Origin of the sequence: Lentibacillus daqui, assembly GCF_027186265.1 — a bacterium.
Taxonomy (GTDB): Bacteria; Bacillota; Bacilli; order Bacillales; family Amphibacillaceae; genus Lentibacillus_C; species Lentibacillus_C daqui.
In genome coordinates, this window is sequence record NZ_CP114176.1 from 3,171,140 (window position 1) to 3,228,810 (window position 57,671).

The window sequence follows — 57,671 nt, forward strand, 5'->3', positions numbered from 1 at the left end:
CATATTTCTAAAGCTCTTTTTAATCATTCCCTTATATGCTTCCATGATTTGCTGTTGAATTTCCTGCTCAACGACATGATCTTGGTCGTTTAGGTCAAAATAATTTGCGTTTAAAGCAGGTAATAATTCATCCGTAATTCTTTTCCTAACCTGGGATTGATAAAAGACATCATCTAAAATATGATAAAGTACATGCTTCTTGATTTCGGATTGATTTTGCCTGTCAAAACCAAATACACCTGCAGCAATGGACGTTCCCAGCGTGTTACAATTCGTGTTCCAACCTTTAAATGAAAGAAGGTGTTCTAAAATCTGATAATCATCCAAATACTGGGTGAGCTCTTGATCCCCACCATTTGCAAAAGCACTATCCGCGATCACGACTGGTTTCCCTGATTGTACCCATTTTTGAATTTGCTCAACAAAGAACCCTAGTTGTCTAAAACTACTATAAGTGATATCTTTTGTTGTTTGGTTTACTGCTTCCTCCATGAATTTTCCCGGCGCATTGATAGCCAGGATGAAATCTGCCGCTTCAGGCATGCTTGCTACCTCACATCCCGAAGCCAATAGGTGTGCCTTTACACTTTCATTCATTGGCCGGTCTTCATGCAGAGGAACAATAGTCGGAGCAATTGTTGAACTGTAAAAATAATAAATAGATGGCTTTCTGTCCAATAACTTGTTCAACATCCTGGTAATTAATGTACAGCCTGCTTCATCTGCACCAGGATACACCAGTACTTTTGATTGCAGGCGTTTTTCGACAATACGACTGTATACAATCTCCTGATCACTAGCCGTATAACCAAAAATGGATGAGTCATCTTGTGGTATCGACAAAAAATCAATCACCCCTTCATCCACTAATTCCAGCAAATGAAGCGTGACCCGAACGTTAAATCGGCGTCTGGATTCATAATCATTGATACATGTTTTCGGGATGTAATCATTGGCTTGGGTGAGTTCATTTGCTTCCTGTTCATCCAAACCAACACGCTGTTTTTTATCCTGTAAATAGGCCCGACGAAAAAGTTTCCTTCCATAAAGCTCATAATAGTCCGGTTCTTCGTCAGAGGTATTAAATTTTGGTGTTCGCATGATGAGACAAGATGCATAAATAGGGGTGACTTTGCTTAACGCACGCAATTGCCGAAACATAGCCATGCGTTTTTCCCGATCATTATTTGATAAATGATGTAACCGTGATGGAAGCAATCCCCCATATACAAGCGTTTCAACGGAAAGTACGATACCCTCCACCTTGCTGGCGTTTGCGAAAACAAATTCCCAGAGCCGGTCTACATCTGCAGCTTCCTTTTTATTTCCTAGTATTTCTCTTGGGGGGAAAATCAATTGTACATCATTCCGTGTATTTACTAAATGCTGGGGATATACATAATTACAAGGCCTTTCATCTAAAGGAATATATAAGATTTTTTTCAAAAAGAACACCTCGTTTTTTCATTACTTTTCCATAAAGGCATATATACAATCGTCAACAGTTGGATAAACTTCATCAGCTGCTTGTTGTACGTTTGCCTTACCAGTAGAAATAGCATAGGCATAGTCTGCTATTTCAAACATGGAAATGTCATTTTCCGAGTCACCGATGGCACAAACTTCACCTATCATTGGCAGTTTCTGCAATATCTTTTCAAGCGCTGCACCTTTGGAAACGCCCTTTGATAGAATCTCAAGCGTACTTGGACTCGTCATGATAACATCAACCATCTGACCGTAATTTGCTCGAATATATTGTGTTATATTTTCAAAGTTTCCCCCAAACGTTAACAAGATTGTCGGGAAGATAGTCTTTCCAATTTTTGCGACAAAACTTGAGTCAACAATCGATTGATCAACGAATTCACCAACTTCATCCGTTCCTCTGGGGGTGGGGAAATAACGATGATCAGCGTCGGATATTTCCACCCGAGGACTTTTTTTATTTAACATCTTCACTATTTCTATCGCTGTTATGACATCTATTTCTTGTTTCCATATGATCTCGTTGGCTTGATTTTTGATTACCGCACCATTTTGACTGATACGATATGCGCCACGAACACCTAGTTTTTCCTCTATATATACAATGTCATGATCTAATCGACCAGTGGCTATCATAAATATACCGCCACTATCGATAAAGCGTCTAACTATTTCTACTGTTTCAGGAGCCGGTTGGCCATTTTCCCTCAACAGTGTTCCATCTAAATCACAAATAATTACTTTGGTCATGGTGTTCCTCCAACTGTGTGATCATCATTGAACGATTTACTTTTTTCCAATTCCGCCATTCTATTCGTTGCCATCACGAACGGTAGATAGATAATAACGGAGATTACAATTAACAAAGCCGCAAGTACCGCAGCCCGCCAATCACCCGCAGTTGCTAAAAACGCCGAGAGAATAGGCGGTGTTGTCCACGGGATATATGCAACGGTTTTGGAAATTAGCCCTAACGATGTCGCTAAGTAAGCAATATTTAAGTTTACGATCGGTACAATAATGAGTGGAATCGCTAAAATCGGATTCAAAATAACCGGCAATCCAAACATTAGGGGTTCATTAATATTAAACAATCCTGGTACAGCAGCAAATTTAGTAACTTCACGGTAATCGCTCCGTCGGGAAGCAATAAAAATAGCAATAACCAGTCCGATCGTAAATCCTCCACCGCCCAGCATAGCAAAACTATCAATAAATGGTTTCGTTACAATATTAGGAATGTCCGTTCCTGCCTTAAGCGCATTGATATTTTCTTGAATAGCTGCTAATAGGGACGGGTCTTTGATTGGTCCGAGTACAAAAGTTCCATGTATCCCAACCGACCATAATAAATTTTGAAAGAACATAATAATGTTGATTCCAAATCTACTTTGAACAACCAAATTCAACGGGGCTTGAATAGCTCTTGTAACCATTTCCTGCAGGCCAAAACCAAATAAGGCATTCGATACAAACACCAAACACGCAAATATCGTTAACGTAAGAAAAGCTGGAATAAGCGCGCTAAATGATTTACCTACTTCAGGTGGTACCGTGTCAGGTAATTTTATTCGTAACTTTTTCTTCCTTTTTAATCGTAGGAATACTTCTGTGCCTAACAGGGCTGCGAGGATAGCAAACAATAGTCCTGTTGCTGATGTTTGATCTTGACTTAATATCCCGGTTGCTTTAACAGCTTCCTCGCTACCCTCAGGAATAATATCGATGGCATTTGGTAACATGGTTACAAGCACCGCAACAGCCATAACACCAGGAATAATTCCATCTTCATCATAACTAACAGCTAATTTGTAGGCGATTGTAAAGGCGATTAAAATGGATAAAATGCCAAGGGTTCCATTTGTTACCTGATCACCTATCGCACTATACTTGCTTAAATCAACAACATTTGCTAGCATTCCATTTTCCGGATCTAAAATAACATTGTTGATTAGTATAAAAAAGGATGCCACAATAACTAAAGGGATAATGGTAATAAACCCCTCACGAATCGCACCTAAGTGACGTTGATTGGAAAATTTAGTTGCAACGGGCATCAGCCATTTCGCTATATTATTAGCTAGATTATTCATCACGCGCTCTCTCCCTTGAAAAAGGTTCTACTTACGCTGCTCATCCACCGTTTGAATAATATCTTTTAAGATGTTGTCAGCTCGCATCATCCCATAATCCTTTTGATTAATAACGTTAACCGGGAATTTGCCATTTGCCACTTGCATCATGTCATCTTTCATAAAAGCAACTTGTGGTCCTAACAACAGCAAGTCATAATGATTCTTTTTGGCTAGCATTTTTCCTTCGTTCATAGAAACAGCCTCAATGGACAGATCAATCTGCTGTTCTTCAGCAGCTTTTTTTATTTTTTGCACCAACATGCTAGTTGACATTCCTGCACTACATGCTACTAATACGTTATACATGTTCATCCCTCCAAATGTTATATTTCAAGAATGGTTTTCTAGTTTTCTATTATTTAATATTGCTTTCTCGCAAATCTATTAACCTATTATCTGCCTCTTCTATCTTCTATCATCCCCTTTGCTTGATCAAAACAATTTTTACGTGCCCATTTCAATGCCCCCACTACCTTGCTTCTAGCATTTTCGCTATGCAATATAATATTGAAAGCGGTATCATAAATTTCCATATCATCTCGCTTTCCATTTGATTTGTCCTAACTATAGCAAAAATAATCGACTTTGTAAAATATTTTTCAATAAAATATTTTTAACGAATTATTTGCTCCAAAATATCTTGGTGGCGGGGCAAAGGACATTGAGGTTAACATGACGGAGACAACAAAAGGTACGATGCTCATCTTGCACCTTTTAGTGAATACGAAAGACGCAATGGGGGCAAATGCGGTCAATACAATGGCTGAAGCTGTTGCACCAATGGTAGAATTAATTACGGAAGGCAAGGTAAACCTGCGTATTATTTCCAATCTGGCTGATCGGCGTTTGGTAAGAGTACGGGCACGCTTTAAAAATGAAACAATTGGCGGTGGTACCAAGGCTAACCCTGTTGCCAGCCTGTCATTGAAGATAATGAATGTCCAATCCGCCGCAGACTTGCCGGGGTAATCGCTGCAACAGGATTAGCCCAGAATTTTGTGGCAATAAAAGCACTGGCAACAGATGGCATCCAAAAAGGACATATGGCATTACACGGAAGAAATTTGGCAGCTATGGCCGGCGCGAATGAGAACCTAATCGATATTATCGTAAAACGTGCTATTGAAGATGGGAATGTAAGCTATGACCATATTCTAGCAATAAAAAATGAAATACAGGAGGAGTGATAACATGAAGCAAAATAAAGATGGAGACACAACCCGAAATGGCAATACATCACAAGTTCCCGATCGCTATGTGGAGATACTCGGCGACACCGTTTTACCCGTACACGTGATTTTTTCTATTATTATCAGCGTCGTACTTGGTCTGGGCGGATTTTTAGCTGGACAGGCTGTGTTTCCAAAAATAGCTGACGAATCAATGGTTTCTTCCTATTCCCTGCTTGCAGGAATTGCCGGATGTGTTTTGGCTCTCATTCTTTCAGCCATTTTATTTAAACCAAAACGTGTATTAACGGAGACTGAAATCACAGCCGATGATGCACAAGGAATTCTAAATGACTTGCAAGTGAACTTCGAGGAAGAAATGGATGTCATTGAACATGATCCAGTAACAAGGAAGGAAATGGAGGATTTGAAAATCAAAGACATATTCATTCCCACTGACAAAGGAGGCAGCAAATGAGTACATTACTTATTTCCATTGTACTGGCAATCGTCGGTGGCGTGTTATTTACACTTATCGGCCTCATTTCCGGATCAGATGAAACGGCGACAATGGTTCCGTTCACCTTATTGGTCATCCTGCTTGGAGCACCACCTGTTGCTGTCTTTTCATTTTTTATGGCTGCTGTTATCTCTAAACACTTGTCACATGCAGCACCAACAGCACTAATGGGTATCCCCGGAGATACAATGATGGTACCCATGCTTGACTATGCAGAAACACTGAGAAAATTGGGGGTCCCACATATTGCCTTACGAAAAATGATCTCAGGTGGTATTATTGGTGCGCTGATTGCTTTTCCGGTGGCCCTTTTATTCGCTCAGTTTCTTGGACAATTCGCTGATTTTTTTGAAACATATACAGGTGTCATTTTTGCTGTTGCGGCAGTAATTATTGCATATTTTTCAAAAGGTAAGTGGGTGAGCGTTCTGCTGATCATTCCTTTTGCCTTTTTAATACAAGGATTAAATCTGGTCAGCTTTGAAGTATTGGATAAAAATCTGTCTATCAGTTTCTTTTTGGGAATTGCGATTGGACCGATGTTTTCCGATATACTTATTGCCCTGTCATCAACAGCCAGAAAAAGTGTTACCCGCGCTGAACCGCAGGACTACAATCTGGCTCCGGAAATTAAATCCTGGTCCGGCTATTTCCCGAATCCATTTCGCATTTTAACCGGTTTACAGAAAGTGGCTGGTTCCATAGCCGCATTTATCACATCATTTACTTTTACATTCAGTCCAACCGGCATGACTGCGCTTATGGGTGAATTAATTGGCTCAAAAATAAAGGGTACCTACAAAAAGGCAACAACAACCCTTTCCGTCATGAACGGTGTAACCGAATCGACCTACATAGCGGAAACGCTCATTCCGTTAATTGCCTTTGGCTTGCCCTTAAGCCCTATGGCATTAGGACCAGCCGCAGCGTTATTTAATGCACCACCGGTATTTTCGGTCGATCATAATTTGCATCATCTTATGTCAATGGGTGATTTTTTCGTTTACGGTTTGATTGGACTTATTGTTGGGGCATTCATTGCTTACCCATTTATTATGAATTTTTCACGAAAAGCAACTGTCTTTATTATGAAATATATTAGCCAGGAGGCAATCATCGGCATGTTTATTGCCATCGTTTGTGTGATTGCCTATTATGAAGGTCAAATAACAGGGCTATTAGTCACATTCACCATTGCGACGGTTGGCGGTTTACTGAACCGGATTCTGGGGGTTGGCTCAGGTGCCCAGTTCATGATTTATTACGGTTCGGGCTGGATGATGGCCGTATTGATTGGCTTGTAAAAAAGTATCGGCGACAGACACCGCGACGATAAAGATATTACGTTAAGGCACCAACGCAGGGACTGTTCTCGCACAGTTTTTTTAAAATAAAATATTGATATGAGTTATACAAAAAAGGGGGACTAACTGGTGCCCTTTTTTGTGCTTTTTTCTACAGGGCCAGGCCGATTCTTTCATTTTGGTACAAACAACCCACTATTCGACAACATATGACAAAATTCGGGAAGCGGCACCTAAAATGTTGCACTGGGCGTCACTGGACGTCACTGCGGTTCACTGAGCGAGCTAAATGCCACTCATCGACTGTAAGCGGGTTTGACGTTCCTAAACTAATTCTGATACTATCTTAATTGTTTGAAAATAATTACAAGGAGGTTTTTTTATGGATCAAAATAAAATGGCAATTGTCGATACGGATATTCACGAACGCGTTCAATACAGCGATATTGTTGATAGGCTGGATGAGCCGTTTAGACATTACATCAAAAACTGTACTGGGTGCAGGAAAAACATATGCCTTATACGCAGCCGACCGTTGCCGGAGTCGACCGGGCTGATGCAATGCTTTCCGATGGCCGGCCAGCAGGAACAGACTTAGGATTCATGCAGGAACAGCTGTTGGACGAAATCGGTCATGACATTGGTATTTTGACTGGTGCCTTAGATCCGTCCCCTTCCTCCATGCATGGGTGGTATGAAATGGCGACAGCGCTGGCATCAGCTCCACTTGATAAAGGGATAATGTACGGAGCAACGACCGCCAGTAGCAAACCAGGTGACTACGATTACTGCCATCATGGTGAAATTATCCGCTGTCCCTGGCATGGTAGAGAATTTGATATTAAAAACGACGGGCGAATGCTTGCCAATCCGGATAAAAGGATTCCGAGTTTCAACATACGAATAGAAGATGAAAATGTCATCGTCCGGATTTGGTGAAGCGCCTGTTGCCATCAGCCAGGCAAAACATTACATCAACCCCAATGCAAAGGTTCAGCCACCCCATAGCACGCGTGTATTAGGTAGCGCTTAAGGATGGGAACGGTCTGGATCAACGACTTTCACGCCCTATTTCGCTCAGGCGCCATGGGGAGGCTATAAATCATCCGGCATTGGCCGAGAATTAGGGAAACAAGGACTTGAGGAATATACGGAAGTCAAACACATCTTTGAAAATACAAACTCATCCCCGCTTAACTGGTTCTAACCGTTGTTTTAGTGAACCTCTATAGCAATTCAGCCAGCACAACATGGTCAAGGTGTGCATGCTACCAATGGATTGCCAAGAAAAACCCGTATCACAAGTAATGCTTGGGATACGAAGTTTTTATCGATTTTGTTAATAAGGCGGTTTCATATAATTTATTCGTTTACTTAGTTGGCAAGTCTTCGATACTATCAATATCCATATATTCTGGTACAACAAAACCTTGTTGAGCGCCTTCCAAATTGGGACCCAAGTCATCGTTCTCGTCTTTATATTGCTCATAATAGGAAGCAGCACCTACAGGGAGCCAGGCAATTAACATACCATCTATCTCCCCTTTGGAAAGACTTTCAAATGCGATACCCATATCAAGCGATGTCAATTTGACATTGTAGCCCAACTCTTTAAGAACAAGGGTAACTACATTCGTCGATGAAAGTTCTGTATCATAATTCGTATAGGCTAGTTCGATTGTCTCGTTATCAACAGGTTCAATGCCTTCTGTCCAGGACTCCACTTTATCTCGGTTGTTTTCGATCCATTCTTTAGCTGCTTCTTGCGGTTCAACATCATCGTCTTGTCCGAATTTCGCCATCACTTCATTCATGTCTTCCACTTCCCAATAGAAGTTGTCTAAAAACTGATAGGCTGATGGATGTTCATCCTTAAGACCTTGTCGAACCATTGTATGTATGCTTTCAGATTCACCCAGTGTTCCTTTTGGGTCCTCCAGAAATTTTAAATCATATTCGCTAAACATCCAATGTGGTTGCCAGAGTGTAACAACGATCGGTTCTTCTTTTTCAATCGCATGTTGCAATTCCTTTACCATCGCTGGTTCCGAGCTCGGAGTTAATTCCACATCCAAGTTGTACGATTCAAGTGTTTCTTTTGCGATATTCATCGTTCCTGATTCTGGCTCAATTCCAACAATTTCTTTAATATTAGTTGCCTCATTATTTCCTTCTTTTGAATTTTTATCGGCAGATCCTCCTTGACAACCCACTAGCATTAATAAAATACCTATGCTTATGAGGGCTATCCTTTTCTTTAATAATGACGTCATGATTCCTGTGAACACCCTTTCAATAATAAAAGATTTACATAACCTTCTATATACTAAATTTCATGCCAAACTTTGTTGACCGATAGTTAGTATGTTAAAGCAGAACAAGCTAAAGGGCAAAGCTCGTTACAGCCCTTCTCAGCCGATTACGCTGGCTCTATGTTATTCAGTGAGGCCCAGCAACACTTTTTGTCGATATTTCATCCATGTTTGAATATTTGTGATAATATCAGCTAAAAAATGATCTTGTGAGCAAACAATTCAAAAGTAGGAAAGATTGTGTTAAATTAATTAAAAAGGGTGTTTATCCTTCCGTGACTACCTTTATCGTAGTCTACCCTCTATTTTTTAAATCATTTTTAGATAATACAGAGAATCAACGCAAGTCATGTCCTCAACCTACTTCCAGAAAAGAAAGGGGTATTTGGGATGGATTTCTTTAAATTTCGTTATTATATCGAGGTTTTAGCAATTGCACTGGGAATCACGTTTTTGATTTGCGAGCTTCCATTACAGGCATTTGTCGAAAAAGAAGTAAGCATGATATCTTTCGCTTGTAATACTATACTTTGGTACACGATTATTTTTCATAATGCGACGTTTCATTTCTTGATGGATAAATGGTTCAAACGTTGATTAGGGTTTTCAAAATTGAGAGTATCATCCAAGCATGACATTAACATAAGAGGGAAATAAGCTCATGTTCCAAGGCCCATTTTAAAACGATATTCCAGTAACCCACGTCCGCACGTCCTATATTAAGAACAAATTTTGTTGTATATATCACAGTTTTTTTATAGTGCCTTACTCTTTTTAAAAGGCCGGCCTATTCTGTATTCGACAACATGTGGAAAAATCCAGGAATTGGCAGTACGCCTTTAACCAACGCAGTTAATAAACCCAATACCAATTTATTAATTAAACAGACAGGCGGCAAAAGAAAGAATGCGTTACTAATTTGGACCTTAGCTGGTTACAGTAAAGAACGATTTAACAATGATTTGTGGCCTAAAGATGAAGCATGAGAAAGCGACACAGGAGTTCAGTTTCTGTGTCGCTTTGCCGCTTCATTCAGCTCCCAGCCATCCTACATAACCGATGAACATCTAAGGAGAAATATAACTTAAACCTTCATTCAAGCTTTTTTTGACCTACGCAAAAACCCATTTTTATTCAACAACATACGACATCATTCGGAAAGTGACAAGCACCATATCACGTCTTCATTTTCGGATCCAGCGCATCACGCAGTCCATCGCCCACTAAATTAAACCCAAGAACAGTCAACATGATACAAATCCCTGGAAAGATAACCGTCCACGGAGCCTCTTGAATCAGATTTCTGGAATCAGCAAGCATTCTTCCCCATTCCGGATCTGGTGGCTGTGCCCCAAGTCCAAGAAATCCGAGTGCTGCTGCATCCAAAATCGCCGTTGCAATACTCAAAGTTCCCTGTACGATTATCGGAGCGAGACTGTTTGGCAAAATATGATGAAACAAAATACGGGAATCCCGCATCCCGATCGATCGGGCCGCTTCGACATATTCTTCCTCTTTTAGGCTAAGGACGGTGGAGCGGATCAACCTTCCAAAAATCGGGACGTTGACGAGGGCAATGGCGATCAAAGCGTTTTGCAGCGACGGCCCTAACATCGCAACAATGGCAATAGCCAATAAAATACTTGGGAAAGCGAGCATAATATCAAAAATCCGTGAAATAAGAATATCCAGCCAGCGCCCGTAATACCCTGCAAGAATTCCTAAAATCACGCCGACAATCACCGACCCGACAACAGAAGAAAAACCAACCCATAGGGACAGTCGTGCGCCGTACATCACTCGACTCAAAATGTCACGTCCAAACTCATCTGTTCCCAGCCAGTACGCTCCGGATGGTGAATGCAACAATTCTTCAGGCTGGTTTACTTTCTGGTCATCGATTCCCTCTGGTGCAAGCATTCCAGCAAACAAAGCCAGTAATATAAAGAAAGCCAGGATACCAGCACCAACAAGGGCCAATTTATTTTTGCGAAAGACACGCCAAATGTCGTTGATAGGAGAGGAAATCTTGTCCGTTTCCTTTGTCTGAACTGGAGCATTCCCCGGTTCTGTTTGCATCTGTCCCATCTTTTCCCTCCTCTAACGATATTTAATTCTTGGATCAAATACGGCATATAAGAGATCCACAATCAAGTTGATTAAAACAAAGATCGTTGCGATAACTAAAATACCGGACTGGACAACCGGATAATCCCTGGATTGAATGGCATCATAGATATAACGGCCAATCCCGGGCCATCCGAAAATGGTCTCTGTTAGAATGGCACCGCCCAAAAGCAATCCGGATTGAATCCCAATAACAGTTAAAACAGGAATGAATGCGTTCTTAAAGGCATGCTTGTAAACGACCCAGAACATTTTTTGACCTTTCGCACGTGCAGTACGTATATAATCGGAGCCCATGACACCAAGCATGCTTGACCGCGTCATCCTTGCAATCATCGCCATTGGAATCGTACCGAGTGCAATCGCAGGTAATAAAAGATGCTTGACAGCGGCCATGAATTGACTGAAATTGCCGTGTATTAACGTATCAATCAGGAAAAAGTTCGTAATTGCATCAATCGGATTTCGAATATCTTCCCGGCCGTTAGTTGGAAGCCATCCCAAATCGACAGCAAATTGATACTGTAACATTAACCCTAGCCAGAAAATCGGCATCGATATCCCTACTAACGCTAACACCATGATGACGTAATCGAACCAGGAGTTGCGAAACCAGGCACTGATGACGCCTGCATTCAAGCCGATGACAATTGCAATAATCATCGCGACAATCGTCAGTTCTGCAGTAGCGGCCAACGCCGTCCAAATTTCCTCATTGATTGGCGTTCCTGTGCGAATGGAAGTGCCAAGATCGCCTGTCAACAAGTCTTTTATGTACGTACCATACTGAACAAAAAAAGGATTATCCAGTCCTAAACTCTCTCGCAAGTTGGCAATGGCTTCAGGAGATGCTTTCGTGCCCAGAATAGTTTGGGCTGGGTCGCCAGGAATTGCTCGAACAATCGAAAAGACAATAATGGACATCCCAAACAAAACTGGAATGAGCATCAAAAACCGGCGAATCGTATAAGACATCATGATGAACCCACCCCTTTCTTTTGAAAAACCAGGGGGAGCAGTTCCCCCCAGCTAACTTTAATGATGTAAAAATTCAACTTGTTCAGCTTACGTCAACGACAGTCATCACCGGCTCCCGGGAATAGTAACAAACTTCACATTCCCCCGCTAAACGAGCACCTCCAGCTTTTTTCTTATTTAAAGCTGACTTCATCGAACGGTTCACTTCCGGTCGGGTTTGGCTGATAATCTTGCATATCCGCATTCCCGGCCAAAGGTTCCTCCGCATAGACCAATGGAATCCATGGAGCCTCTTCGTGTATAATCTCTTGTGCCTCCTTGTAAAGATCCATCCGTTTATCATCATCCGGTTCTGTCTGCGCGTCCTTCAATAACTTATGCACGTCCTTGTTGGCATAGCGTGACATGTTGTTGCTTCCAATACTATCTTCATCAAGCAACGAATAAAGGAAGTTGTCAGCATCTCCATTATCTCCGGTCCAACCCATCAGGAAAGCTGGACTTTCGCCGTCGGTCAGTTTTTCAATATAAGTGGACCATTCCATTGTTTTGATTTTTACATCGACACCCGCTTTACCAAAGGAGGATTGAATCGCTTCGGCAATCTTTTCTGGCTGCGGCAGATATGGCCTCGGGTTGGTCATGGTCCATAATTCCATTTCAAATCCATCTGGATAACCGGCATCTGCCAATTTCTCTTTTGCTTTGTCCGGGTCAAATTCGTAAGGTTCAATGTCATCATTAAACCCATCAATCGTTGGTGGCATTGGATTTTTTGCGGACTCCCCATTACCAGCGTAGAAAGCATCCACCAACGCATCTTTATCAACAGCATAACTCAACGCTTCACGTACGGCTTTATCATCAAACGGCTCCTCTTCTACATTAAAGCCGAGATAGCCCAGATTTAAAGGTGGGCGGTTCCAAATCGTGAGTGCATCATTCTTTTCAATGGACGCTACATCAGATGGGTTGACGCCATCCATTAGATCGATTTCGCCATTTTTCAGTGCGTTTAACCGAGAAGCATTATCCGGAATCACCTGGAAAATAACTTGATTGAGCTTCGGTTTTCCCTCGTTCCAGTAATCCTCGTTTTTCTTCAGTACAATCTTGCTGTTTTTCTCCCAACTATCAAATGCAAACGGTCCGGTTCCAACCGGTTCTTTCTCAAAATTGCCGTTTTCCAAAGCATCAGGACTACCAATCGCAAATGGTGTCATCGCCAGGTTTTTCAAAAACGGAGCAAAAGGCGTTTTTAAGTGTATTTCCACCGTATGATCATCCACCGCTTCCACATCCTTGATCACACTATCGTCGCCAAAACCGCCAAACATGGAAGGATAGTAGGCAAAGTTATCCTCGCTGCTTCCGTTTTGCCAGCGTTCAAAGTTGTAAACGACCGCATCGGCATTAAAATCAGTTCCGTCTTGAAATTTCACGTCTTCACGTAATTGAAAAACGTATGTCTTGCCATCATCTTTTTGTTCCCAGTCAGTCGCGAGTCCCGGTTCCAGATCGGTCGTACCCGGTTTAAAATTAACCAGCGTCTCCATGACCTGTTGCGTTACCTTCAGCGACTCACCGTCCGTTACCCTTGCCGGATCAAGCCGTGTAGCATCGGCACCACGTCCGTAGATCAACGTATCTTGTGTACTATCCCCGCCGGAATTTCCGGAACTTCCACTGCTATCGGAATCCGAAGAACAACCGACAAGGGCAATAGACACCATAACAATGGCTCCAATAAAAAATAATAACGACTTTTTCATGTTTCCCCCTCCATCATTTTGTTTTATCTATATTCACTTGCTATCCGCTAAAACGGGACTTTCTTTTCCTTCCCCTGTATAGAGATGGCAAGCAACATAGTGATTGGTTTCGTTCTCCCCGAATACAGGGCGAACCGATTTGCAAATATCCATCGCCAGCGGGCATCTTGTATGAAAGGCACAACCTGCAGGCGGATTAGCCGGGTTCGGGACATCCCCCTCCAGAATGGTTCTGTTTGATTCGTAATCAGGATCGGGGATCGGCACAGCTGACAACAAGGCCTGTGTATACGGATGTTTCGGATTTTCATACAGTTCGGTGCTATCCGCTAATTCCACGAGACGCCCAAGATACATCACCCCGACACGATCGCTGATTTGCCGGACAACACTGAGGTCATGGGCAATAAACACATATGTCAAGTCAAAATCTTCCTGCAAATCTTTCAACAAATTCAATACTTGTGACTGAATGGAAACATCAAGTGCAGACACAGGTTCATCAGCGACAATCAATTTTGGCTGCACCGCCAAAGCCCTGGCAATTCCCACCCGTTGCCGCTGTCCCCCACTAAACTGATGGGGATAGCGTTTTTCGTGATAACTGCTTAAACCAACCGTCTCCAATAGTTCACGCACCTTTTTCTTTCGTTCCTTTGCATCGCCCATCCCATGTACTTTCAACGGCTCCTCGATAATTTTTCCAACCGTATGGCGTGGATTAAGCGATGCATACGGATCCTGAAACACCATTTGCATATCCCGGCGAAACTTGCGCATTTCCCCTTTGGAAACATCTGTTAATGTTCGATCTTCAAATTTCACAGATCCCTCACTAGGCTCAATCAAGCGCAGCAACATCCGTCCTGTCGTTGATTTGCCGCAACCCGATTCCCCGACCAAACCAAGTGTTTCACCTTTCTTCAGGGAAAAAGAAACCCCGTCAACCGCCTTGACTTCTCCAATTTTTCGTCCAAACACACCACCCGTGATCGGAAAATATTTTTTCAGATTATGTACTTCCAATAATGTCTCGCTCATGTTGTGACCTCCTGCTTATGTTTCTCATGAAGAAAACAACGCACCTGATGACCATCTTCTGTTTCCAGCAACTCTGGATTCTCATCCGTGCAGCGGTCAAATGCGTATCGACATCTCGGGGCGAAGAGACATCCATGTTGTACCGACCCTGGTTTTGGCACATTTCCTGGAATCGAATAAAGCCGTTCCTTTTTGACATACATATTGGGCACCGACTGAATCAGCCCCTCTGTATAGGGATGTTGCGGGTTTTTAAAAATAGTACGCACATTACCTTCTTCCACTACTTTACCTGCATACATGACAACGATGCGGTCACACACATCGGCAACAACGCCAAGATCGTGTGTGATTAATAGAATGGATGTGTTTGAATCCTCATTCAATCGCTTCATTAAATCGAGGATTTGTGCTTGAATGGTGACATCCAGTGCCGTCGTTGGTTCATCTGCAATCAGTAACTCCGGTTCACATGCCATGGCCATGGCAATCATGACACGCTGACGCATCCCCCCTGAAAGTTGATGCGGATATTCCTTCATAAGCTGTTTTGCTCTTGGCATGCCAACTTTCTCCAACATTTGCACCGCCCGACTTGCTGCTTCCTTCTTGGAAAGTTGTTTATGCAGCTGGATGCCTTCGATCAGCTGCGAACCAATTGTAAACACCGGGTTCAACGATGTCATCGGCTCTTGAAATATCATTGCGATTTCATTGCCGCGAATCTGCCGCATCCGCCGTTCCGTAGCCTTGGTTAGTTCCTCGTTCTTAAAGCGAATGTCCCCCGCTATGATTTTTCCCGGTGGAGGCACAAGACCCATGACAGACAACGAAGTAACACTCTTTCCACAACCCGATTCGCCAACCACGCCCAGAATTTCTCCTGGTTTAATAGAAAAATTTACATCAGCGACCGCGGGAACTTCGCCATCGTCTGTAAAAAAGGAAGTCTTTAATCCGCTAATTTCTAAAATAGGCTGTGACACCTTATCACTCCTTTTAAGCCATCCTATTTTGGGAACTTAGATTTATATATAGGTATGGTTTCTATCCATTGATCAGCTTCTTATAAATAGCCAATTTTCGTAAATTTATTTTTATACAGGATGATTTTACCTGACAATAACGTGCCATGTTATGGAAAACCTTCATATCGGGATGATAACGGTTCCAATTTTTGTTTCTAAACGAAAAACCGTGTTACCTTTAGCCATGGTGAAAGCCATCATATCTTGTCCATGCAAGTGGAGATTTTTATACACTTATCATTACATTATTTTTCATTTTTTTCAAGTGATTTGTACAATTTCCTTTCTTACCATTATTGAGAGCGAATCCATTCCCAATAAATCCTCCCTTTAAGGCATCCAACCCTTCATTCATCATATGTTTTACTACCCGGCCAACCGCCCACAATATACCTTGTTTGCTATGTCATGAACCACCTTCCGAATGCTGCCTTTTTCTTTGTAAAAACAAGGAGAGCACAAGTCCCGTAATGGCAAACAAAAATGCAACGAAAAAGGCCGTTTTCACTCCTGTCAGATATTTAATCGGTTGGATCGTTTCTGTTCCGGCATTCACTTTGCTGATAAAGGAGATAATGAACGTTAATCCAAGCGACCCACCAAATTGACGCGCCGTATTGATTACTGCCGTCCCATGTGGAATCAACGTATCAGGCAAAGCATTGATACCAGACGTCATGATTGGCATATTAATCAATGCCACACCAGCCATGGAAACCATGAATAAAACCATCGTCATCATGAACGGCGTATCGATATCCAGCATAAAATGAAAACCAAGTGAACTTAAACAGAGCAACACAAAGCCAATAATCGCAATGATTTTGCCGCCGTATTTATCGAACAATCTACCCGCGAAAAGAGACATGACGGCGAGTGTCAAGGCACCCGGCATCACAATCAAACCACCGTGATACGCCGAAAATCCTTGCGCGTTCTGCACATACATCGGCAGCATCGTCTCAGTTGATACCAGCAAACTGAACGAAAGGATCGAAATAAACGTAACCAGTGTAAAAACAGGAACCTTTAACACACGGAGTTCTAAAATCGGCATCTGCAGCCGCAATTGTCGAACTGCAAATAAACCCAATGCTAAAGCGCCTGCAAGCATGCTACCAATAGTTGCCGGGTCATTCCATCCACCCTCCTGCAGCTTATTGAAGCCATAAAGCATGCCACCAAAACCAACCGTTGAGAATATAATGGATAAGCTATCAATTTCTGTTTTTCGTTGCTCAGTAACGTTGCGCATAAACAAGAAAATCAATATCAGAATGCACGCCGCAATCGGTAAGGTTAAATAAAACAACGCACGCCATTCGAAATACTTAATTAAAATGCCTGATATAGGAGGGCCAACTGCAGGCGCAACGTTAATGACCATTCCGGCCAATCCCATCGCAAATCCTCTTTTTTCCTTTGGGTAAAGCAGAAACAATACCGTTTGCATCAACGGGATCATAACCCCGGACCCCATTCCTTGAATAATACGCCCCGCAATCAAAACGGGAAACGAAGGTGCAAATAACCCAACTACTGTTCCTATTAAAAACAAAGACATCGCGCTCATCATTAATGTCCTTGTTTGAAATTTATCGATAAAATAAGCCGTTATCGGAATGAGAATAGCAACGGTTAACATAAAGCTGGTTGTCAGCCATTGCACTTCTGTTGAGTTAACGGCAAACTCCTTCATGATTTTTGGAAAAGCTGTAATAAGCAAAAACTGCGTCAGAACAGACAAAAAAGATGCGGATAAGGTAATCGCAACAATTAAAAGCCTATGTGAATGCAATAGATTGATCGATGCCATATCATCATCTTTCCTTTCACGCTTAAACCCTCACGATCTAAACACCATCCTACACGCAATATGATATTTCTTCAATCGAGTAACCATTACCGGGTTTTTTATTAAATGCGAAAATCACACGCCTATTTAAAAAACACCTACACGAGAGGGTGAAGAGGAACCCCAGCCTAGTGTAGATGTTCTTCTATTAGAAAAGGGTGATGATTAAATAACGCTCACAAACTTATAAACTTATAGTAATCAATAAGCTATAATTAGCATAGTATATACCGTTAACTCGATTACCCCAAAACAAAAATGTCACAACCCAGATTAAAATACGTTAAAATTGATAAAAAACGGGGAATTAGTAGAATAAGTATATGGTTACATCGCAAAAGTAATAGCTCACTATATACAATCAATAAAAAAGAGAGCAGAATCTGATATTTTAATAAGCAAAATGATGAAAGAACCAGACATATTAATAAAGATGTAGGTACAAATTTGTTATATCTATTCTGTTTTTCCACAATATCCATTCTACATATACCCTGTAGATGTTTTTATTTAACAGAAAGAAGTATCTAATAGATTACTAGATAAGCTAGGAGTGCTGCATATGTCCAACGAATACACTTCAAGACAAGAACGACGGCGACAACAGAAACAGAAGAAAACACGATCACACGGACGAAAAAGAAGCTTGTGGAAAAAGATTCTGCTCGGTCTCTGTGCGGCTTTTCTACTCGCGGTGATCGCATGCGGCATCACGATCGCTGTCATGATCCATGATGCGCCAACATTGAAGGCAAGTGACCTGCAAACGCCTCAGTCCACACGGATATATGATCAGGATGGAAAACTTGTCAGTACCGTGTTTCATGAGGAAAATCGAGTCAAAATACATATTGACGATGTTCCGGAAACAGTAAAAGACGCTGTCATTTCTATAGAAGACAAAAGGTTCCGCGATCATCATGGTATTGATTTCCATCGCTTGTTTGGGGCGGTCTTCGCCAATGTCAAAAACGGCTGGGGTGCAGAAGGCGGTTCGACCATTACACAACAAGTGATCAAACGGAGTGTGCTAACCCCGGAGAAAACACTGAAACGAAAAGTGCAAGAAGCATGGCTTTCTTTAAAATTGGAAAGGAAATACTCAAAAGATGAAATTCTCGAGATGTATTTAAATAATGTCTATTTCGGACACAGAGCGTATGGCATCAAAACGGCCTCAAAAACGTATTTTGGCGAGAACAATCTTTCCAAATTAAATATATCGCAGGCTGCCTTGCTTGCCGGTCTGCCAAATGCACCAAGCGCTGACGACCCTTTCAAGCATCCTGAACGGGCACAAAAACGCCGCGACCAAGTGCTGTCGGCAATGGAAAGCAATCACGTTATTTCCAAACAACAAGCTGATAAGGCCAAAGCCAAACCGATTTCCGAAATTATTAGGAAAGAAGAAAAAAAGCAGGAGAATAATGATGACCCTTATAATGCTTTTATCGATACGGTCTATGAACAAATGGTCAATCAGAAAAAGGTCGTCTCTGAAAAAGATTTCTACCAGGGCGGTTTGAAAATCTATACGACTCTTGATTCGAAAGCACAAAAAGCAGTTTACGATTTGATTCACTCGAAGGATATCCCTTATCCGGATAAACATTTCGAAACAGGAATCACACTTGTTGATACAAAAACGGGTGCTATCAAAGCAGTCGGAGGTGGGCGTCATTTCAAGGCGGTCGGATATACCAATTACGGCACCAATGTCCAAAATCAACCAGGTTCAACCATTAAGCCCATTTTGGATTATGCTCCAGCGATCGAACATTTGAATTGGCCCACATCGCACACACTGAGTGACGAGCCGTATCAGTACAGCGACGGAACACCAATCAATGAATGGGATAACAAATACTGGGGTGATATCTCGATGCGACGGGCTTTGGAATGGTCGCGAAACATACCCGCCCTAAAAGCGTTTCAGGCTGTAGGACAAGACAAAGCGCAAAAGTTTGCCAAAGGACTGGGTATCAAAATTGATCCGATCTTTGAATCAGCTTCGATCGGTGGTTTTGATGGTGTTTCTCCCTTACAAATGGCAGGGGCTTATGCAGCATTTGGTAATGGCGGTAAGTATCATGAACCATCCACGGTTAAAAAAATAGTTTTCCCGGACGGAAAGAAATGGAAGCCAAAATCAAAGCCAAAGAATGCCATGCATGATTATACTGCTTATATGATCACCGATATGCTCAAGACTGTCGTTGCAAGCGGAACTGGGACACAAGCAAACATTCCTGGGATACCTGTGGCGGGGAAAACCGGAACAACCAATATTCCGAACGATATCAAAGATCAATACGGCCTGGGAGATGGTGTGCTTGATTCGTGGTTTGTTGGATATACACCTCAATATTCCCTTGCAGTTTGGACCGGTTACCCATCGTTAAAAAATAAAGACGGCGATGTACAATATATCCGATATGACGGCTCACAGAATATTGCCATGCAGCTCTTCCAAACACTAATGTCCGAGATTTCGGATCCGAATATGGACGATTTCAAAAAACCGGATTCGGTGGTCTCCAGCGGTTCGGAACTGTATGTACGTGGTGCACAATATCAACCGAGCGAGGAACAAGCGGATCAAGGAACAAACGAGGAAAACCAAAATCAGGAAGAGCAACAAGAAACCACCGAACAACCTAATCAAGAAGAAAACACGGAAAATCAAGAACAAGAGGAAGAACAGGAGGAAGAACAGGACAAGGAAGAGGAACAAGCTAATCAAGAAGAAGACAAGGACAGCCAGGAACAAGAAGACGAACAGGACAAGGAACAACCGGATCAAGAAGAAGACAAGGACAATCAAGAACAAGAGGATAAACAAGACAAGGAAGAGGCAGATAAAGGAGAAGACAAAGAAGACAAACAGCAAGAAGACGAACAAGATAAGGAAAAGGCTAATCAAGAAGAAAACAAGGCTAATCAAGAAGAAGACAAGGACAACCAAAAACAAGAAGATCAACAAAAGAATAAAGAGGATGATCACAGCAGCGAAGATAATAACGACAACGAGCATAATAACAAAGATAAGAAAAAGGATAATGACAGTGAAAGCGATAATGAAAACAATAACTCCGAGGAAAATGACAGCAGTTGATCACTGCCATTGAGGTTGATGTACAATTCATCTTTGTATTATTGAATACGTACACTTGAATCAAAAAAGCCAAAATAGGCATCAAAAAAGTCCATCTATTTTTAGACTTTTCGATGCCTATTTTGTTGCTTGGGAAATTTTATTTTTTAAAAAGGGTTCCCTCCTCCGTTTTGATAGGTTCTTTGTGTAATCGTAGCTTGTTTTAAAAGAAAAGCGAGCGTAAAATCCCCCCAGCATAAACGCCAGAGGGATCCAACACCGTACTACTGCCACTTTTCAATTAGTATATCAGCATGCTTGACCAATGTTTTTGCCACATCTTCATCGATTTGACCAGCTTCCTGATATTTCGCAACCAATTGTTTCAAACTTTTCATGTGCTTTTCTGCCTTTTCGTATGACTTCACGTTGATAAAATGATCAAGTGACTTCAGATGAGTCTGCAACAAACGTGCATCAGACGCGTCCATATTACCTTGATCCGCTTCATAATCTACCAACGTTTGCATGCCCTGAATGGTCACCTTCTCCTGCAAATGATCAGTAAATGGTTGCAGTCTCTTTTGGGCAGGCTTTGCTTTTGTCGTTCCATCGATTAATGGCCGGTCATAATTCAGGCTTTGTTGTCTTAAGGCCGTTGCTTTTTCAATTACGTTCCATGCAGCTTGATTGTTACCATCCTCAACAGCAACGGCAGCCTTCAAGAATTCCTTATCAGCAAGTACCATATCATGCAATGCATTTACAAATGGCTCCAATTCTTCTTTCAGATTTTCATTCTTTGTTTTTGCCATAAAACCATCGGCCGCATCCGCAATCGTTTGGAACGCATCCATTGCTTCCGGAGATATTCCCTTTAATGATTCTCCGTTATCCAGCTTTTCCGTAAGCGAATCCAATAGTTCCTTAATATCTTCACTTTCAGATAGCTTTAAACCATTTGGATCCGCATCAGACATGTGCTTGGCAAGTTCATGCAATGCTTCCGCGGCGTCCGGTTCGATATACTTAAAGCTATCTTCCCAGCTTGTTTGCGCATCAAAATCCTCGGTATTCCATGTGTAATCGGCAATGGCAAAGATAGCAATCTTGGACGCCTCGGCTTCCTGCATTGGATTGGTTACAACGCCAGCAAGATTTTCGATACCAGGTTCCAGCATTTCTCCTTTACCGAGGAAGACTCTTTGCATATCCACATCGTTTACCGGCCAATTCAGCCAAAATAGTGGGTCCCTTCGTTCTACACCGTCATTGCTTTTGTTTTTAAAAACATCGATGGTACTTTGAATAACAGGTGCACAGGTAGTTGATCCTGTCCATAAAATATGGATATTATCATCGAAGCCTTTTTCATAAGCGTTTAGCTCATCCGGGTTCCAGGCCCAATCGGAGTTATAGCTTGCAGGAGTATAAAGCGTATCACGCACATCGCCTTTTTCATCCGCCCATTCAGAAATGGAATGCATCAATTCAACGACATAATCCGTTGGCAGATTTCCAACATCGTCCCCATTGACACCGAATTGGCGCACCCCTACATCGTATAATTGATCAAATTTGGCAAGCAACTTATCCGTATTTTCATCAAGAACATCCATTGCCGCATCCTGCCCCTCCTCTCTGGCAAGTTCAGCAACTTCACCTAATGGGGAAATCGTCCAGATAAACCGTGTTTTCGTTTCTTCCCCGACGTCAGCCATTTCCCCTATTTCTTCCAGCTCCTCTTTCGGATACAGCTCATCCCACTTTTCCCGATGGTAAGGATCATCCTTTGGTGCAAATACATACGAATTCATTTTGTGATTGCCGCCAAACCTCATGAGGGACATTCTATCTTCATTACTCCAAGGAATACCATAATACCCTTCAATAAACCCTCTAATCTCCGTATTGGCAAAATCGTTCACATGCATATTGCGAATCACCTGTTGCGGACTTTGAGCAAGAATCGCCTCCAGCGTAACAACCCCGTAAAAACTGGCATCGGTATCTTTTCCTAAAATCACGATGTTGTTATCGCTAACGTCCAATTGATAGGCATCGATTTGGTCAAAATCTATCCCTTCACTATCCACATGTTCGCTAGCATAGTTATCAACCGGACCGTTTGAATTTTTTGTACCAATCATCAGATTCACTTTATCCTTTGACGGCTCACTCGCAACAGATGGTGCTTCCAAACCATGATCCGTGAATGCTTTTTCCACCTTTCTTTTCGTCACACGATCAATCGTATCATCATAGATAACTTGAACTCCCTTGTTAAGCGACAGCGTCCCATTACCGTATTCCACGCTATGGGGTGTCGGGTAAAATTCATATTCCTTTACAGGGCTTTTACCTGCTGCTTTTGCAACTGGCGTAAACATATGGGAAACCGTACCAAATAGCATAATAGCTGCGACCGTAACTGAGAAGACGACTCGTTTTTTCATCTGTTGATCCCTTCCTTTCCTGTATTGTTATCAATGTTCTAGGTAATGATAAAACTTGCTTGAATGACAGATTCCTCTGCACCTCCCTGTGAATTGTTTGGTCGGATATTGGGAATGAATACTTTTTGGATTGGAATATATCGATCTATCATTAGAATCAGCGGCGACATAAATAAAAGGCATGGCGATATCAATGGACTTTTTTCTATCATCCATTTTCATTATCACCATGCCTGATCGCATCAGTAACATATGATCCAAATATTCCAATAACTTTATTCTATCATGACATTTAAAATAGTCAACAGAAAATAAAAACGTTTACAAAAACAGCAGTTTATTCCTGGTAATTTATGCTTAGCTTGTAAGCGATAATCCAATTGCTGGTCATGAACTCTACCCGATAACCACAAGTTATTTGCAGATCAAACAACGGAAGAACAATTAAATGGGCTGAAGTACAGGATCATCGACTACTCTTTTTATTCGACATTATATGACATAATTCGAGAAGAGACACCCTGATTTACTGGGATGCCAAACCCTTAATTAATAGTGAAAATGTCTTCATATCGCCAACTAAATAATCTTCTTTCACATCTACTGGGCGGGTTTCCCCATAGCGGTTGACCCAACAAGTGGTGATACCGAGTTCAGAAGCTGGCACAACATCATACTTAAATCCAAACCCTGTATGTAATATTTCAGATTTATCCAGATTTAGTTTATTCAAAAGCAGGTGAAAACCCTCATGATTAGCTTTGTATGCCCTAGCTTGTTCTGCTGTAACTATCTCATCAAAATCCACCCCAAGCCTTGATACCGTTTCTTCAATAATGTTATCATCTGTGTTCGTGAGCAATGCAATTTTCGTATATTTCTTAATCTCTAACAAAGCGTCTTTCGTATCAGGAAACGGACACCATCTCCCCATTGATTCAGAGAAGTAATCACTATCCGCCTCGGTAAACGGGTATCCAAAATGATTAAAAGCCATTTGTAATGTGTTTTTTAATACTTCCTTGTACGGACGATACTCATTTTGAATGTAATCAAATTGTACGTCCTCCCAATAACGTTGCAGTTGCACAATGTTTACATTTTCTACGCCGTTCTTTTTCAGTATCTCCTTGAAAACAAGTTGGATTTCGCCTTCCCAGTCAATTAATGTCCCAAAACAATCAAAAGTTACCGCCTTTGGCCATTCCATGTACTTATCACCTGTTTCTTTATAATATTATAATACTACCAATACTTCCCGTCTTATTATTCCATTAATCATGAATAAACTAACTCACCATTAACATACACCTTATCGACCGATCTTAAGTTGTTTAAGTCATTCAATGGATTATCTCGAAGGAGGACTAAATCTGCCTTATGGCCCTCTTTAATTTGTCCAACCTTTCTTCCCAAAATTGCACCAGCATTCGTTGTTGCCGTTTTCAAGATTTCCTTTGTATTCGGTATAAACTTATACATCATTAATAATTCATCTAATAATGCTGTATGAGGAGTAGACGGTGAACCAGCATCAGATCCTGCTCCGATTAATATGTTCCGGTCAAAAAAGGTTTTAAATGCCTTTTCATGTCTCCCAACAATTTCTAACGCTTTTTGTTTGGCGTATGCCGGTATTTCCTCCAGCGATGCAATCGTTTGGTAAACATAGAGCGTCGGATTCCATGCAGTCCCCCTCTCTTCCATCATTGTTATAAGCTCCTCATCTAAATAATGTCCATGCTCAATTGTATCAACTCCGGCTTGTATTGAGTTCAAAATACCTTCTCTTCCAATTGCATGGGAAGCGACATTTAATCCAAATTTATGTGCTTCATCACAAATAACCCGCTGTTCTTCCATACTTAATTCCGCATTTCCGACTGATTCACCCTCATGCCGACCATACACGCCACCTGTAGAACTCACTTTAATAACTTCTGCACCTTTAAAAATCTGCTCTCGAACCCCCTTTAACGCCTCATTTGGACCATCCACAAACCTTGCCCAGAATGGATCATGACCACCAGTCATCGTTAACGTTTTCCCACTAGCAATTATAGTTGGTCCTTTAATAAGTCCTCTCTTTATGCCTTTAGCTACATGTAGCGCAATATCATCTACAGATCCAATATCCCTTATCGTTGTAATTCCGGCTTCAATATAGTCTTGGCAGTAGGACACTGCACGAATTAACATTTGCTCATAACCTTCTTCTTTTAAGGTGGATACGGGGTCTTTGGAACCATCCCACATGATATGAACATGTAAGTCTATTAAGCCCGGCATGAGATACTTTCCTTCTCCATTAATATATTTCAAGTGATCCAGATGATCTTTTTTGGGGAGTATTTTATAAATTTCTTCATTTTTAATCCAAACTCCACAATCATGTTTTATTTCCAAATCAGGACCTTGAAGAATTTGAACATTATCAATAACATATTCCATGACTGGTTCTCCTTTCGATTATTAAGAGAAGTGAGCATTTCGGTAAATACTCACTTCTTACAAAAACTTCTTATTTTTAACTAAAATATAAGTGATTCAAGGATTCATTACAATAATTGCTTGAATACTCTCTTGTTCATATGGGATCTTATCAAAATAGTTTATTGCTGTAATAAAAAGATTATCGGGGTTAACTGAAGCCAGATTAACTCAATCATTTATAACAAATGAATCCTGATTGCTTTTAGCCACACCTTCCTTGTTTGTCAATAGACTAACAACAATTAAAGTTAGTACAGAAAGTGGCAGCGCAAACAAGACACTGTTCCAATCAAATGGTTTATTTAAGACAACTTCCCAGAAAATTGTACCTATTGCACCAACAATCATGGAACTCATAATACCAGCTGTAGTAGCCTTTTTCCACGTAACTGTCGCTAAAATGGCCGGTGTCAATGCTGCCCCATACATGGTATACGAATACATTTGTAATTCTAATACAGTTGGAAAATACATGCCCAATATATATGCTAAAACTCCAACCGCAACAACTGTAGCCCGATTATATTTCAACAATTTCTTATCACTAATGTCTTTGTTGCTAAATCTCTTTAACAAATCATAGATAATATTCCCTGAAGCAGATAATAAATAGGAAGTAGCTGTGGTTATAATAAAGGCCACTGCCGCACACAAAACGATTAATCCTATCGCCAATGGCAAACCATTTATTGCCATATTCAACACCGCGGTGTCTGGAGCAATTTCAGGAAACATAACAATTGCGGAGGTAGCAATAATTATCGTTAAACTAATTACGAAACAACTACCAATAAAAAATCCGATTGTTGATCTTCTGGCAACTGTTGGATTTTTCGCGGCACCAAAACGCTGATACATATTCTGGTCTCCCAAAACAAGCAAAAATAAAGGTAAAAAGAACCCAAGAAGCTGGGGAATACTTAAACCACCATTCCAGGATTTAGTATTGCTTGGCAGCGAAAGAGATAATCCAGAAAATCCATCTACTGAATGGAGAACAAAAGGCAGTCCCAGCAGAAATCCGGCTACTATCAAAATGGCACTAATTGCATCTGTATACGCGACCGAAAATAATCCGCCACTTACCGTTAAAAAGATAACCAATACCCCTATAATAATTGAACCAATTCCAATTGGTAATCCAGTTGTAATTTGTAATACATAAGCGCCTCCAGTAAACTGATATGCCGTTATACCAATAAAGGCTAGTAAAATAATAATTGAAGATACCAGTCTAGCCGTTGTACCAAATCTTTTCTCAATCATTTCTGGAACAGTATATGCTTCGCCGGTTCTTATTTTTCCTGCCAAGAAATATAGTATAATCGTTCCTACTATTCCGCCAGACAAGTTGAAAATGGCGGCAAAGGGGCCATATTGATAGATGAAACTGGCCCCGCCAACCACAGTCCCAGAACCAACAAAAGTTGCCAAAAGTGTCCCGCTTACTACCCAAAGTGGTAAGGATCGTCCCGCAGCCATAAAATCCTCATTGTCATTTATCGATTTTTTACCAAAGTATACACCTACAAGTGCCATGACTAATAAATAGACTACAACTCCCACGAGATATACATTCATATATTTAGCCCCTTTCGTACCCAAACAATTGCTTTAGTGAGTCAGAAACGTAAATCCTCCAATTCTTTGGCATAATTGGTGATTTGGTGAGAGCCATCATCTCTGAGTACGACTGTATCAGAGTGGCGAAAACCACCAACACCAGGTACATATAACCCCGGCTCGACGCAATAAACCATTCCTTCCTGCAAAACAAGATCATTATCATATCTTAAAGAAGGTTCTTCATGTAAGCCTATTCCAATTCCATGTCCGGTCCTATGAATACTGTATTCTTCAACATCGTGTTTTATAAATATTTGTCGAGCCGCCTCATTGACTTCTTTTGCTGTAATTCCTATTTTTATGGTATCCAGGGCAGCCAATTGTGCTTCATGTGCTATTTTAAATAAATCCTTTTGTTTATCCGTTGGCGTACCGATAAAAAAGGTTCTCTCACATTCAGCACGGTAACCATTAAGTCCTACCTGACGGCTGTGAATAGAAATATCGTTATCGTGAAACTTCCTCGTATTTGAAAATACATGTGGCAAGATACTTCTATCTATTCCTGACGGAGTCATCACAAAGAAATCCAACGTTGAATCCGGATGTTTTTGTGCAACTTCTGCAAATAAAGCTTGATTTCCAAATTGATCAAGTTCAATTTCGGTTAGTCCTGCACTTGCATTCTCTAGGGAATTTTTTAGAGCCAGGCTTACTAATCTTCCTGATTCTGTGATTAAGTCAATTTCTTCCTGGTCCTTGATATATCTCATTTTTTCAATATCTTTATCAATATTAACCAGTTCGAATCCTGCTTTTTTCATCATATTACCTAATTGAAGTGGTAGGGAAGAAAATTCAACACCAACCCTTGTGCCTGAAGGATAGGATGAAACTAACGTTTTTAAATGTTCAATGTGGGATTTACCTTTGCTACCTCCAATTAAGGTTTCATGATAAACATATAACCTGTCAGCTTTTGTCACAGTTTTTGCATGGTTTTCCTCCAAAGAGGGAACGATTAAGCTTAACGTATCAGAATCTACAGTTAAGACGATAGGCCTTGAATAAGTAATTGCTTTTAAGCCAGAATAGTAAAATTGGTTCTCAAAATTCATTATCACTGATAGATCAATTTCCTTATTGGCCATTATTTCTCTTAATTTGTTTACCCTTTTTGTTGTATCCATCCTCTACACCCCTATAATAAAATTTAAATAGACAGAATAAATACCGCATATAACAATATTGGTAACGCTAACATTTTTTAATTGACCTACATCTTATGGTAATTGTTCTTTTTAAGATTCTGTTTCAAGATAATAAAGTACAATGTTAATACTTATCGAGTTTCATTAAATAGTCAGTATTAATATTCTGTTAGTACATTTTATTATGTTAAAGGAGAATTTTCATTGTCCTGGAGGAACAAAAATATTTCCGTTTTTTGTTCCTTACGTTTGATGGCAATATTTATTCCGACCTCTTACTTTCCATTTCATATAATCTTAAAGCAATCTCAAATAGCAGGTAAGTTTCGGGGTCCTCAAAATTTACTCCTTTATACAATTCCTTAATTTTTGCTATTCTGTACTTTATCGTGTTTTTGTGGACGAATAATTCTTCTGCACTTCTCTTCAGGCTAAAATAATTATTTAAATAAACTGTCAACGTGTTCACCAATTCAGAATCAAACGTTTCATCATGATTTATTAGAGGCTCTAACAGATTATAAATGGAACTTTGTAATATGTTCCTTTGTCCAAGTGCAATAAGAAATTTATCAAGACCTAAGTCTTTCCATTGATTAACCATATTCTTTCTTTTTTCTCCTACTCTGATGCCTATTTTTGCCTGCTCATACTTCTCTTGAATACTATCTACATTAATATTTCTTGATTTCTCACTAATTCCAAAAAATATATTTTCATAACGTTTATCCAGTTTATTCAAAAAGTCAGTTGATATTTCATACCTTACAATGCAAATAATTTGATTGTCATATATCCACAATAGAGAAGCCGGATCTATCTTATTTATAATTAAATATATATCTTCATAGACATTATTTAATACAACCAAATCATCGGATTCAATCAAATAAAGATAGTTTGCTTCTTTGAGATGGGGGGATAAGTCATGAAAGTCCATTTGCTCAGGCTTAGACGGTTTTAATACAGATTCTATAATCTTCATATCACGGTTTTTTACATATTTTTCAATAGAACTTCTTTTTACTGCATCAAGCAACAAAGCAGTTTTACCATAATTAATAATTGACCAATCAGATAAACTTAATTCCTTTTCTACACAAATAACTAAAAACCCGTAGAAACTCTTGTTGTCAATGATGGGAAATAATTTAAAATAATTATCTTCAAATTTGTAATTTGATATTTCCCTATTTAAAGTCTCTTTCTGTTCCATGATTTCTTTTGCAATACGCTGTAATTTAGATATACTAAAATTAGTATTAAGTTGGAAACTCTTAACATTAAATGTCTTATCAATATTTAAAACTGATAATCCCAACTGTTTTCCCATAGTGGATACGATATATTGTGCATCCTTATCAAGCGCTGCTGCTCGTAACATTTTAATATTTACCTGTTCCATTTTTATGCGTACATCATTTGCATCTATCATTAATAACTCATTGTAAACTTGCATAATTTGCTGATAGGAAATTTCTTCAGGAATGACAAACATGGGAAAATTGTTGACATTAGAAAAGTTAATTACTTCCTGAGGTATTTCTTTTATAAAAACAGTGTGCACTCCAACAGCACTAATTTCTCTGTTCTTTAGCCAATTTAAATGTTCAATAATATTAGCCGGTTCAAGAAAAGACTTAAATGTTGTTAAAAGAACACCATTCTCTTTTATACGTTCACTTTTTAGTGCAAATTCTTGTATATTTATATATGCTATTTGCTTGTCTATTCCATCCTTACCAGATATAAGCTTTACGTTATGGACTTCCAATTTATCCAATAAATGTCTAACTGTTATAATTTTGGGCACCTCAACTCTACATGAATTTTTGAAAGAGAGATCCTAATTAAATTTATTTTAATTATACCATGTTTCAAAAAAAGACATCCAAATTATCCATGGCTACTCTGAGAAAATACACCCGTGATCAATACAAATCAAAATAATAAAAAATAGCCAACAAAAAATGGTTCCGATCGTCAAAAAACGATGATCGGAACCATTTTTAAGTTGTTTTTTGGCTAGTTATATCCCAGCCCCCTTGTCATAAACATATGAAATTCTTTGTTTTACAGTAGATTACCATTGATTTTCAATTCCAAAAGTGGAGCGTTTAAATATAAATGCTGTCCATGGTTGCAAATAATCTAGTAAAAAGTGAGATTCCTCTTTTAATTGACCTACAACGTTTCGATCACCATCGTTTTCCATATCCTGCAAAGCAATTTGTAATTCTCCCTTATATTGACCAAAGTGGTTATTACAAATGATGACATCTCCTCTTTTGACAGGGACAGTATCATGCGGTGGGAAATCTCCTTCTTTATATTTCATCCTTGATGAAGTGGAACGGATCATATATGCGGATCGATCCCCTCTGTATTGATGCTCTTCTTCTAATACGATCTTCATTTCTATATCCATTACATCTTTAGCAAGTTCCACCTCAAAAGAGGGTAGTGTTGAAAAGTAAGCCTCTGACATCTGTTGCAGTTCCCTTTTTGTCGCATAAGCGTTTCCAATGATCAAATCATCAATCATGTCCATCAAACGAAAATGCGTTGCCTGCGTCTGAATGAGAAGATTTCTATGCTGCTCAAGCGTACATAATCCGGCTTGCACTGGCCAGGGACCAATATCTCCATGTTGGGAAGTTACAAATGCTGCAGTTTTGAGATTATATTTTTGAAACATTTTTGTTGTCTGTTCAAAATGTTTCTGGGAAATCCCAGAGTATTTCTGTGGGTAGAAATTATGCGATGCATATAATCTTTCTGTGTTAGGCTGATAACTCGTCACATGATCGATATAATTAGTGCCACTGCTTATGTTCACTTCAATTTTTAACCCGTGTGCATTCCTGGTCATTTTTGCCTCTTCTGCACCTGTAAAACCAAGATCCAAGCGAATCCCCGCAGCTCCTAGTTCTTTGAAAAAACGCAGATCATCATAACTAACTCCTAATTGGTCAAATAACTCCGGATTGATATCCAAGATGGTTTCCATCCCAAGTGAATTGCCATATTCTATAACGTTCTTAAACTTTTTAACGACCTCGTCCGTATCTCCCGTTATTTCGAGCAAACTCGTGAAAATTCTTGTAAATCCTAATGAACGAGCAAGATCCAAATACGATTTATCATCTTCAACGTTACTTCTTGACGGATAAATCGATACACCAAGTTGTTTCATGGCTAAGTCCCCTTTACAACATATTGCTAAAACCCATTATTCCCAGCCAGCTCCTTAAACCACCAACCGCTTTTTTTGATTTTACGCTTAGCATGATTATCCAAATCGACCGACACGAGTCCGTACCGATTCTTATAGGCATTCAGCCACGACCAATTATCCATGAAGGTCCACACCTGATATCCTTTAACATTTGATCCTTCTTGAATAGCTTGATGCACCCACTTCAAATGACCTTTAAAAAAGTCAATCCGGTAATCGTCCTGAATCATTCCGTGTTCGTCCTTAAAGCGGCCTTCATCCTGTACTCCCATCCCATTTTCGGAAATAAAACATTCAATATTTCCATAATTGTCTTTTAGATTCATTAAAATATCATAAATACCCTTTTCATATATCTCCCATCCTCGATAAGGGTTCATTTTTCTTCCAGGCATCTCATAGAAATCGAAAAAATATTCCGGCATAAGCGGTGCTTCCGGATGAGGCATGTATTCTTTCGCTTTTACCCTTCGCGGTTGATAGTAGTTTACACCTAAAATATCAACCGTATTTCTTTTCAACATCTCCCTATCCGATGGTTCCGTTGACGGCAAAAGATGATAATCCTCAAGAAGCTGAACAAGTTCTGAAGAAAATTCCCCCTTTACGGAAGGATCCAGAAATGATCGATTGAAAAACAAATCAGCAATCCTGCCCGCTTTTTGATCAGAAGGATGCTCGCTTCTCGGATAAGAAGGTGTTAAATTGAGTATAATTCCTATCTTCCCATTAAGATTGCCGTCTCTAAACGCTTTAATTGCTTGAGCATTTGCAATAATAGAGTTATAACCCACTTGAATAGCCCTTTTAAAATCCACCACATTCGGATAGTGCATATCATTCAAATAACCTGCTTCTACAGGAACAATTGGTTCATTTTGGGTAAACCAGTTCCTAACTTTGTCTCCAAACAGGTCAAAACAAGTAGCTGCATAATCTTTGAATGCTTCTACAACTTCCCGACTTTCCCAGCCGCCTATTTCCTGCATTGCAAGTGGCATATCAAAGTGATATAAATTAACAAATGGTTCAATGCCAGCACTAGTCAATTCATCCAAAACGTTATGATAGAATTGTACAGCTTTTTGATTGATCTCACCGCTACCATTCGGGATAAGACGCGACCAGGAAATAGACAGGCGAAAGGAATTATGCCCAATTTCTTTCATCGTTTGTATATCTTCTTTATACCGTTCATAAAAACGGGAAGTGTTAGTGGGACCAATTTGATTATAGAATCGGTTAGACTCCTTCTGATACCAATAGTCCCAAATATTCTTGCCTTTACCATCCATATTGGCTGCACCTTCTGTCTGAGTAGCAGAAGCCGCACTCCCCCACCAAAATCCTTCTGGAAATATATACTCGATTGTCATAATTAAATATTACCTCCTTTCTTTTGAAAATAGGTCTATTCTAAAAAATATTCCGTAAAAAGACACCGAAATAATCGATGCCTAACGAAGGAACTTCTTATTTTTTTCATACAACTCGATGAATTCTTTCGCAAGATCCTTGAACGTTGTTGCGGTCATGAGATGATCCTGCGCATGAACCAGGAGCAGCGTAATTTCTGCTTTTTCACCTCGTGCTTCATTTTGTATCAATGTTGTTTGTTGGGAATGTGCTTCCAATAATTCCTTTTCAGCATGCTCCATTAACTGATTTGCTTGTTCTATTTCTTTGTTTTTGGCATGTTGGATTGCCTCCATCGCATCACTTTTAGCATTTCCACTATGCGTAATGATTCCCATGATTACCTGTTCCATTTCCATGATGATTCCTCCCGTACCTAAGCAGATTCCTTATCGTTTTGTTTTTGAAGATAGTTTCTTGCTGCCATTTTTACGAATGGCAAGTATATAACAACTGCAATGACGAAATTCACTGCCGCTAGTGCTCCACCACGCCACGAACCTGTCGATAAAAATCCGCCGATCACAGGTGGTGTTGTCCACGGTATGAATGCAATCGTTTTTGGTACGAGCCCTACGGATATGACAAAATAACTAAACACAGTTAAAATAACCGGCGCCAGGAAAAATGGCACGATCATAATTGGGTTTAAAACGATCGGAAACCCAAATAAAATTGGTTCATTAATATTAAAGAGCCCTGGTGCTACCCCTAACTTAGAAACTTGATAATAATGCTTGTGGCTCCTGCCAGCAATGAATACTGCTGTTATCAAAGCAAGTGTGGCTCCGGTACCACCTAAATACATAAATGAATCAAAAAACGGTTTGGTAACAATATACGGAATTTCTTGTCCCGCTTTAAACGCCTCTGCATTTGCATTTATAGCAGGTAAATAAACGGATTCCATAATTGGTTCCATCATATTGGATCCATGCAGACCGAAAAACCACAATAAGTGCATTAATAGGGCTATCACAACCGCTGCAAATACCGTATTGGATAAATGTGATATTGGTGCCTGAATGAGATCAAAAATCAATTCGTGCACTTCTGGAGCATTCGCCGCAAATAAAATCACTTCAAATAGTGCAAAGATGATTAGCGTTATCATAGAAGGAAAAAGTGCCGAAAAAGATTTTGAAACAGCAGGTGGCACCCCTTCTGGCATCTTAATCTGCAGGCGCTTATACCCCGATAAACGTGTAAAAATTTCTGTTGATATAAGTGCAACTGCAATGGCAACAAATAACCCATTTGCACCAAGCCAGTCCGTAGGCAGACCTGCTCCATCTGCTATTGGCCGCATCAGTATAATCAACGCTGCAACCGAAACGATACCTGAACTAATAGCGTCTTTACCATAAGAATTCGCCAAATGATAGGCAATCGTAAATGCAACTAAAACGGATATAATCTGAAATGTGCCATCCCAAAGACTACCACCTAACTTTTGCCAGTTTTCCTCTCCAAAAATGGAACTTAAAAAGTCTTGATATGCGTCAATAGGCAAATTATTAATCAATACTGCCAACGAGCCTAAGATCATAAGTGGCATAATGGTCACAAATCCATCTCGTACTGCAACAAGATGCCTTTGTGAACCAATTTTCGATGCAATGGGAATAAAATATTTTTCCATAAATTCAATAAAGCGATTCATATGATGCACACCACCTTCTAGCTTTTATTTGCCCGATAGTTCTTCCAACGCACTATCTAATACTTTCTCGCCGTTAACCATCCCATAGTCAACACTATCAATTACCTTTACCGGAACATGATAACTTTCTAGCTGTTTCTCCAGCTTAGCTTTTAAAAAACGCACTTGTGGCCCAAGCAACAAAATATCGATTTCATTGAAATGATTAATTGCTTCTGCTTCCGAAACCGCAAAAATATTCACTTCTATTCCTTTTTCATCTGCTGCTTTTTCCATTTTTGTTACTAACAAACTCGTAGACATTCCAGCTGAACAAACTAACATAATATTTTTCATCCTTCTACACTCCTTGTTTTTTTAATTTAATAATGATTGACTTTAAATTGCGGTAAGTACGCTTTGTGTGCTTCCAGCAATTCATCAAGCAGAATTTTGCTTCCTTTTTCATCTGCTACCAGTGGATTCATAAGCATGGATGTGTACGCATCACTGTAATCACCAGTAACAGCTGCCTGAATCACCAATTTTTCAAAAGCCTTCATTTGGATGATACTTCCCTTTATGGTTGATGGTAGCGGACCTGACGCGATTGGACGTGGACCGTGTTTGGAAATGATACTGTTCACTTCTATCACACAGTCATCCGGCAAATCCGGTATAGCACCATTATTGAGTGTGTTTACTGTCTGTATATCCTCTTTATTGTTATAAATGGAGTCCATCAAACTGCAAGCCACATCGCTGTAAAAAGCACTTCCTCTCTGTTCCAATTCCCTTGGCTTCACATTTAGATCCGGATTTCTATACAACTCAAACAACGACCTCTCCAACGCTTTAACTTCCTCTGCACGTGTTCCATTCTCTTTAAACGCTTGTATATCTTTTTCAAGTACCTCTCGTGTTTGGAAGTAATATTGGTGATAGGGATTAGGTAAAAGATTCATTGCCTTAATAAATGTCTTTGACCAACCAAGGTTAACAATATTAGCGGGTGAGTAGTCCAGCTCTTCGTCAGCCAATTTGTCCAGTACTTCCTGTGTCCGGTCCATACCATCAGCGTAAACTTTTTTTCCAAATACAAAATGGTTCAATCCTACAAATTCGATTTTTATCGTTTCCGCTGATACCTCTAGAATTTCTGCCACGGAATGACGCATATTGAATGGAATATTGCAAACACCAATCACTTTTTTGTGAGATGAGTGCCTTAAAACTGCTTCGGTAACCATTCCAGCTGGATTTGTGAAATTAATAATCCATGCATTTGGACAAATGTTATGAACATCCTCAGCAAGGTCAAGTAATACCGGGATTGTCCGAAATGCTTTAAAGATTCCACCAGCGCCATTTGTCTCTTGACCGATATACCCATGGCTAAGTGGAATGCGCTCATCTTTCGCACGGGCATCCAAACCACCAACACGAATTTGTGTGGAAACAAAGTCTGCACCCTCCAATGCCTCTTTACGGTCAAGCGTACATGTAAGATTAATAGACTTATCGGCTTTTTTAATCATCCTGTCAGCTAATTCTCCGATGATTTTCAACTTTTTTTGGCCGGACTCCACGTCGACGAGTGCTATGTCAGTCACAGGAAAGGAATCATAGCGTTTTAAAATACCTTCAATAATTTCGGGTGTATAACTTGACCCTCCTCCGATAATAGTTACTTTTAATGGCATGTCCTTACATCTCCCTTTATATAATGAATCTATCTTCCAAATGCTCCTGCTTTCCTGATGTTTGTTATTTCCGTAAATTCAGGTAATCAATTTTCTTCCTACATCCACATTTTAAAATAATACCGTTTACATTTGTAGAGATTGTTTTTCCGTTGCCAATGGAAAAACAATAAAAGACAAAAAAAGATGCAGATTTACTTCGCATCTTCCTACGCTTTAGTTAATAAGGATTTAAATTCGGCATATGTTTCACACTGAAGTAGTCTTTGTAGCAAAGCCCGACTATCCAATAATTTTTTCAAGACATCGTACATTGGTTTCAAACTATCTTTCTGATACCTATTGATATTCAGCAAATTGATCAATTGAACAGGCTTTTCCCCCCATTGGATAGGATGCTTTAACGTAACAATAGACCAGAAAGTTTCATCTGTTTGCGATTCCAATGGGTGTGGAATCGCAACCAAATTTCCAAAACTGGTAGGTGAAAACTGCTCTCGTTCCAACACCGAGTCAATAAAATCCGCATTTACCATTCCAGCCTCAAATAGTTTATTGCCGATAAATTGAATCACTTCTTCCTTTGTAGAAAAATCCATTCTTAAATACGTAAATTGTTCTCGCATGTATTTCTCCATTACTTCAACATCGTTATAGATCAGTCTATTAATGTTAGCCACATCTTGATTACCAAACAAAGCACTTACCTGAATGACCGGAACGGATAACTTTTCCGGAATTGGGACAGTGCTAATGATAAAATCCAAATTACCCAGTGGTTGTTTACGCAAATTATAATACTCTGTCGTTCCCATAATATATAAATGGTCGCTAAATTGATCCTTTAACTTATATAAAAGTAATTGCGCGGTTCCCAGTCCAGAAGCACAAACAATTAAACAGCGTTTTTTGTTTGTCGCATTCTTTTTTTGTCGTTCTAATGTTAACTGGATATGCAATGCCATATATCCAATTTCATTTTCGTTAATGGAAATATTCATTTTTTCATTGATGACCTCCGCACCTGTAAGAGCAACCTCGAAAGAAAACGGGTATTTTGTTTTAATTTCCTGAAGCATTGGATTTCTGAGATTCATGTTATACCGATACCGATTAATAGCGGGCTGTAAATGTAAACTAAGGGTTAACAACAATTTCTGATCTTTGGAAAGGTTTAATGCATATGTTTCATCTATTTGCGAAAGGATATTACTCGTTAATTGTTGAACTTCCTCATTTAGAACGGATTGTGCTTCTTCCATTTCCTGTTCAGGATGTGTCATTTTTGTTCCTTGTAAGTGAATAGCTAAGTAGGCAACTTCATTAACTGGAAAAGATATCTTTAGTTTTTGTTCTATTTCCTGGACAATTTCCCTTGCAATCGTATATTCTTTTTTACCCGTGATCTTGTTGAGCTCCTCTTGATACATTTTAACTACGTACCTTTCATGTATCCGCTTACAGGAAATAACGATATGCGTAATTAAATTATGCAGACTAATATCAGTGATGGTTGTCTTATATTTTTTCAGTTTGGAAAGAATACTATTTCGAATCCATTCTATTTCATCTTTGGGTAGTATCTCCAGCCAATCTGAAGCTTGGTCCGTTATATTTATATTTTGCATTTGATTGAATACATATTCGGAGATGCAAAATCGTATTTGCATTTCATCTCCGAGCACTTTAACCCCATAATTTGGTTTATGATCAAGAGACAGACTATAACGTTCCAGAATTTTAAGTACACTTTTCAAATCGCTTTGTAAAGTGGATCGACTAATAAATAGTTCATCAGCAAGTACGTCCATTTTTATATAAGATGATTGCAATAAAAGTTTCTTTACCAAAAATTGTACGCGATCATCAGGCTCAGTCGGGACAATCTGATTGTTTACATCTGTTATTTTTTGTAAAAAGCGTTTGAATCCTTCTTTATCAATGACATTGATTCGATAGCCTTTTCCTCGATAGGATTCGACACGAGCAATATTTTCATTTAATTGTTCATTTAATTCTTTGATATCATTACGTATCGTTTTTGAACTAACCTGTAAAGCAACAGCCAGCTCTGAGCTTGTTTGCAGATCTGTTGATGTCAATAGCTGTTGAATAATTTGTTGCATCCGGGTATTCATACGCATTAAGTCCCTTTCTATGCAAATAGTCCTGGATTCAGTATAAAATAGTTGAAATGGAAACACAACTTTCGTTAACAATGAGGTTTGCGTCACGTTTTTCTTGTGAAATCGGTGGAGGTAAAAAACAGAGAGGCAATTTCCTCTCTGTTTTTTTCAACTTCCCCGGCCTAAAGATGAAAACTGAAATTTATTTTTACTGCATAAATTACCCTTGACATGATGTTATCCTCACTATTGGAAGGGACATTTCCGATCTCATTTATTAAGATCAAAACCGGCATAATTGGAACATCGCCTTTGCGATCCCAAAGTTTTTGCTGAAACGATCTGATTATTATACTTAAAATCAAAATGGCAATGAACACGTAACGGTTCATTGCCATAAATTTCTCATTGCAGGTTTGACGCACCGCCATCAATGACAAATTCTGTGCCTGTTGAAAATGATGAATCATCGGAGGCTAGAAATAAAACAGTCTTGGCTACTTCTGTTGGCTTTCCCATTCGGCCTAATGGATAGCTGGCATCCAATTCTTCTTCCGACTTATTCATTACATCTGAGGCATAATCCGCCATACCAGTCGTAATATACCCTGGATGAATGGAGTTCACCCTTATTCCGTTAGAGGCGTATTCTGCGGCTGCATCCTTGGTCATCACGCGCACCGCACCTTTAACTTGCACCATAAAGCAAATGACCAGATGCTCCTGTTAAACCAGCCATGGACGATGCATTTATAACCGATCCAGCTTTATTTTTCTCCATTTCCGGAAGCACATGTTTCAATCCCAAGAAGACACCCGTTACATTAATGCTCTATAAAAAAATAACCACCCTATATGGCCTTGACAAGATTTAGGGCATGTACTAGCATGGACAGCCTTTTATATAGCATGATCTTCTAATTATATACTCCATTTTAAGCCTTTTTAAATAGCTTTGACCAAAAAGTAGAATAAAAGTAAATGAGTTAGGGGCCTTCCTGTCATTTTTGTTCCATTTAAAAACCAATTGAAAATAACCTACTTCCAACATGGACAACTTAAATCAATGACAACACCCTGCCAATCCAACCGTTATACACTAAAATCACCTTTACTGCCCTCTAAAACTACTTAGTTGTATTAAGTCTCTTCTATAAACATAATAAAACTATTCCCTTTCACGTTTCAAACTGTGGCAAATATTCCTTATGAGCCTCAAGCATTTCATCCAGGATTTGCTTTGCTACTTCATCCGATGGGACAAGTGGATTGATTGTCATCGCCAACAGAGCTTTACTGTATGATCCTGAAATCGCAGCCTCTGATGTAATCCGTTCAAAGGATTTAATAGATTGCACAAGCCCTCTTACTGCAACCGGTAAGTCGCCGACTGTAAGCGGAATAGGCCCATCTTTCGTAATAACACAATTGATCTCTACAGCGGATTCATTCGGTAGACTTTCAATTGCCCCATTATTTTTGGTATTTACTGTCTGAATATCGTGTTTATCGTTATGGATAGAATGGATTAGACTACATGCTGCATCACTATAGTATGCGCCACCTCTTTTTTCCAATTGTGGCGGTTTACGATCCAAATCCGGGTCTTTGTATAGCTTAAACAAATCCTTTTCTAATTGTTTAACCATTTCTGCACGAGTGCCTTCTTTTAATGCTGCCTGTTGTTCTTCCTCAAGTATTTCTTTCGTCTTATAATAATAACGGTGGTATGGACACGGCATGACGCCAAGTTCCTTAATAAAGTCTTGTTGCCATCCAAAATCCGAGATATTATTCATCCTGATTCCGGAAGATTCATCGCCTCCCATTGCAGAAAGAACGTTACCCGTAACTTCTTCACCGTCTAAATAAATATGAAGGCCATATACCATGTGATTCAATCCGGCGAAATTGATGTGAATGCGATCAGCATCGACTTCCAACATCTTGGCAACCAAGATTCGCATTGTTATCGGAAGGTTGCAAAGTCCGACCACCTTTTTGATACTACTGTGACGCAAAACCGCCTCCGTAACCATACCTGTGGGGTTGGAGAAGTTAATAAGCCAAGCATCAGGACACAATTCTTCCATTTCTTTACAAATATCCAAAATCACAGGTATGGTTCGGAGTCCCTTAAACAGTCCACCCGGTCCATTTGTTTCCTGTCCAATCACACCATATTTTAACGGAATACGTTCATCCTTGGCTCTCGCGTCCAATAGACCAACCCGTATTTGTGTTGTAACAAAATCAGCGTTTTTAAGCGCTTCTCTACGACTCATTGTCAAATGGATGTCGATTGGTACACCTGCTTTTTCAACCATGCGTTTTGCCAGATTACCTACAATATTTAATTTTTCCCGTCCCTCAGGAATATCAACCAGCCACAACTCACGAATGGGAAGTTCATCATATCGGTTAATAAAACCTTCGACTAATTCTGGAGTATAACTGGAACCTCCGCCAATCGTTACCACTTTTAACCCTTTCATGATGGTTTCACCTCACCTGTTAGATCCAGCTTTTCATATAGATCGACAAATTCAATTGCCAGATCTTTAACAGCTACCGCATTCATAAAGTGATCCTGCGCATGAACGAGGAGTAACGTTACATCCGTCTTTTCCCCCCTGGACTCTTTTTGAATGAATTCAGTTTGTGTTTCATGTGCATCTAAAATCTCTTTTTTCGCATCTTCCAGCCTCTGTTTAGCACCATCTATATCGTTGTTTTTAGCTAATGAAATAGCCTCCATAGCTAGGCTTCTAGCATTTCCAGCATGTAAAATGATTTGAAATACTACTTCTTCACTCATCTATTCATCCCTTTCTAAGTTAATCATTTGGAAAAACCTTTTGCCCATCTCACTGTCCATTTTTTAAATGTGATTAGACATCCTCTGAAATTGCCTTTTTCTCTTCATCTGATTCCTCAGCCTTTTCATCTTTTTGTAGCTTTTTATCATATAAACGGAAAAATGGATAATAAATGAGCAAGGATACAACCAGATTAAATAACATAAGCACACCGCCACGCCAATCTCCTGTTGTCAATATCCCGGAAAATGGAGGAGGTGTTGTCCACGGAACAATAACAAAAGGCTTCCCGACAAGGCCAATTGACATGGACGTGTAGGTTATGATGGTAACGACCAATGGCACAAGGAGAAAAGGAATGAACAATAGCGGGTTTAATACAACGGGCGCTCCAAACATGATTGGTTCACTAATATTAAAAAAACTGGACCACACAGACATTTTACCCAGGTTTTTAAGGTGTTTTGATCTTGCCCGCCACACAAATAATATGGCCAGCGCAAACGCCATCCCCGTTCCGCCTACTGCAAACCATATAGCCATAAGGGGTTGACCAACGACATGAGGAAGTTCCTCTCCAGCCTGTTTAGCGGCAACGTTAGCTTCGGTAAGGCTATACCATATGGGAGCTAATACACTTGCAACAATAGACTCGCCATGAAGTCCTAAAGCCCACAACAGAGAAATAAGAAATACAGCAATCAGCGCACCCCAAAGACTTCCTCCGATTAACTCCAGCGGTGCCTTCAATACAGTGCCAATTACATCGTGTAGGGACAAACCGAAAGAAGCATCAAGTATAACATCGACGCCCCAGACAATAAGAATAATGAAAAAGCCAGGTAAAAGTGCTGTAAAGGCTCTCCAAACAGAAGGCGGAACCGTACTGGGCATTTTAATCACAATATGTTTGGACTCAAAAAATCGATATACTTCAACGGTAAAAATAGCTAAAACAATAGCAATAAACAATCCTTCTGCTCCCATTAAATCCAATGGAAGATTGCCTTCATCCGTAAGAGGGGTAGCCACCATAAAGGCCGCCAATCCAAGAACACCCGCAGATAATCCATCCATGTCATAACTTTTAGCAAGGCTATAGGATATGCCAAAAACAGCAACCAATCCCAGCATGCCAAATGTTGCATTTACCGGAATGTTCAGTGTTTCCGCGTAAGGCTCCATAAATTCTGCCCAAGATTCAATGGGAGGTGATGATATAATCAAAAAGACACTTCCAATAATAAGCAAAGGCATCGCTGAAATAATTCCATCACGAACCGCCTTCAAGTGACGCTGTTCAGATATCTTTCCTGCTACAGGCATAAAATAGCGTTCCATCAATTGATTAAACCCATTCATGAAAAATCACTCCTTTCACAGTTTTCCTGCCTAACGTCTTTAAAGCTTTATACAGGGGAAAAGGATTCAAGACCTTTTCTTCCTCAAATCCAAAGCTTGTTTTAAAACTTTTTCACCATTTATAGAACCATATGCCGCCATATCAATGACATCAAGTGACACATTCGCTGCATCGGCTTTAGATATAAATTCACCTTTCTTATAACGAATTTGGGGTCCCAGCAAAATGACATCTGCTGTTTTCAATTGCTGGTCAAATGCATCAACAGCATGTGCCTCTATCTCCACAGCTGATTCTAGCCTTTCAGACGCTTCTCTCATCTTTTGAACTAATAAACTGGTGCTCATTCCTTGAGCGCATAGAAGTACAATACGCATAAAAATCCTCCTTTTTATAATTTTAGTTCATACCAGAGTTATATTATCGATAACGTTTCAATATTACCGGATGTAAAAGTAAATATAGATTTGCGAATCAACTTTTAGTGTGCCCTGAACGCATACAGCAAATCAAAAGTAAAAATGAAAACGAACATTGAAGAAAAATATAAGGAATTACTATGCAAACATGGAAAAGTAAACCGTAAAACTGGTGAATCAAAAAAGCTGGTATCTATAATGACCGAATGAAAAACGCATGGAGATGATGAAAAAAGGAATTGCCCGTCTCATCGTTTGAGATAGGCAATTCCTTTTTCATCGAGTAATCGTAGCTGTCGCTGTAGCAGTTACCGGTAAACGTCGGATTAATTAATAGGTAGACTGGCAATTGTCTTTTCAATGTTTCACAGCACTCCTCTACTTACTTTCATTGCGCGAGTATTGCATCTGCTTTTTGCTGAAGTTTAACCTGTGCTTTATCTGATATAAGATTATTCTCTTTTTGGGCGTCAATTAACTTTTTAAAACCTTTCATATGTTTGATAACTTTATCAACTGCTTCCTTTTTCTCATACTGGCCAACAGCTTTTACGTGTAACTTCAGATCATGAGCTGCCCCATCATCCATAATGTCGCCACTTTCCTCTAGCTCCGTTACTGTGGCCAGGATATCCTCCGAACTAATCGGATCTTCCGGGTACGGTGGATATAATAAATACGGATTCCGTACATCTTTAACCCAAGTATTTAATTCATCTCCCCAGGATGCCATAATATCGTCAACCGGTTCGCCATTACTTAACATATCCGCTGCTTCAGGATCACCAATAAGCTCAGCATAATTATCACTCATTTCGAATTTTTCCGGGTCCTGATTTCTCATCACATCTATTAAATGAAGACCCAATTCAACTTGGTCTATTTTTAAAGGGTCATCAATATGGATTTGAACGCCTCCAACCAATTCTCCCTCATACTCTCCAGATGTTGGCGTAAAATTGGCAGGTCTGAATTTCACCCCTGGAAGTTCGAGATTGTTCATATCCTCCGCTAAATCTTCTGCATCAATCCAAGGCGCGCCAACTAACTCAAACGGCCTTGTTGTACCCAGTCCTTCTGATAGGTTCGTATCGTCCAATAGCTCTGTCCCAGAATACAAATGAGCAGAATCTTCTGTTGGTATATTCGGTGACGTCATGACCCAAGGAAGGCCTGTATCTTCAAAAGACATCGTTCGTTCCCAATCTTCCATTTCAGCCACTTTCACATCAGTATCTAAACCGTATTCCGTATTCCACATCGTTGCCAGTTCACCCACTGTCATCCCGTGTCTGATAGGCAAAAGAAACCTTCCCATAAAACTGACAGCGTCTTCGAAACGAACTGGTCCCTCAACTTTGGTACCTCCATTAGGATTCGGCCTATCCAAAACAATTAATTCCTTATCCTGCCCAGCTGCTGCTTCCATCGCAAACCCAAGTGTATAAATATACGTGTAGACATTCGAATCGATATCCTGAATGTCATAAAGCAGGACATCAACGTCTTCAAGCATCTCTTCGGTCGGCTTCCAAGTTTCCCCATAAAGACTATAAACCGGGAGCCCTGTTTTTTCGTCGATATAGGAATCTACATGTTCCCCTGCTTCACGTTCTCCCCGTATACCATGCTCCGGTCCATATAAAGCAGTTAAATTTACATCAGGGTGGTCATACAATACGTCGATACTGCTTTCTAAATCACTTGTAACCCCAGTCGGATTTGTAATGAGTCCAACACGCTTACCTTCGATCCAATCTAAATGATCATCTAAAAGAACTTCAATTCCTGGCTTCACGTTTTCAGCATTTGCTTCATCTCCATCATCTTGCGGTTCTTCTGCTGACACGATAATGATCCCGATAAACACGCCCATTAATACGATCAACAATAATGTTACCTTCCGCATTCGCTTATACTTCATGACACTTTTCCCCCTTCCATATAATAGGAACAAATCATGTAAAACAGCTCAAAAAACTTCCAGAATACTGTTGGCGTACGTTGCAATATCCCGGAAGTTGTTACTCTTTTGTAAACTATTAAATTTTTTCTCCATCATCCTGTTTTGACGTAAAGGTCCTAAGAGTGATGGGCAGACTAAACGATACTAATTCCCTGCAATATTAGAACCAAATCCAGGCCATCATTCGCACCTCCCATTTTGATATAAAATTGCTCTCACCCCCGAACCTTATTGATCCTGCCAAACATTACAACCATATACATTATATTGAACTTTTGATAAATTAAATAGTACCTTAAGTAACAATTATATTAGAAATAAACAAAAAATTAGGTAAAAGGTCTTTAGCAGAATAAGAACAAGGGAGTTCAGGTGCACCGGAAGAATTTGGTTCAAATACGTCCTCTATTTATCTATACGAAGAGTAGAGGCGACAACCAAACATTGATTGTCGCCTTCTCGGTATGATGAATACTAAGATCCCTTTTTCTTTGAAAACAAAGGTAATAATAAAGCTACCAATGCAATTAATAAAGTAATCGCCGAAATTGGAGATGTGATAAAGGTTAGATAATCTCCATTAGTTATTAACAATTGTCTTCTAAGTGATTCTTCCATCATTGGTCCTAAAACTAACCCAAGTATTAATGCTGCAACTGAGAAATTATATTTTTTCATAAAGTAACCGACAACACCAAACAACAACATAATCCATATATTCATGGTGTTATTATCAACAGCAAATGCGCCCAGCAACGAAAGCATGATTATAAAGGTTGCCAAAATTCCATATGACAGTCTTAAAAGCGAACTAAAAGCTTTTACACCAAACCGGCCAGTAACAAGTGTTAAAGCACTGGCCGTTAACATTAAAGCATACTGCATATAGAAGTGTTGGCTGATCCAATAATAATTGAGGACCAGGTTGCAGCCCTTGTAATACCAAAGCTGCTAAGATAATTGCTGTTGTTGGACTTCCGGGTATCCCCAGGAACAACGTTTACAACTTTATCTACATAAATATCTACTTCCCCTCCTAATGCAGCAGCCTCAACGGAATCCCCTGATGGATAAGGAATGAATTTAGTTTTAATGCCTGCCTCTTGAGCAAATGAATTAACAGTCAAATCATCAAGACCGGCTGGGCTAACACCAGCAAAAGTTAAACCCGTTTCTTTTCCCTTTTTAATTAAATATTTAAATTCTTACACTAAGGTAATTTTGCTCCACAAACAGCCCTTTAATGACAATACAAAAAAGTCTGTGGTTACTTTTTGGCCTATATATTTAATATTTTTAGCTCTTATTTTTCTCTGGATTATTCGCCTTCAATGAAATCTACCGGCTTGTACATCTTATAATTTGTTTTTGCCTCGCTTTCAAGTAGAATCGCAGCACTAATGTTTTAAACATTGCCTGAAGAGGAAACCTATCACCAAGACAGGAAAACGAAAGGATGAGAAATATGTTGGATGTGAAAGGACAGGAACAGGGCGCGATATTGGAGATCACCACGCAGGGTACCGCCACCCAGGAGGATTTACAGAAATTTAAAGAAGCGCTGCATACGAAAACACTGCAGGAGGAACCGGTCAACATCTTGTTTATTTTCAAAAATATAGAAGGTATCACCCCCAAAGGATTAATGGAAGATGTGAAGACTTTTCCATATATGAAAAGCATCAAAAAAGGCGCCATCGTAGCGGATGACACGTTTACCAAAACAGATGCAACCATTGCAAATCTCATTCCTGGAGTAGAAGTCGCCCAGTATTCGCTTGACGAACTGGAAACAGCAAGAAAATGGTTGGCCGAATAGACTCTTGAATGGAACAAACGACTAAAAAATCTGCTTATCTTTCGAGGCCATTAAAATGTAACTATCATATTCATCGATCGTGTGCTCTTGAAATTCGATCGAACTGGACGCAATTTCGAGCGTGTAAGCGAAATTCAACTGAATGTTTCTTTGATTGGACAATTTACTGTGAGCCCCAACTAATCTAGTCTGTTTTTGTTTCAATAAACGTTAAAAAATCGCCACCTGTAAATCCTCAGATGGCGATTTCATCTATAAATTTTATTTTTTTGATCCACAAACCGATTCTGATTAAAGTGATACCCCTTTAAGTTGTATACCTTTATTTCAGCCGATGTCAGCAAATCTGCCTCTCAACAATAAAATGAGCCTGATTCACTCCATATTAATAAAACCTCTAGGGTAATCGATCTTGCCCCGAATGCGGGAAATGGACGTATTTTTCCCGTCCAACCATTCTTGAAAGTTAAAAATCACCGGTGGACGGTCGGGACCGATGGCATACCATGCTTTCATCTCCTTTGGAAAGTAAGCGGTAGTATGCAGTGTTCCGGCTGCGGCGTCATATTTATAGGAAAAAATGTCATATTCGGGTCGATTCATGACCTGGAATGCCTGATAAGGATTGGCTGTATGCTGCTGTTCGCTCTGGATGGTTTTTTCCCGATGACGTGACTCATCCTGGCGATAACGGTTCTCTTCATCAAGAAGGTGAAAATGATTCGTGCATACATTGGATCGGCGTACTGCTATCTTCCTTGGGGATGCTTCAACAACATACGACTCACCGGACGGATCCAGCAAGATATAGCTGAACGAATGCCGGTGCGGAATGTCCCGGAGGAGTTTCACCGCTTCGTCAACGTTCCCGCATGTCTCCAGGATCAACCGCCCAATCATATTACATAAAAATCCATCGGCAGACTGTTTTCGGTGAGTGAAATTATACGCCATTACTAGTCCTTTTTCATTCATGCCGTCGATTCGTCCGGTAATCTGCATCGATGGGCCAGTAGTAGCATAGCCTCCGTCCGTTGGCTGATAAAAAAGATAGCGTCCTTCATAAGAACGGGGGTGGCTATCATAGTTGCGGACCATGTAGTCCCGATCGGCATATACGGAACAGCCACTCCGCTCATATTCCAGATAATATCCACTAAATAGCCGAATAGCATCGTTCATTTCTAGTTCCAGTGCATCGGCTAAACCGCGAATTTCATCTAATATCCCCGGTGCAATGGATCTGATTGCTTGAGTAAAGGCTTCCGGATCAATAATGAAATGCCTCTCTTTAAGCGGGCCCCACTGCTTTTTCCGATTGGGTAATATCGGGGAAGATAAAAGTTTTTTCCCTTGAAAATAGCCGAAGTCTGCATGCGTTCCTCGAAATTGAATCACGTCGCTGTATACATCCGTCATTGTTCTTGTACCTCTTTCATCGTCATTACTATTAGTGTAAGGCACTTGTATATTGAGGAAAACCGTTTTGCTCAGTCTGGAAAAGTTGTTTTGAATCTTGATTATTCAAATAACAATAATAATGATGGGCACGATCGGCTTGCACGCACATCTATCTAAAGACAGCTATTTTGCTTGAGCAATTATCTTCCTATCTGTTTCTCTAAGCAGTTACATGCTTTAGGGTTTTAAATGATACAAATCTAGCTGGAGCCAAGACCAAAAAAACAAGAAAGATGACCCATATTCCGCCATCTTTTTATTAATTTTCTCTTCATAATCATTGACTTCGCTCGCATCATGGAATCGACTGAATTGCCATGGATTCAATCGATAACCCTTCTTTATATTTTTTAATAAAATCTTCATATCCAGCTACTCCTTCAGGCTCTGGACTTAAGGTCGAACTTTCAGGATTAGCAAAAACCTTTTCATCCAAAAAGTCTTCTAAGCTTATACGATCATTTCCATATATGGCATAAGCAGCTAGTACCGCCATGCCCCAGGCACCACCTTCACTCGCTGTGTTCATAACAGTGATGGGCATGTTTAATGCATTGGCCAGAATCTGCTGGGCAATGACTGGTGTTTTAAATAAGCCACCTTGCGCGATTAAAACGTCTATTTTGTTTCCTTCTTCATTTTTCAAAATATCCATGCCAATTTTAAGCGGAGCAAAGGCAGCATATAATTGGGTTTGAACAAAGTTTGCCAGTGTAAATGAGCTACCAGGCGCTCTAACAAAAAGCGGACGTCCTTCAGGCATCTTGGTTATATTTTCACCTGACAAGTAGCTGTAATTGATTAATCCACCCGCATTGGGATCAGCTTTCGTAGTCGTTAAGAATAGCGTTTCAAATAATCGATCGGAATCCAAATCAATACCGAGGCGCTCTGCAAATTCTTTAAATATTGCTGCCCATGCATTAATATCAGACGAACAATTGTTAATATGGACCATTGCTACTGGTTCATTATTTGGCGTCGAAACGATATCAATATCTCGATAAACTTTTTTCAACGGTTTGTCAAGCACAACCATGGAAAATGCGGAAGTTCCTACTGATATATTTCCAGTTTGTTGACGAACGCTGTTGGTACTAACCATACCAGTACCAGCGTCACCCTCGGGAGGAGCCATGACACTACCTTCCTGGAGATTGCCATTCACATCTAGCAATTTAGCGCCTGCCGCGGTCAATGTTCCGGCATGATCACCGGCTTGTAACACGGCAGGCAAGATATCCCGAATACTCCACTGATATGGCGTAACGTTTTTAAGATGATCAAAGGTATCCAAAAAGGCTGCAGAATATGTGCCAGTGGCTTCATCAATTGGGAAAACCCCGGAAGCATCGCCAATTCCCAAAAACATTTCTCCGGATAATTTCCAGTGTACATAGCCAGCTAAAGTCGTCATAAAATGAATGTCATTTACATGTGATTCATTATTTAAAATAGCCTGATACAAGTGTGCAATACTCCACCGCTCGGGAATATTAAACTGAAATAGTTCTGTTAATTCATTGGCGGCTTGTTCTGTCATGTTATTCCGCCACGTTCTAAAAGGGGTCAATAACGTGCCATCACTTGAGAAAACCAAATATCCGTGCATCATAGCGCTTACACCTATTGCACTGATTTGCGTTAACGTGGTGTGATACTTGCTTTGCACATCCGCTGCAACTTGTCTATAGCTTTGTTGAATCCCATTCCATACGTCATCTAATGCGTAAGTCCAAATGCCATCTTCAAATTTATTCTCCCAGCCATAGCTTCCAGTAGCAATGGTATGAAAATCATCCGTTACCAATACTGCTTTGATACGTGTGGACCCCAATTCGATCCCCAACGAGACATGACCCTGTTGAATTGCCTTGGATATTTCCCTTATGTTCATGTCATTTACCTCCAAACTCTTATAATCTACCAATACTTTCCCTCAGGCATTCATTTCCTTACTCATTTTTTTAGCCCCTTTTAATTCGCCAATTTTTTCAATTTCCTCTAAAGTACGTCCAAGTGGTTCCGGAACCCTCGTACGAATAAATAATACACCAAGCAAACAAATAACACCAAAGATTGCGAAAACAGCTTCTTGAGGCATGGAGGCAGTCATGATTGGAAATAGCAATCCAACCAGGAAAGAACCTAACCAGTTAAAGGATGAGGCTACTCCTGACGCAAGCCCGCGAATCAACAATGGAAAGATTTCTCCTACAATGACCCAGGTTAACGGAGCCCATGTGAAAGAATAAAATGCTACATAGATACTTAAAAATACAACGATCATCATTGGATTAGCATTTGGTATAACGACATTCAAAATTGCTGGAAAGATAAAGGACAGTCCCATAATCGTTCCACCCATTGTTAATAACGTACGACGTTTAAATTTATCAGCAATAAGCAGAAATAACAATGAACCTAAAACGAGAATAATTCCTTGAATAATTGGCCACATCAATTCCGAACTGGCTGCAGACCCCGTTGCATCCTCAACAATCAAAGGAATATAATAAAAGATTGCATTAGCACCTTGAAATTGTTGAAAAGCAGCAACTCCTACTCCGGCAATGACTAAATAACGATATTTACTATTAAGTAATGTACGCAATGATGTTTTTTGATTTGCTTGCTTCTCCTTCTTTGCAGTTTCTTGAATTTCTTTTATTTCAGAATTAATTTCTTGCTCGGAACGAATGTAACTTAAAACTTTACGCGCTTCATCCAGTTTATCATTTTTGACGAGAAAACGTGGGGATTCAAGTAATCTTAGCACTCCAAAGAATAAAATTAAAGCAGGTACAGCCGCCATGCCAAGCATTAAGCGCCATCCCAGTGTTTCCGGTAAACCTTGAAATAAATAATCAACAATGTATGAAAGTAACATTCCGGAAACGATCATTGTTTGATTGATACCGGACAACCTTCCGCGTAAACGTGCGGGTGCCATTTCTGACATATAGGCAGGTACCAATGCGGAGGCAGCACCAACGGCTAATCCCAATATAATTCGGGAAACAATCAAAAAAACTCTTCCATTATGAGGGGCTATTCCCGACAAAACTGAACCAATAACAAAAATGACAGCAGCTATTAAGATCATCTTGCGCCGTCCTAAACGGTCCGAAAAATGACCTGCTAAAGCGCCTCCAAAAATGGCCCCAAGCATAACTGATGAGGTGATCCAGCCAATAATACTTCCACTCTGCAAATCCCAATTTTCCTTTAGAAAAGGCAAAGCCCCTGTCATCACACCAATATCATATCCAAAAAGAATTCCACCAAAAGCCCCGAAAAAATAAATGAACCCATTCGAGATTTTCTTTTCCCCAACCATTATTATCCCTCCAAAGTTTTAAGATTATTTCTCAAAGTATTTATACTAAGATAGTAAAGGCTTTCAAAATGGATATTATCACCATTGTACTTATAAATCAACATAAAAAATATTTGTATGTATAATTTAAATAAGCAACTAAGTTTAGTTTACTAATAAGTACATTATAGTTGCACTAAAAATAGCAATCACCGTCCATATTAATGTTGTTTGACTTATACGGATAAATAATATACCATTCTGTGTAAGCGGTTAACAAAAGGGCGAGGCATAAGAGTAGTTTAAAAAAATTCTAATAGAGTGCCCTGTTTACCCCAAGAAAAACACAAATTCTGGGAGGTTATCATCATGTTGCAAACGAACGACTATGAATTTTGGTTTGTTGTAGGAAGTCAATATCTCTATGGCGAAGAAGCATTAAACACTGTAAAAGAAGATACGATGCAAATCATCGATGAATTAAATAAAAATGGAAATCTGGCCTATCCGATTGTTTTTAAAACCGTGGCAACAACAGCAGACAGCATCACAAAAGTTATGAAGGAAGTCAATTTCAATGATCATGTTGCCGGTGTCATTACGTGGATGCACACCTTCTCTCCTGCTAAAAATTGGATCAGAGGGACAAAAATATTACAAAAACCATTACTCCATTTTGCCACCCAATTTTCCAACACCATTCCATGGCAGACCATTGATATGGACTATATGAATTTACACCAAAGTGCCCATGGGGATCGCGAATACGGATTTATCAATGCACGTTTGCATAAGAATAACAAGATCGTTGTCGGGCACTGGAAAGACCAGCGTGTTCAAACACAAATCAGTCAATGGATGGATGTAGCTGCTGCATACAATGAAAGTTTCCATATTAAAGTAGCAAGATTTGGTGATAACATGCTTCATGTAGCTGTTACAGAAGGTGATAAAATAGAAGCCCAAATCCAATTCGGCTGGACCGTGGACTACTATGGCATTGGCGATTTAGTAGCGGAAATGAATAAAGTAACCGATAAAGACATCAACGATACGTACCAAGAATGCCAAAACAAGTATGAATTGGATGCCGGAGAAAATGACCCACATTTTTTTGAAGAACATGTGAAGGAACAAATCAGAATGGAAATCGCACTCAGAAACTTCCTGGAAGCTGGCGGCTATAGCGCATTTACAACCAACTTTGAGGATTTGTGGGGCATGAAGCAGTTACCGGGAATGGCTGTTCAACGTTTAAATGAAGAAGGGTATGGCTTTGCTGGTGAAGGGGATTGGAAGACAGCTGCTCTCGATCGTTTAATAAAGATTATGGCCCACAATAAAGGAACAGGGTTTATGGAAGACTATACGTACAACTTGGTTGAAGGACATGAGGAAATTTTAGGTTCGCATATGTTAGAGGTTGATCCAACATTGGCCAGCACCAAAGCAAGCGTAGAGGTTCACCCGCTGGGAATCGGTGACAAAGCGGATCCTGCAAGGCTTGTATTTGATGGTTTAGAGGGAGAAGGAGTCAATGTAACCATTTCTGATTTTGGCGATCAATTTAAAATGATTATGTATGAAATTGAAGGTCATAAACCAACAGAACCGGCTCCACATCTTCCGGTTGCCCGCCAAATGTTTACGCCCAAACCGGGATTCTACAATGGCGTTCAACAATGGATCGAAAACGGCGGAGGTCATCACACCGTCATGTCATTTGGAATCACATCCGAGCAGATTGAAGATTTAGCAAAAATGTTTGGCCTGAAATATATCACGATTCAATAATATAGAAATCCGGAATCTATAGGAAGAGGTTGACTTGCCGGCATGATTGGGGATGAAGTCGTATTGCCCTCAAAAGGTTGGATACTGACTGTTGCAGGGCATCAAATTTTGCCCATTCGCCTGATAAAAGCAAGCCTCTTCTACCGGAGGGCAGTAAACGCACGCACAGAGTGATTTAGATTGACTTGTACGTATCAATATAATAGTATCATGATTAACTATGATATATTCGCTCTACCCGATACTATCGACATGTACAGTCCATACCGAAAAAACGAGTAGTAAAGGGATGAATTGTTTATGTTAGAACAGTTAAAACAGGAAGTTTATGAAGCTAATATGCTACTGCAAAAATACAACCTTGTAACGTTCACGTGGGGAAATGTCAGCGGAATGGACCGCGAGAAGAATTTGTTTGTCATTAAACCGAGCGGCGTCGCGTACGAAGCGTTAGCACCGGAGCATATGGTTGTGGTTGATTTGAACGGTAATGTCGTTGAAGGTGATTTAAACCCGTCCAGTGACACGCCAACACATCTTGTTTTGTATAAACACTTTTCAAATATAAAAGGAATTGTCCATACCCATTCCCCATGGGCTGTTACATTTGCCCAAGCTGGCATCGATTTACCGCCCGCAGGAACAACCCATGCTGACACGTTTTATGGTCCCGTTCCAGTAACAAGAAAAATGAAAGCATCTGAGGTTAGGAACGATTATGAAAAACAAACCGGAGATGTCATTGTGGAAACATTTGAGAAGCGAAACATGGATCCCGATCAAGTGCCAGCTGCTCTAGTCAATGATCATGGTCCTTTTACATGGGGAAAATCTGCCTATGATGCCATTCAACATGCAGTCGTGTTGGAAGAGGTAGCCAAAATGACTTACCACACGATACAATTAAATTCGAATGATATTACAATGGACTCCTATCTCTTGGACAAACACTTTTTAAGAAAGCATGGCAAAAATGCTTACTACGGTCAAAAATAAGACAGCACAGGAAACATTTCAATTGTCGATCTAAAATTATTTATATTTTTCTTTTAGTGCGTGTTCAAAAAGGAGGATAAAAAGGACCGAGAAGTTCTAGGCGGCGTAGCTTTGAGCACCGGAGTGTACATAAAAGGTACATGAGGAGCGGAAAAGCAAGCCAACGAGCTTCTTCAAAGGAAGGCCGACTAAAAACGGGCTTTGCGCCCAACGTCGGCATACCCCTTTTGCAGGGGCATGTCATTTTTACCGGACTTTTTGAACATCCTCTTTTAGCAATTTTATTGTTTGTTTTAACTATATTGTTAATCCGCTGTCCTAAGACATTGAGATTTCACCCCTTAGTGACAGCTTTTCTTATGCTCCCCACCGGCACAATGAAAGGAATGAAGCTTAACATGGCCAAAAAATACGAAATAATTAAGCAAGATATTAGTGAAAAAATCATATCAGAAGTATACCAAGTTAACGACAAATTACCAACTGAATCGGAACTCATGGAGATCTATCATGTTAGTCGCTTCACAGTAAGGCGTGCAATGGATGAACTGGAGAAAGAAAACTTTGTTTATAGCATTCAAGGCGGAGGGACATTTGTAAATGATTGGAAAAACAAACCCCATACTGAAATTAAAAATAAGACAATTGGCTTGATCTCAACACATATTGCGAATTATATTTTCCCAAATATCATCACGGGAATTGACAATTATATATCGAGTTACGGCTACTCCATTTTGATTGCTGATACGCAAAATAATCCGGAAAAAGAACGGAAAAGCTTAACTAATTTATTATCGAATAACCTGTCCGGACTAATATTCGAACCAACCAGAAGTGCGCGGGGTAATATCAACAAAAGTATTTACGATAATATTCAATCAATGGGTATTCCTATGCTATCGATTAATGCTGTCTATGATGATTTAGATATTCCTTATTTAATAATGGATGATGTAAAGACCGGAGAAATGATAACCGACTATTTAATTTCCCAGGGACATAAACAAATTATTGGTATCTTTAAAGTTGATGATAAACAGGGAATCAATCGAATGAATGGTTTTATCAAAGCCTATCAAGATCATCCAGAAATTTTAAATATGGGCGATATTATGATGTATCAGACCGAGGAAAATAAAATTAATTTATTTAAAAAACTTCACGCCATGCTGACTGGGTCGGAGTTTATTCCGACAGCAATTGCTTGTTATAATGACGAATTAGCAATTCAAGTCATCAATTTCGTAAAAGAAATAGGCTTGAAAGTTCCCGACGATCTTTCCATTATCGGTGTTGATGATTATCAATTTTCAAAGTTTATAAATTCAGGCTTAACTACCATCCGTCATCCCCAGGAAAAAATGGGTTTTGATGCCGGTAAAATGATCATCGATATGCTGAATAAACAGCCGGTTACATCAAAGATATATGAGCCGGAATTAATTAAAAGAGGCTCGGTAAGAATGCTGAGCCAAGCCAAAGAACGTTAAAAAATCGCCATCTGCAAATATGCAGGGTGAAACTTCAGATGGCGATTTCATAATAGATTTTACTTTTTCACATACCAATTCTGAGCCCCCTTGCCCCTGCCCTCCAACCGGTGAAGCGCTACGTTTAAATTCCATACGATCCTGGCATCCCTAAAACATGCATGAAAGCGTTTCAAGTATGTGTTTCCAAACAAAATTTTTTATCAACCTGCCTGTCAACCAATCACTTCATCATCAACTGTCAATATGTTAGAATCATTCTATCAACCTATTGTACGATGTGAATGAAATACAATCAAAGCGAAGGAGGTAAGCAGTTTGAAGGATAATCATGAACAATTGACATTGGACTTTTTCCTTGATGACACTGATGACGCTAATCAGTCTGAACCAGCAGGAGCAACTATTTTTTCAGCTAAAAAAGAAAAACGCAGGACATTTCCCAGTGATTTAGTAAATGATTTTGAACAGTATATCAATTATTATTGAAGCATCCAATGGAATTAACAAAGACAAAAGCATACATTCCATCGAAACAACTACCGGATCTGAATAGCCTGTTATCCATCAAAGCGAAAAATAAGACAAACCGCCCGCAGCAGGAACAATATCCATATATCCATTTTCTATATCATCTTGCCCTTGCTAGCAGAATTTTGGAAAAAGCGCCCATAACCGCCAATCAGCTTAAGCTACAAGGAACGAATCGGTGGATGCAGTTTCAAAAGCTCACATTCACTGAGAAATATTTCGTTTTACTAGAAACATTCTGGGTCGACGCCAATTGGGCAAAAATGCTTGGAGAACATCGCAACCAAATCCATCACATGTTTGCTACCGTTTGTAAACAATTACTTGATGATAAGCAAATCGATTTTGGCTTCAATACCATGCTTGCTAATTTAACACGTTGCTGGAATCATTTTTTCCTGCACATAGAGTGGTTCGGGTTTTGGGTATGCGAAAAGGATCAGGAGCAAATAGATAAATACGGCAAGAAAAACGATTTTTATGCAAAATCCATCTCACTAACGCCGTTTGGAGAAAACATGCTCCGAATCTTACTGGAGTCTAGGGATATAACTGTCTGGAATATTCCGCTCAGGGTGGAATATGGAGAAGTCAACCCTGTACCTGGTTCAGCGCTTCCCGATATGCCCAGTGAAAAGCGAACAGTAAATAAAAAGAAGCCAGAAGCTTTTCATCATGCATTTGATGGGCTATTTCCGAAAAGGGATTTGTCCCAAACATTGCCAAGGGATTCAGGGACATATACACCCGGGCTGTATACCTTTCATGTGATGTGGCATGTGAAAGTTTGGCGGAAAATCACTATTTCATCTGAACATACGATGCAGGATTTACACAAGGCAATCATACAAGCCTTTAACTTCGACGACGAACACTTGTATTCCTTTTTTATGGATGGAGAAAAATGGTCTCCCAATTGTATCGCCTCTCCCAACGATGACTCCGGAGCAAATGCAGCAAACATCCAGATCGGTAGTGCCGGATTACATGAAGGCCAGCACTTTATGTATTTATATG

Annotated in this window: 47 protein-coding genes and 3 pseudogenes (2 of these 50 running past the window's edge); 15 read left to right on the top strand and 35 right to left on the bottom strand. The window is 39.9% G+C overall.

What is annotated here, in order from left to right; all coding sequences use genetic code 11:
- The 4 genes in view from O2S85_RS15890 to O2S85_RS15905 are tightly spaced (at most 27 nt apart) and all read right to left on the bottom strand, a layout consistent with a single transcriptional unit that may run on beyond the window.
- Positions 1-1,446, bottom strand: partial view of a DUF4127 family protein gene (locus O2S85_RS15890; protein WP_269410275.1) — the 5' portion only. It extends 81 nt beyond the left edge of the window; 1,446 of the gene's 1,527 nt are visible here — the first part of the coding sequence; its start codon is at positions 1,444-1,446; its stop codon lies off the left edge, out of view.
- 21 nt (positions 1,447-1,467) lie between these two features.
- Positions 1,468-2,238: a Cof-type HAD-IIB family hydrolase gene (locus O2S85_RS15895; protein ID WP_269410276.1), complete on the bottom strand. Its 771-nt coding sequence runs from the start codon at positions 2,236-2,238 to the stop codon at positions 1,468-1,470.
- On the bottom strand, positions 2,235-3,581 hold the full coding sequence (locus O2S85_RS15900; RefSeq protein WP_269410277.1) for a PTS sugar transporter subunit IIC: 1,347 nt from the start codon (positions 3,579-3,581) through the stop codon (positions 2,235-2,237). The genes O2S85_RS15895 and O2S85_RS15900 overlap by 4 nt, the downstream gene beginning before the upstream one ends.
- A 27-nt stretch (positions 3,582-3,608) precedes the next feature.
- Positions 3,609-3,929: a PTS sugar transporter subunit IIB gene (locus O2S85_RS15905; RefSeq protein ID WP_269410278.1), complete on the bottom strand. Its 321-nt coding sequence runs from the start codon at positions 3,927-3,929 to the stop codon at positions 3,609-3,611.
- 366 nt (positions 3,930-4,295) lie between these two features.
- Between O2S85_RS15905 and O2S85_RS15910 the strand changes: the two genes are divergently transcribed.
- From O2S85_RS15910 to O2S85_RS15935, 6 genes and pseudogenes are all read left to right on the top strand, one after another.
- On the top strand, positions 4,296-4,592 hold the full coding sequence (locus O2S85_RS15910) for a hydroxymethylglutaryl-coenzyme A reductase family protein (protein ID WP_269410279.1): 297 nt from the start codon (positions 4,296-4,298) through the stop codon (positions 4,590-4,592).
- Between the two features lie 29 nt (positions 4,593-4,621).
- Positions 4,622-4,810, top strand: coding sequence for a hypothetical protein (locus O2S85_RS15915; protein WP_269410280.1), 189 nt, complete (start codon positions 4,622-4,624; stop codon positions 4,808-4,810).
- Positions 4,811-4,814: 4 nt separating this feature from the next.
- Positions 4,815-5,270: a hypothetical protein gene (locus O2S85_RS15920; protein WP_269410281.1), complete on the top strand. Its 456-nt coding sequence runs from the start codon at positions 4,815-4,817 to the stop codon at positions 5,268-5,270.
- Positions 5,267-6,616, top strand: coding sequence for a tripartite tricarboxylate transporter permease (locus O2S85_RS15925; RefSeq protein WP_269410282.1), 1,350 nt, complete (start codon positions 5,267-5,269; stop codon positions 6,614-6,616). The genes O2S85_RS15920 and O2S85_RS15925 overlap by 4 nt, the downstream gene beginning before the upstream one ends.
- A gap of 513 nt (positions 6,617-7,129) precedes the next feature.
- The gene (locus O2S85_RS15930; RefSeq protein ID WP_269410283.1) at positions 7,130-7,555 is read left to right on the top strand and encodes a Rieske (2Fe-2S) protein; all 426 of its coding nucleotides are present in this window, start codon (positions 7,130-7,132) and stop codon (positions 7,553-7,555) included.
- A gap of 87 nt (positions 7,556-7,642) precedes the next feature.
- Positions 7,643-7,823: pseudogene (locus O2S85_RS15935) on the top strand (aldehyde dehydrogenase family protein); the annotation flags it as partial.
- Positions 7,824-7,986: 163 nt separating this feature from the next.
- Here the strand turns inward: O2S85_RS15935 and O2S85_RS15940 are convergent.
- Entirely contained in the window at positions 7,987-8,835 is an 849-nt protein-coding gene (locus O2S85_RS15940) for a glycine betaine ABC transporter substrate-binding protein (protein WP_269410284.1), read from the bottom strand.
- 483 nt (positions 8,836-9,318) lie between these two features.
- Here O2S85_RS15940 and O2S85_RS15945 point away from each other — a divergent pair, with 483 nt between their 5' ends.
- Both O2S85_RS15945 and O2S85_RS15950 read left to right on the top strand, forming a co-directional pair.
- Positions 9,319-9,525, top strand: a complete 207-nt coding sequence (locus O2S85_RS15945; RefSeq protein ID WP_269410285.1) for a hypothetical protein — start codon at positions 9,319-9,321, stop codon at positions 9,523-9,525.
- Between the two features lie 209 nt (positions 9,526-9,734).
- Positions 9,735-9,914: a hypothetical protein gene (locus O2S85_RS15950; RefSeq protein WP_269410286.1), complete on the top strand. Its 180-nt coding sequence runs from the start codon at positions 9,735-9,737 to the stop codon at positions 9,912-9,914.
- Positions 9,915-10,104: 190 nt separating this feature from the next.
- Here O2S85_RS15950 and O2S85_RS15955 read toward each other — a convergent pair whose 3' ends face one another.
- The 6 genes from O2S85_RS15955 to O2S85_RS15980 form a co-directional block, all read right to left on the bottom strand.
- On the bottom strand, positions 10,105-11,016 hold the full coding sequence (locus tag O2S85_RS15955) for an ABC transporter permease (RefSeq protein ID WP_439649412.1): 912 nt from the start codon (positions 11,014-11,016) through the stop codon (positions 10,105-10,107).
- Positions 11,017-11,028: 12 nt separating this feature from the next.
- Positions 11,029-12,033 carry an ABC transporter permease gene (locus tag O2S85_RS15960; RefSeq protein ID WP_269410287.1) on the bottom strand — a complete coding sequence of 335 codons (1,005 nt, stop codon included), beginning with the start codon at positions 12,031-12,033 and terminating at the stop codon, positions 11,029-11,031.
- Between the two features lie 173 nt (positions 12,034-12,206).
- A complete protein-coding gene (locus O2S85_RS15965; protein ID WP_269410288.1) occupies positions 12,207-13,805 on the bottom strand; it encodes an ABC transporter substrate-binding protein in 1,599 nt (532 codons plus the stop codon).
- Between the two features lie 33 nt (positions 13,806-13,838).
- Positions 13,839-14,846 (bottom strand): ABC transporter ATP-binding protein, encoded by a 1,008-nt coding sequence (locus tag O2S85_RS15970; RefSeq protein WP_269410289.1) that lies wholly within the window; start codon positions 14,844-14,846, stop codon positions 13,839-13,841.
- Positions 14,843-15,832 (bottom strand): ABC transporter ATP-binding protein, encoded by a 990-nt coding sequence (locus tag O2S85_RS15975; protein WP_269410290.1) that lies wholly within the window; start codon positions 15,830-15,832, stop codon positions 14,843-14,845. Before O2S85_RS15975 ends, O2S85_RS15970 begins: the two co-directional genes overlap by 4 nt.
- A 448-nt stretch (positions 15,833-16,280) precedes the next feature.
- A complete protein-coding gene (locus O2S85_RS15980; RefSeq protein ID WP_269410291.1) occupies positions 16,281-17,690 on the bottom strand; it encodes an MDR family MFS transporter in 1,410 nt (469 codons plus the stop codon).
- A 601-nt stretch (positions 17,691-18,291) separates the two neighbouring features.
- On the opposite strand from O2S85_RS15980, the gene O2S85_RS15985 reads away from it, so the two are divergent.
- Positions 18,292-20,844 (top strand): PBP1A family penicillin-binding protein, encoded by a 2,553-nt coding sequence (locus tag O2S85_RS15985; RefSeq protein ID WP_269410292.1) that lies wholly within the window; start codon positions 18,292-18,294, stop codon positions 20,842-20,844.
- Positions 20,845-21,107: 263 nt separating this feature from the next.
- Here the strand turns inward: O2S85_RS15985 and O2S85_RS15990 are convergent, their stop codons facing one another.
- From O2S85_RS15990 to O2S85_RS16085, 20 genes and pseudogenes are all read right to left on the bottom strand, one after another.
- The gene (locus O2S85_RS15990; RefSeq protein WP_269410293.1) at positions 21,108-23,279 is read right to left on the bottom strand and encodes a glycoside hydrolase family 84 protein; all 2,172 of its coding nucleotides are present in this window, start codon (positions 23,277-23,279) and stop codon (positions 21,108-21,110) included.
- Between the two features lie 526 nt (positions 23,280-23,805).
- Positions 23,806-24,489: a haloacid dehalogenase type II gene (locus O2S85_RS15995; protein ID WP_269410294.1), complete on the bottom strand. Its 684-nt coding sequence runs from the start codon at positions 24,487-24,489 to the stop codon at positions 23,806-23,808.
- Between the two features lie 68 nt (positions 24,490-24,557).
- Positions 24,558-25,730, bottom strand: a complete 1,173-nt coding sequence (locus O2S85_RS16000; RefSeq protein ID WP_269410295.1) for a metal-dependent hydrolase family protein — start codon at positions 25,728-25,730, stop codon at positions 24,558-24,560.
- 210 nt (positions 25,731-25,940) lie between these two features.
- The gene (locus tag O2S85_RS16005) at positions 25,941-27,353 is read right to left on the bottom strand and encodes a sodium:solute symporter family protein (RefSeq protein WP_269410296.1); all 1,413 of its coding nucleotides are present in this window, start codon (positions 27,351-27,353) and stop codon (positions 25,941-25,943) included.
- A 41-nt stretch (positions 27,354-27,394) separates the two neighbouring features.
- On the bottom strand, positions 27,395-28,528 hold the full coding sequence (locus tag O2S85_RS16010; protein ID WP_269410298.1) for a M24 family metallopeptidase: 1,134 nt from the start codon (positions 28,526-28,528) through the stop codon (positions 27,395-27,397).
- A 283-nt stretch (positions 28,529-28,811) separates the two neighbouring features.
- Complete coding sequence (locus O2S85_RS16015; protein WP_269410299.1) at positions 28,812-30,332, bottom strand: PucR family transcriptional regulator; 1,521 nt, start codon at positions 30,330-30,332, stop codon at positions 28,812-28,814.
- Between the two features lie 300 nt (positions 30,333-30,632).
- Entirely contained in the window at positions 30,633-31,745 is a 1,113-nt protein-coding gene (locus tag O2S85_RS16020) for a DUF871 domain-containing protein (RefSeq protein ID WP_269410300.1), read from the bottom strand.
- Positions 31,746-31,771: 26 nt separating this feature from the next.
- The gene (locus O2S85_RS16025; protein ID WP_269410301.1) at positions 31,772-33,163 is read right to left on the bottom strand and encodes a glycoside hydrolase family 1 protein; all 1,392 of its coding nucleotides are present in this window, start codon (positions 33,161-33,163) and stop codon (positions 31,772-31,774) included.
- A gap of 81 nt (positions 33,164-33,244) precedes the next feature.
- Positions 33,245-33,562: a PTS lactose/cellobiose transporter subunit IIA gene (locus tag O2S85_RS16030; protein ID WP_269410302.1), complete on the bottom strand. Its 318-nt coding sequence runs from the start codon at positions 33,560-33,562 to the stop codon at positions 33,245-33,247.
- Between the two features lie 17 nt (positions 33,563-33,579).
- Positions 33,580-34,866 (bottom strand): PTS cellobiose transporter subunit IIC, encoded by a 1,287-nt coding sequence (celB, locus tag O2S85_RS16035; protein WP_269410303.1) that lies wholly within the window; start codon positions 34,864-34,866, stop codon positions 33,580-33,582.
- 24 nt (positions 34,867-34,890) lie between these two features.
- On the bottom strand, positions 34,891-35,202 hold the full coding sequence (locus tag O2S85_RS16040; protein WP_269410304.1) for a PTS sugar transporter subunit IIB: 312 nt from the start codon (positions 35,200-35,202) through the stop codon (positions 34,891-34,893).
- Positions 35,203-35,228: 26 nt separating this feature from the next.
- Positions 35,229-36,548: a 6-phospho-beta-glucosidase gene (locus O2S85_RS16045; RefSeq protein WP_269410305.1), complete on the bottom strand. Its 1,320-nt coding sequence runs from the start codon at positions 36,546-36,548 to the stop codon at positions 35,229-35,231.
- Positions 36,549-36,757: 209 nt separating this feature from the next.
- Complete coding sequence (locus tag O2S85_RS16050) at positions 36,758-38,692, bottom strand: BglG family transcription antiterminator (RefSeq protein ID WP_269410306.1); 1,935 nt, start codon at positions 38,690-38,692, stop codon at positions 36,758-36,760.
- Between the two features lie 387 nt (positions 38,693-39,079).
- Positions 39,080-39,506 (bottom strand): annotated as a pseudogene (locus O2S85_RS16055) (SDR family NAD(P)-dependent oxidoreductase); the annotation flags it as partial.
- A 346-nt stretch (positions 39,507-39,852) separates the two neighbouring features.
- On the bottom strand, positions 39,853-41,169 hold the full coding sequence (locus O2S85_RS16060) for a 6-phospho-beta-glucosidase (RefSeq protein ID WP_269410307.1): 1,317 nt from the start codon (positions 41,167-41,169) through the stop codon (positions 39,853-39,855).
- Positions 41,166-41,492, bottom strand: coding sequence for a PTS lactose/cellobiose transporter subunit IIA (locus O2S85_RS16065; RefSeq protein WP_269410308.1), 327 nt, complete (start codon positions 41,490-41,492; stop codon positions 41,166-41,168). The genes O2S85_RS16060 and O2S85_RS16065 overlap by 4 nt, the downstream gene beginning before the upstream one ends.
- A gap of 73 nt (positions 41,493-41,565) precedes the next feature.
- The gene (gene celB, locus O2S85_RS16070; protein WP_269410309.1) at positions 41,566-42,855 is read right to left on the bottom strand and encodes a PTS cellobiose transporter subunit IIC; all 1,290 of its coding nucleotides are present in this window, start codon (positions 42,853-42,855) and stop codon (positions 41,566-41,568) included.
- A gap of 66 nt (positions 42,856-42,921) precedes the next feature.
- Positions 42,922-43,233: a PTS sugar transporter subunit IIB gene (locus O2S85_RS16075; protein WP_269410310.1), complete on the bottom strand. Its 312-nt coding sequence runs from the start codon at positions 43,231-43,233 to the stop codon at positions 42,922-42,924.
- A 430-nt stretch (positions 43,234-43,663) separates the two neighbouring features.
- Positions 43,664-45,199, bottom strand: coding sequence for an exo-beta-N-acetylmuramidase NamZ family protein (locus tag O2S85_RS16080; RefSeq protein ID WP_269410311.1), 1,536 nt, complete (start codon positions 45,197-45,199; stop codon positions 43,664-43,666).
- A gap of 516 nt (positions 45,200-45,715) precedes the next feature.
- A pseudogene (locus O2S85_RS16085) lies at positions 45,716-46,238 on the bottom strand (tripartite tricarboxylate transporter permease).
- A 468-nt stretch (positions 46,239-46,706) separates the two neighbouring features.
- Here O2S85_RS16085 and O2S85_RS16095 point away from each other — a divergent pair.
- Positions 46,707-47,060, top strand: a complete 354-nt coding sequence (locus O2S85_RS16095) for a SpoIIAA family protein (protein WP_269410314.1) — start codon at positions 46,707-46,709, stop codon at positions 47,058-47,060.
- Between the two features lie 21 nt (positions 47,061-47,081).
- On the opposite strand, the gene O2S85_RS16100 is transcribed toward O2S85_RS16095, so the two are convergent.
- From O2S85_RS16100 to O2S85_RS16115, 4 genes are all read right to left on the bottom strand, one after another.
- Positions 47,082-47,264, bottom strand: a complete 183-nt coding sequence (locus tag O2S85_RS16100; protein ID WP_269410315.1) for a hypothetical protein — start codon at positions 47,262-47,264, stop codon at positions 47,082-47,084.
- A gap of 171 nt (positions 47,265-47,435) precedes the next feature.
- Positions 47,436-48,479, bottom strand: coding sequence for a C45 family autoproteolytic acyltransferase/hydrolase (locus tag O2S85_RS16105; RefSeq protein ID WP_269410316.1), 1,044 nt, complete (start codon positions 48,477-48,479; stop codon positions 47,436-47,438).
- 337 nt (positions 48,480-48,816) lie between these two features.
- Positions 48,817-50,418: a xylulokinase gene (locus O2S85_RS16110; RefSeq protein ID WP_269410317.1), complete on the bottom strand. Its 1,602-nt coding sequence runs from the start codon at positions 50,416-50,418 to the stop codon at positions 48,817-48,819.
- Between the two features lie 42 nt (positions 50,419-50,460).
- Positions 50,461-51,861: a sugar porter family MFS transporter gene (locus O2S85_RS16115; RefSeq protein WP_269410318.1), complete on the bottom strand. Its 1,401-nt coding sequence runs from the start codon at positions 51,859-51,861 to the stop codon at positions 50,461-50,463.
- 348 nt (positions 51,862-52,209) lie between these two features.
- Between O2S85_RS16115 and araA the strand changes: the two genes are divergently transcribed.
- The 5 genes from araA to O2S85_RS16140 form a co-directional block, all read left to right on the top strand.
- Entirely contained in the window at positions 52,210-53,634 is a 1,425-nt protein-coding gene (gene araA, locus O2S85_RS16120) for an L-arabinose isomerase (RefSeq protein WP_269410319.1), read from the top strand.
- Between the two features lie 300 nt (positions 53,635-53,934).
- On the top strand, positions 53,935-54,630 hold the full coding sequence (locus tag O2S85_RS16125; RefSeq protein ID WP_269410320.1) for an L-ribulose-5-phosphate 4-epimerase: 696 nt from the start codon (positions 53,935-53,937) through the stop codon (positions 54,628-54,630).
- A gap of 386 nt (positions 54,631-55,016) precedes the next feature.
- A complete protein-coding gene (locus tag O2S85_RS16130; protein WP_269410321.1) occupies positions 55,017-56,123 on the top strand; it encodes a GntR family transcriptional regulator in 1,107 nt (368 codons plus the stop codon).
- Between the two features lie 318 nt (positions 56,124-56,441).
- Positions 56,442-56,612: a hypothetical protein gene (locus O2S85_RS16135; RefSeq protein WP_269410322.1), complete on the top strand. Its 171-nt coding sequence runs from the start codon at positions 56,442-56,444 to the stop codon at positions 56,610-56,612.
- Positions 56,613-56,620: 8 nt separating this feature from the next.
- Positions 56,621-57,671 carry the 5' portion of a plasmid pRiA4b ORF-3 family protein gene (locus O2S85_RS16140; protein ID WP_269410323.1) on the top strand. Its footprint extends 131 nt past the window's final position, so 1,051 of the gene's 1,182 nt are visible here — the first part of the coding sequence; its start codon is at positions 56,621-56,623; its stop codon lies beyond the right edge, outside the window.

Excerpts from the sequence above, each read along its gene's own strand:
- O2S85_RS15895 (WP_269410276.1), bottom strand. The coding sequence starts at position 2,238 with ATGACCAAAGTAATTATTTGTGATTTAGATGGAACACTGTTGAGGGAA.
- O2S85_RS15900 (WP_269410277.1), bottom strand. The coding sequence starts at position 3,581 with ATGAATAATCTAGCTAATAATATAGCGAAATGGCTGATGCCCGTTGCA.
- O2S85_RS15905 (WP_269410278.1), bottom strand. The coding sequence starts at position 3,929 with ATGTATAACGTATTAGTAGCATGTAGTGCAGGAATGTCAACTAGCATG.
- O2S85_RS15910 (WP_269410279.1), top strand. The coding sequence starts at position 4,296 with ATGACGGAGACAACAAAAGGTACGATGCTCATCTTGCACCTTTTAGTG.
- O2S85_RS15920 (WP_269410281.1), top strand. The coding sequence starts at position 4,815 with ATGAAGCAAAATAAAGATGGAGACACAACCCGAAATGGCAATACATCA.
- O2S85_RS15925 (WP_269410282.1), top strand. The coding sequence starts at position 5,267 with ATGAGTACATTACTTATTTCCATTGTACTGGCAATCGTCGGTGGCGTG.
- O2S85_RS15930 (WP_269410283.1), top strand. The coding sequence starts at position 7,130 with ATGCCTTATACGCAGCCGACCGTTGCCGGAGTCGACCGGGCTGATGCA.
- O2S85_RS15940 (WP_269410284.1), bottom strand. The coding sequence starts at position 8,835 with ATGCTAGTGGGTTGTCAAGGAGGATCTGCCGATAAAAATTCAAAAGAA.
- O2S85_RS15945 (WP_269410285.1), top strand. The coding sequence starts at position 9,319 with ATGGATTTCTTTAAATTTCGTTATTATATCGAGGTTTTAGCAATTGCA.
- O2S85_RS15950 (WP_269410286.1), top strand. The coding sequence starts at position 9,735 with ATGTGGAAAAATCCAGGAATTGGCAGTACGCCTTTAACCAACGCAGTT.
- O2S85_RS15955 (WP_439649412.1), bottom strand. The coding sequence starts at position 11,016 with ATGGGACAGATGCAAACAGAACCGGGGAATGCTCCAGTTCAGACAAAG.
- O2S85_RS15960 (WP_269410287.1), bottom strand. The coding sequence starts at position 12,033 with ATGATGTCTTATACGATTCGCCGGTTTTTGATGCTCATTCCAGTTTTG.
- O2S85_RS15965 (WP_269410288.1), bottom strand. The coding sequence starts at position 13,805 with ATGAAAAAGTCGTTATTATTTTTTATTGGAGCCATTGTTATGGTGTCT.
- O2S85_RS15970 (WP_269410289.1), bottom strand. The coding sequence starts at position 14,846 with ATGAGCGAGACATTATTGGAAGTACATAATCTGAAAAAATATTTTCCG.
- O2S85_RS15980 (WP_269410291.1), bottom strand. The coding sequence starts at position 17,690 with ATGGCATCGATCAATCTATTGCATTCACATAGGCTTTTAATTGTTGCG.
- O2S85_RS15985 (WP_269410292.1), top strand. The coding sequence starts at position 18,292 with ATGTCCAACGAATACACTTCAAGACAAGAACGACGGCGACAACAGAAA.
- O2S85_RS15990 (WP_269410293.1), bottom strand. The coding sequence starts at position 23,279 with ATGAAAAAACGAGTCGTCTTCTCAGTTACGGTCGCAGCTATTATGCTA.
- O2S85_RS15995 (WP_269410294.1), bottom strand. The coding sequence starts at position 24,489 with ATGGAATGGCCAAAGGCGGTAACTTTTGATTGTTTTGGGACATTAATT.
- O2S85_RS16000 (WP_269410295.1), bottom strand. The coding sequence starts at position 25,730 with ATGGAATATGTTATTGATAATGTTCAAATTCTTCAAGGTCCTGATTTG.
- O2S85_RS16005 (WP_269410296.1), bottom strand. The coding sequence starts at position 27,353 with ATGAATGTATATCTCGTGGGAGTTGTAGTCTATTTATTAGTCATGGCA.
- O2S85_RS16010 (WP_269410298.1), bottom strand. The coding sequence starts at position 28,528 with ATGGATACAACAAAAAGGGTAAACAAATTAAGAGAAATAATGGCCAAT.
- O2S85_RS16020 (WP_269410300.1), bottom strand. The coding sequence starts at position 31,745 with ATGAAACAACTTGGTGTATCGATTTATCCGTCAAGAAGTAACGTTGAA.
- O2S85_RS16025 (WP_269410301.1), bottom strand. The coding sequence starts at position 33,163 with ATGACAATCGAGTATATATTTCCAGAAGGATTTTGGTGGGGGAGTGCG.
- O2S85_RS16030 (WP_269410302.1), bottom strand. The coding sequence starts at position 33,562 with ATGGAAATGGAACAGGTAATCATGGGAATCATTACGCATAGTGGAAAT.
- celB (WP_269410303.1), bottom strand. The coding sequence starts at position 34,866 with ATGAATCGCTTTATTGAATTTATGGAAAAATATTTTATTCCCATTGCA.
- O2S85_RS16040 (WP_269410304.1), bottom strand. The coding sequence starts at position 35,202 with ATGAAAAATATTATGTTAGTTTGTTCAGCTGGAATGTCTACGAGTTTG.
- O2S85_RS16045 (WP_269410305.1), bottom strand. The coding sequence starts at position 36,548 with ATGCCATTAAAAGTAACTATTATCGGAGGAGGGTCAAGTTATACACCC.
- O2S85_RS16050 (WP_269410306.1), bottom strand. The coding sequence starts at position 38,692 with ATGCGTATGAATACCCGGATGCAACAAATTATTCAACAGCTATTGACA.
- O2S85_RS16060 (WP_269410307.1), bottom strand. The coding sequence starts at position 41,169 with ATGAAAGGGTTAAAAGTGGTAACGATTGGCGGAGGTTCCAGTTATACT.
- O2S85_RS16065 (WP_269410308.1), bottom strand. The coding sequence starts at position 41,492 with ATGAGTGAAGAAGTAGTATTTCAAATCATTTTACATGCTGGAAATGCT.
- celB (WP_269410309.1), bottom strand. The coding sequence starts at position 42,855 with ATGAATGGGTTTAATCAATTGATGGAACGCTATTTTATGCCTGTAGCA.
- O2S85_RS16075 (WP_269410310.1), bottom strand. The coding sequence starts at position 43,233 with ATGCGTATTGTACTTCTATGCGCTCAAGGAATGAGCACCAGTTTATTA.
- O2S85_RS16080 (WP_269410311.1), bottom strand. The coding sequence starts at position 45,199 with ATGAAGTATAAGCGAATGCGGAAGGTAACATTATTGTTGATCGTATTA.
- O2S85_RS16095 (WP_269410314.1), top strand. The coding sequence starts at position 46,707 with ATGTTGGATGTGAAAGGACAGGAACAGGGCGCGATATTGGAGATCACC.
- O2S85_RS16105 (WP_269410316.1), bottom strand. The coding sequence starts at position 48,479 with ATGACGGATGTATACAGCGACGTGATTCAATTTCGAGGAACGCATGCA.
- O2S85_RS16110 (WP_269410317.1), bottom strand. The coding sequence starts at position 50,418 with ATGAACATAAGGGAAATATCCAAGGCAATTCAACAGGGTCATGTCTCG.
- O2S85_RS16115 (WP_269410318.1), bottom strand. The coding sequence starts at position 51,861 with ATGGTTGGGGAAAAGAAAATCTCGAATGGGTTCATTTATTTTTTCGGG.
- araA (WP_269410319.1), top strand. The coding sequence starts at position 52,210 with ATGTTGCAAACGAACGACTATGAATTTTGGTTTGTTGTAGGAAGTCAA.
- O2S85_RS16125 (WP_269410320.1), top strand. The coding sequence starts at position 53,935 with ATGTTAGAACAGTTAAAACAGGAAGTTTATGAAGCTAATATGCTACTG.
- O2S85_RS16130 (WP_269410321.1), top strand. The coding sequence starts at position 55,017 with ATGAAGCTTAACATGGCCAAAAAATACGAAATAATTAAGCAAGATATT.